The organism is Rhodophyticola sp. CCM32, from assembly GCF_004751985.1.
Lineage (GTDB): Bacteria > Pseudomonadota > Alphaproteobacteria > Rhodobacterales > Rhodobacteraceae > Rhodophyticola.
The window spans coordinates 1,825,617-1,883,287 of the sequence record NZ_CP038492.1 but is presented as its reverse complement, the minus strand read 5'-3'; the positions used below and the strand labels follow the sequence as shown (position 1 = coordinate 1,883,287).

The following is a 57,671-nucleotide window of genomic DNA, read 5'->3' as shown; positions in this document are numbered from 1 at the left end:
GGCATCGAGGCGTGTTCGGGATCCCATCACTGGGGACGACAACGACAAGAGATGGGCCACGCGGTCCGACTGATGCCGCCGTCCTATGTGAAGCCCTACGTCAAGCGGAACAAGACAGATGCGGCCGATGCGGAGGCAATCTGCGAAGCGGTCACCCGGCCTTCGATGCGGTTTGTTCCCGTGAAGAGCGAGGCGGACTCCGCGGCGCTTGTCCTGCACCGGGCGCGGGATTTTCTCGTCGGTCAGGTCACGCAAACCGGCAACGCGATCCGCGCTCACATGGCTGAGTTTGGTATCGTTACGGCGAAGGGATCAAAGCGCGTCGCGAGCCTGGCAGAGGAGTTGGACGCCTTGCCCGAGGCCGCGCGCCTTCCGCTCCGGGTGTTGTTCGATCAACTGGCAGAGACGCAATCGCGAATCGAGCAGCTGACCGACGAGATCAAGGAGGTTCACCGGCACAACGAAGTGAGCCGCCGTCTGGCATCGATCCCAGGCGTCGGCGTGCTGACCGCAACCGCGATTGCCGCAACGACACCGGATGTCAGCAATTTCGGCTCGGCGCGGGACTATGCTGCCTGGCTCGGCCTGACGCCGAAGCAGCACTCGACCGGCGGGAAGCCCCGAAGCGGTGGCATCTCGAAGATGGGCAACCGTTATATCCGGCGCCTGCTTTACCTTGGGGCCATGGCGCAGATCATGGTCCGGCGCAGAAGTCGCCACATGGGCACCGACTGGCTGTCGCGAAAGCTGGCGACAAAGGAGACAAGGGTCGTTGCGATCGCCTTGGCGAGGCGCATGGCAAGAACCATCTTTGCGCTTTTGCGTGACGGAACGAGCTATAGACCGCAGGTCGGAGAAGTACCCGGCTGAGAAGGGTCTCAAAGAATGGTAAGGCCAACGTGAGGTGATGGCGAAATGACGGAAACGGCGAACAGGAACACCCCGATGAATCCGAAGCGCCGCCGAGCGCGTTCGATTGAGTGGGAGCCTTCAGCCGACGCGGACATTCATCATGGCGCGCAGCACATTTGCTGCAGAACGACGCCGAATACATGGCCGCAGCCGACCAGATGCCAGAAGCTTACAAAACCCTTGCCATGCAGGAGCCAACCATACATGGCGGCAGGAACAGGAACCATGCGCCGATGCTGTGCAGAGCTTCAGCGGCGGCAGGTGCCTTGTGGCTGGAGAGGTTATCAAGAATGACAACGTCACCCTCGCGCAGGGTCGGCACCAGTTGGGTTTCGGTGTAGAGGGTGAACATCTCGCTGTTCATGGCCCCGTCGATGACCCATGGGGCGTCCAACCGATCATGGCGCAGTGCACCAATGAAGGTCTGGGTGCGCCAATGGCCGAAGGGTGCGTGATCGACCAAGCGCTGGCCATAAGGAGCCCATCCGGTTGTCTTGGCCATGTTGGTCTTGACCGAAGTCTCGTCGATGAAAGCCAGCCTGTCCAGATAGTTGGCCATGAAGGGCTATTGTCTAGCCCCCAATCTTTGGGTCATTTCTGATTAGAGTTTCTGGCACGGGTGGCCTCATGTTCAAGGCCTGATGTGGCCGCGATGCACGTCGATACCATGCGTCTCGGCCAACTCCGAGACCAGTTCATCGAGCGTGATCTCTCCTTTCCCGGCCACGCGGGCTTCGATCCAGTCAGCTACGCTCGCCAGTTTGCCGTGACCGCCACCGTTGCCTTGCGGACGTGGTGCCAGCGACCCGGTTTCGCGCCGCAGTTTGATCAAGTCGTTCACAAACCGGGGTGACACACGAAAGTGTCGTGCCGCTTCACGGTGACCGTGTCCTTCATCCACAAACGCAACAACACGTTCGCGTAACTCTATCGGATGTGGCTTGCCCATCTGTGACCCCATATCTGCCTCACACACAAGGAATCACATCATGAGCAATCTGGGAATCCTGAATCAGGATGACTGCAACACGCTCTAGATGTGAGCTTTCAGTAGGTTGTCCATTCGATCCGAACCGAGTTGGTTGGAGTTACCAAGCTTCACCACTTTTCGGAGGGATCGAATGAACTTACACAAGAATGCCAGACTGGCTCCTTTGGGTCGAGAGCGGCTTGTCAGGCTTATATCGGGTGGCATGAGCTTTTGTGAGGCTGGAGCGGCCTGCGGCTGTTCGGCCAAGACTGCTGCGAAGTGGTGGCGAAGGTTTGAACGGGAAGGTCACGAGGGTTTGCTTGACCGGACATCGCGCCCGCATTGTCTGCGCAACCCGACGCCTGACAATGTCGCCGAACAGATTGTTGCTCTGCGTCGGCAGCGCCTGACCGGGGCGCATATCGCTGCAAAGACCGGGGTGTCGCCTGCCACCGTCAGCCGTGTGCTGCGCCGGGCCGGTCTCAGCCGTCTGCGAGATCTGGAGCCCGCCGAACCCGTGCGGCGCTATGAACGCGAACATCCCGGCGAACTGATCCATCTGGATATCAAGCGTCTGGGCAAGTTCGAACGCACAGGCCACCGCATCACAGGCGACAGGACGGGACAGTCCAACAGCCGCGGGATTGGTTGGGAGTACGTCCATGTCTGCGTCGATGATGCGTCACGGCTGTCCTTCACCGATATCCATCCCGACGAGAAGGCGGTCAGCGCTATCGCCCATCTGAAGGCGGCCGTTGCCTGGTATGCGACCATGGGGGTGACGGTGGCGCGAGTAATGACGGACAATGGCTCCTGTTACAAATCCCATGCCTTCAAGGCGGCGTGCGCTGAACTTGGTATCAGGCATATCCGAACCAAACCCTACACGCCCAAAACCAACGGAAAAGCTGAACGCTTCATCCAGTCCGCACTGCGTGAGTGGGCATATGCCCGTGCCTATGAGACATCAGACGACCGCGCCGCAGACCTGCCCGTGTGGACACATCTTTACAATTGGCACCGACCGCACTCAGCGCTAAAATCGAAACCACCAATCAGCCGGTTAGGCTTGGACCCGAACAACCTGTTGAGGTTCCACATCTAGAGCGAAATCGTTTTAATCTGCACCATCGCTCATCGAAATTCGCGTTCGAGATCAGCAGCTTGCTGACCCGGAGGCAGAGAATTTTGATTCAGATTAAACGATTTCTGCTCTAACGTCCCGGTGAGGGGCGTGGACAAGACCCGGCCCTTGCATCCTTATGATCAGGATGGGCCGGGAGGAGGGGCTGATGCGATGACCGATAAGCTGGCGACAGTCAAAGATACCTTTCTGGATCGGGTTGGCCGCCGTCTGGCGCGCAGGCTGCGCGATCCAAGCTCGGGCTATCAACCCTATACACCGTCGGATTTCCCCACATTGTGCCGGATCTTGCAGCCGGGAGATGTGCTTCTGGTTGAAGGCGGCGAGCGCATCTCGAATGCGATTAAATACCTGACGCAATCCACCTGGTCCCATGCGGCGATGTATGTGGGCGATGTGCTGCCTTTGCCTGAAGATAGACGGGAGCGGCCCCGGCTGGTCGAGGTCAATCTGGGTGAAGGCTGTGTTGCGGTGCCGTTGAGCAAATATGAAACGTTCAATACCCGCATCTGCCGGCCTGTCGGTCTGAATGATACGGAACGCGATCAGGTGGTGCAGTTCATGATAAGCAATCTGGGTCTGCGCTATGATATGCGGAATATCTTTGATCTGGCGCGGTATTTCCTGCCCACGCCACCGGTGCCCGTACGCTGGCGCCGCCGCATGCTGGCCTTCGGTTCGGGGGATCCGACGCGGGCGATCTGTTCCTCGCTGATCGCCCAGGCCTATCAGGGCGTGCGCTATCCGATCCTGCCGGAACGGCGTCAGGGTGGATCAGAATATGCCGAACAGGAGCTGCTGCATATCCGGCATCATTCGCTGTTCGCGCCGCGCGATTTCGACCTGTCGCCATATTTCCGGGTTGTGAAACCGACGCTGGAGGGCGGGTTCGATTTCCGGGAACTGGTGTGGGAGGATCATCTGGACAAGGGTAAAGAGGGGGCGTAGCCCGCCGCCGCCTTCGGCGCCTCCCCCCAGAATATTTTTGACCAGAAGAAGCCGGGTGAATGGGCCCGTTACCGGCCCCGGATACGCGGGTCGAGCGCGTCACGCAGGCCATCGCCGATATAGTTCACCGACAGCACCGTCAGAGAAATGGCAAGGCCGGGCCAGATCACCCGTTCGGGGTTTTGTTGCAGCCAGTCCGTGGCATCGAACAGCAATCGTCCCCATGTCGGAAAATCCGAGGGGAAGCCCAGACCAAGAAAGCTGAGCGCGGATTCCGTGATGATCGCATTGGCGATGCCAAGCGTGGCCGAAACCATGATCGGTGACATCACATTGGGCAGCACATGGCGCAGGATCATCCGGTGTGACGGCGTGCCGATGGATTTGGCGGCCAGCACGAATTCCCGTTCTTTCAGGGCCAGAACGTCGCCGCGGACCACCCGCGCGGTCTGCATCCAGCTGGTCACGCCGATGACAAAGACAATCAGGATGAAAATGCCGCCTTCCGGCCCGAAGGCCGCGCGAAGCTGATCGCGGAACAGCATGATGATGACAAGCAGCAGCGGCAGCAGCGGCAGCGCCAGAAACAGATCTGTCAGCCGCATCAATAGGCCATCGGCGCGTTTGAAATAGCCCGCAACAACCCCGATCAACGTGCCCAGCACAAGGCTGAGCAGCATCGCGGTCAGACCCACGGCAATCGAGGTCTGGCCGCCGACCATCATCCGCGCCAGGGTATCGCGGCCCAATTGGTCGGTGCCCATGGGATGGGCCAGTGTCGGGCCGGAATTGCGGGCGCGAATATCAATATAGGTGGCGTCGATGGTCCAGATCAGCGGGCCGACATAGACGAAGAGAAGCGCGAAGACGAAGAAGGCAAGGCCCAGCATCGCCCCTTTATGGGTCTTGAACTGATCCCAGACATCCCACCACTGGTTGCGGGGCGGGCGGTAAGCTTCCAGAGCTTTGGCAACTGTGGCCGTATCGGCGGCATTTGACGGGGTGTCAGTCATAGCGAATCCTCGGGTCCAGAACGCCATAAAGGACATCGGCGATCAGATTGAACAACACGATCAGCACGGCGAAAATGAAAGAGACGGTCTGCACGGTCGGCACGTCGCCAGACTGGATGGCGATGATCAGCAACTGACCGATGCCGTTCACCTTGAACACCTGTTCAGTGATGATCGCGCCGCCGAACACGGCGGGCACGTTCAGCGCGATAACAGTGACAACCGGGATCAGCGAATTGCGCAGCACATGGACCAGAACCACAACCTTTTCGGTCAGGCCCTTGGCCCGTGCGGTGCGCACATAATCCTGGTTCAGATTGTCCAGCATCGAGGCGCGCATGAAGCGGCTGATCTGTGAGGCGTTGAACAGGCCCAGCACCATCACCGGCATGATGATCTGTTTCAGCTGAACCACAAAACTGCTCCAGTCGGTGACCACATGGGTGGTGTCATAGACCGATGGAAACCAGCCCAGGTTCACCGCGAAGATCACAATGAACAGCACACCGGTGAAGAAGGTGGGCACCGAGAACCCCAGCATCGAGATGAATGTGCCAAGCTGGTCGAACCAGCTGTATTGCCGATAGGCTGATATGATCCCGATGGGCAGGGCGATGATAATGCCGACGATATAGCTGATACCGACAACCCACAGGGTTTGCGGCATCCGCTGCATGATCAGCTCCATCACCGGGCTGCGGGTCTGATAGCTGATGATGCGGGTGGTGCTTTCGGGGGCGACCTGCCAGCCGGTCCAGTCCTGCAGAAGGTGCAAAGGCTCGTTCCAGACCATCAGTTGCAGCCAGCGGAAATACTGCACAAAGACCGGCTGGTTCACGCCCAGGCTTTCGCGAATCTGTTCGCGCACCTCTGGCGGGATCGTCAGCGGCAGGCCTGCCGTCGGGTCCGATGGCGACAGTTTCACGATCAGAAAGATGATGAAACTGATGAACAGAAGCGCAGGGATGGCCAGCAGCAATCGTCGGATTGTGTAGGTCAGCATATGTTTCGGTCCCTTTGCGACACGGGGCGGGTCATCGCGCGTGTGCGTCGCGCAGGGCCAGAAGGCCTGCGGCGCCAATCATTGCGCTGCCCGAAAGACGGTTGAGAAGGCGGCCGCGGCTGGCCAGCCCGGCGAACAGCTGGGCGGCGGTTGCGCCGTAGATGAACAGGATCACACCATCGACAACCAGATAGGTCGCACCCAGGATCAGAAGCTGGGGCCAGATCGCGGTCTCGGGTGTGATGAATTGCGGGAAAAGCGCGGCAAAGAAGAAGATCGCCTTGGGGTTCGAGGCAGAGGTGAAGAACCCCTGAAAATAAAGCTGTCGGGCAGAGGTCAGCGCGGCGGCCTGACCGGGCGGGGTGGGGGCGGCGCGGAACGTGCGGATGCCCATCCAGACCAGATAGGCGACACCGGCCCATTTGATCACATCCAATGCCCGGTCGGTGGTAGCAATCAGCGTGGCCAGGCCAAAACCGGCGGCCAGCATTTGCAGGGAATTTGCAGAAAGATCACCGGCGATTGTCCAGCCGCAGCGGCGCGGACCATGGCGCATGGAACTGGAGATCATCAGCAACTGGCTGGGCCCCGGAGGCGACGCAAAGAACACCGCCACCGTCGCCAGATAGGCAAGATACATCTCAATGCTCATATATGCTGGCCCATTTGCTTGCTGCGCCGCCCCGAATGTCCGGGGCGGCGCAAATCCATGGATCCCGTGGATTACTCGGCGCGATGCCAATCCATGATGTTCCACAATTCGCTGTCCCAGTCGGACATGCGGATGCCTTCCAGGGTGTTGGCATGGGCCGACACGCCGCCCCGGTGGATCAGCGGGATGATCGAGTAGGACTGAATGATCATGTCGTTCATCTCACGTGCGAGGCGGCCACGTTCGTCCAGATCGGCTGTAACGGCCATCTCGCCCACAAGCGCGTCATAGTCTTCCGAGCAGAAGCGCTGGATGTTGGACCCCTGCCACTGGCTGTCAGGGCTGGGGATATCCGTGCAAAGCCAGCTGGCCATATAGGCCTCGGGGTCCACACCGGAGAAGTTGTTGGTGTACATCTCAAGGTCTGCATAGAACTTCTGGAACGTGTCCGGGCTGGCCGGGTCACCACCGAAGAAGACCGATGCGTCGACATTGCGCAGCTCGGCGTCGATGCCGATCTCGCTCCACCACTGTTTTACCAGCGCCTGGGTGTCCTGACGGACGGCGTTGGTGGAAGTCTGGTAGAGCATGCTGATCGGCATGCCATTGGCTTCGCGGATGCCATCACCATCGGTGTCCATATAGCCGGCTTCGTCCAGAAGCGCATTGGCCCCGGCAATATCCTGCACAAGGCAGGCATCATTGGCGGTGGATGCATAAAGCTCAGGCGCGGGCAGAACGTTGCAGGTGGGCTGACCACCGGCCCCATAACCAACCTCAACCAGCAGCGCCCGGTCAATCGCCATCGACATGGCCTGGCCGATCACCGGATCGGTCAGGAACGGATGCGCGCCGCCCGCAAGGGTCGAACGCAGGTCGCCAAGCGCCGGATCGGGATTGGTCTGGTTGACATGGATACGTTCAACACTTGTGCCGAACGCGGTCACAACCGTGCCGTTGCCCTGGGCTTCCATCTCGGCCAGAATCGTCGGGTCGATCTGCAGGTTCCAAGCATAGTCGAACTCGGCGGTTTCCAGAACCGAACGGGCCGCCGCCGCCGCGTCACCGCCGCCTTTGAAGGTCACGGTGCCGAAATGCGGACGATCGGCAAAACGGAAGTTCTCGTTTGCCGCGAATTCGATCACGTCATTGGGCCGGAAATCGGTGACCACAAACGGGCCTGTGCCGATCGGGCCAAAATTGGCATCGGTGCATTCCGGCGCACGGGCGCCCAGGCACTCGGCGAATTGCGCGGCCTGGATAAGCGGCGATTCCGCACCCACAAAGGCTGTATACGGGAACGGTTTGGGCGCCGAGAAATTGACCTGAACGGTCATGTCATCCACGGCCACGACACTTTCCACACCGTCGAAATAGGACACCTGCGCGCAGCCGCCTTCGGGATGGGTGCAGTATTCCCAGGTGAACACGGCATCTGCCGCGGTCAGGGGCGTGCCATCGGACCAGGTGATGCCATCGGCAATTGTCCAGGTGATCTGGGTCAGATCCTCGGACACACCGCCGTTTTCAACCGTCGGAATCTCACTGGCCAGCCAGGGCACCATGGTGCCCGTGTCGTCAAAACGCGCGAAGGATTCAAGCACCAGCGATGCGGATTCAACTTCCTTCGTGCCGCCCGACAGATACGGGTTCAGCGTCGACGGGGCCTGCCAGTAGATGATGTTGAGATGGCCGGACGCGCCACGTTCCGCCATCGCGGCCATGGGGGACAGTGCAAACGCGGCCGCTGCCCCTAGTAATAATGTCTTCGAGTTCATGTCTCTCTCCTAGTTGGATTGCTCATTCTTGTGCCTCGGGCGCCGCTGTTTGATCAGCGGTCGTCTTGGTGTCATTGAGAAGGTGGCAGGCCGCATAGCGGCCGGGCTGCACCTCACGAAATTCGGGGTCGATCCTGTGGCAGATATCTGTGGCTGACGGGCAGCGGGTGCAGAAATTGCAGCCCTGCGGCGGGTTCGCCGGACTGGGAACATCACCTTGCAGAATGGTACGGTTGGCCGTGTCATGGGCAACCGGGTCAGGCTCCGGCACGGCGGAAAGCAGCGCTTTGGTATAGGGGTGCATTGGGTCTGCATACAGGCCCTCACGGGGGGCCAGTTCAACCACTTTGCCCAGATACATCACCGCCACCCGGTCTGCGATATGGCGCACCATGGAAAGATCGTGAGAGATGAACAGATAGGTCAGGCCCAGTTGTTTCTGCAAATCTTCCAGAAGATTGACAACCTGCGCCTGGATCGACACGTCCAGCGCCGCAATCGGTTCGTCACAGACGATGAATTTCGGGTTGAGCGCAAGGGCCCGGGCGATGCCGATGCGCTGGCGCTGGCCGCCTGAAAACTCATGCGGATAGCGATTGGCAAAATCACGGTTCAGACCGACCGCATCCATCAACTCGTAAATCCGTTCCAGCTGATCGGCTTTGGATTTGCCGGAATGTTCGCTTAACGGTTCGCCGATGATCGCGGCCACGGTCATCCGCGGGTTGAGACTGGCCTGAGGGTCCTGAAACACCATCTGCATGGTGGGCCGCATCCGGCGCAGTTTATCATACCCCGCATCGGCAATCTCTTCCCCGTCGATGACAATCGAGCCGTCCGTCGGTTCATACAATCGCAGGATGGCCCGGCCACAGGTGGATTTCCCGCAACCCGATTCGCCGACCAGACCCAGGGTTTCCCCCTCGAAAATGTCGAAACTCACGCCATCGACGGCTTTCACATCGCCCGTGTGGCGGCGCAGCAATCCCGAATGGATCGGGAAATACATTTTCAGTCCGTCGATCTCGACAAGCTTCCTGTTGGCGCTGGCATCAAACATCGCGGGGCCTGCCTGTATCCACATCCCAGAAACAGGCCGCGTCATGATCGGGGCCGACAGGGGTGCGCCATGGGTTCTGTTTCAGGCAACGATCAAAGGCCAGCGGGCATCGCGCGTGAAACGGGCAGCTGTTTGGCTGCGCGGCCAGCATCGGCGGCTGGCCCTCGATGACCTGCAACCGTTCAGCCCGGTCTCCGGTGACCGAGGGCACGGTTTCCAGAAGCATTCTTGTATAAGGGTGCTGCGGGTTTGCGAACAGCTCCCGCACCGGTCCCTGTTCCACGACCTGACCGCCATACATCACCATCACCCGATCGGCGATCCCGGCGATCACGCCCAGATCATGGGTGATCCAGACAATCGCCATGCCAAGCTTCTGGCGCAGTTCCTTGACCAGTTCCAGAATCTGCGCCTGGATCGTGACGTCAAGCGCGGTTGTGGGTTCATCGGCGATCAGAACCTTGGGGTCGCAGGCCAGGGCGATCGCAATCATCACCCGCTGGCGCATACCGCCGGAAAACTGATGCGGATAATCGGCCAGTCGCCGGGCCGCATCGGGAATGCCCACCAGTTCCAGCAATTCGACCGCGCGGCTTCGGGCCTGGGATTTATTCAGCCCCATATGTTTTCTAAGGGGTTCGGTTATCTGGTAGCCGACATTGAACACCGGGTTCAGCGATGTCATCGGGTCCTGAAACACGAAACCGATCCGGGCCCCGCGAACGGCGCGCAGCTGTTTCTCGGTACATGTCAGAAGATCCTGGCCTTCAAACATCACCCGGCCGTTACGAACCTCGGCAGGAGGTGTCGGCAGCAGGCCGATCAGCGACATCATCGTCACCGATTTGCCCGATCCGCTTTCGCCCACCACGCCCAGAAGCTCCCCCGGTTCGAGGTGAAAGCTCACATCATTCACCGCGTGGATTTCACCGCGCCGGGTTCGGAATACAGTTTTGAGGTCCTTGACATCAAGGACAGAAGCCAGACCCCCATCGGGCATGGTGTAACGCTCCTCACCGGTTGGTTAACGCCCCGGCCTCTGCTGGGCGGGTGCAATCGTTGGCTGTGACGGTAACAGGAAATTCGCATCCCGCAAGCGGCAATCCGGGTGCCCTTGCGTATGGTCTGGGCGGATGCACAAGACTTAGGCACTTACCGCCTTGTGGGCTTGACGACACGGCGGGGAAGGAACAGGTTCTGCCGGGTTCATGTTAAAGGAGTACCTTATGTCTACCGCCCTCTCTGCGCGAGACCTACTTGAAAAGCTTGTATCTTTTCCAACGGTCAGCCGGGATTCAAATCTGGAACTTGTCGATTGGGTGGAGGGATATCTGAACGATTTGGGGGTCACCTGTAACCGCGATTACAACATCGAAGGCACCAAAGCCTCCCTATACGCCCATATCGGTCCCGAGGTTGAGGGGGGTGTGATTTTATCAGGTCATACGGATGTTGTTCCGGTTGATGGTCAGGCCTGGGACACCGATCCGTTCCAAGTGGTGGAGAAAGACGGCAAGCTTTACGGGCGCGGCACCTGCGACATGAAAGGGTTTGATGCGCTGGCGCTGAGCATGGTTGCACCGGCTTTGGAACGGGGTCTGCGCCGGCCGCTGCAAATCTGTCTCAGCCGGGATGAGGAAATCGGCTGTGCCGGGGCGCCGCCGATGATTGCCGCGATGCAGGCCCACATGCCGAAAGCCGCGCTTGCAATCATCGGGGAGCCAACCAGCATGCGCACTGTGACCGGCCATAAGGGCGGCTCCGGCTTTGACATGCATATTCGCGGCTTCGAGGTGCATTCCTCACTGCATTACCGGGGTGTGTCCGCGATCATGGAAGGGATCAAGCTTATCGACTGGGCCAACCGGATGAACGCTGAAAACAAGGCCAAGGCCGACCCTGACAGCCCGTTTGATCCGCCTTACACGACCATCCATGTCGGCATGATCGAGGGCGGAACCGCCCATAACATCACCGCCAAGGATTGTACCTATGTGATGTCGTTCCGATGCCTTCCGACAGAAGATCCGAAGGATTGGGCCGATCGGTATCTGACGGAAGTGCGGGCGCTTGAGGCCGAGATGCAAAAAACCCAGCCGGACTGCTTTATCCGCGCCGATCCGAAATGGGACGTCCCGGGCCTGCGCCCCGAACAGGATGGGGCGGCTGAACAGATGGTGCGCCTGCTGACCGGCGATAATGCGACCCATGCGGTCAGTTTCGGCACCGAGGCCGGGCAGTTTCAGGCCGGTGGCTACTCGGCGGTGGTCTGCGGCCCCGGCAATATCGAACAGGCCCATCAGCCAAATGAGTTCATAACCATTGACCAGTTCCAGCAGGGGGAGCGTTTCATGGCGCGTCTGCTGGATAATCTGACAGAGGAGTGACCCATGCCGGTCAAGAACCGACTTGCAGAACTGCACGATGAAATCACCGCCTGGCGTCGTGAGATACATGCCAACCCCGAATTGCAATATGATCTGCCGAAGACCACCGCCCTGGTCGAGGCGCAACTGAAGGCTTTTGGCTGTGACGAGGTGGTCACCGGCATTGGCAGATCGGGCATTGTCGGTGTGATCCGGGGCAAAAGTGACACTGCCGGGCGCTGTGTGGGCCTGCGTGCCGATATGGATGCGCTGCCGATGAGCGAGGAAACCGGGCTGGATTATGCCTCGGGCACCGAAGGCAAGATGCATGCCTGCGGCCATGACGGGCATACGGCGATGTTGCTGGGGGCCGCGAAATACCTGACAGAGACGCGGAATTTTGATGGTACGGTCTGTGTCATTTTCCAGCCTGCCGAAGAAGGCGGCGCGGGTGGCAAGGCGATGGTCGATGACGGGATGATGGACCGGTTCGGCATCAGGGAAGTCTATGGCATGCATAATGAACCGGGTCTGCCCGTGGGCGAGTTCGGCGTTTCTCCCGGGCCGATCATGGCGGCGGCGGATGAGTTCGAGGTGCAGATCGTGGGCAAGGGCGGCCATGCGGCCCAGCCCCATAACTGCATTGATCCGGCGCCTGCGGCCTGTGCCTCGGTGATGGCGCTGCAAACCGTGGCCAGCCGCAATGTCGATCCGCTGAAACAGGTCGTGGTTTCGGTCTGCACCATCAAGACAAGTTCCGGGGCGTATAATGTGATCCCCGCTTCGGTTCTGTTGCGCGGGACGGTGCGGACCCTGGATGAAAGCATTCGCGATATGGCCGAAACCCGGGTGGTCGAGATCCTGCAGTCCACCGCATCGGCTTATGGCTGCACTGCGGATATCACCTATGAACGGGGCTATCCCGTCACCGTGAACCACGAGGAAAACGCCCGGATCGCCGCCGGGATTGCCGAGAGTATCGCCGGGGAGGGGCGGGTCCATTACGGGCGCCCGCCGCGTATGGGGGCCGAGGATTTCAGCTATATGCTGCTGGCCCGCCCGGGGGCATTCATCAATGTCGGTAATGGTGACAGCGCCAAGGTGCATCACCCGGAATACAACTTCAACGACGAGGCGATCCCCTACGGGTGCAGTTTCTTTGCGGAACTGGTTGAACGCCGGATGCCCGCTGCCTGAGGAGAGCTGATTATGCCGATCAAGAATCGTTTCGCGGAATTGCTGCCGGAAATCACCGAGTGGCGGCGGGATATGCATGAAAACCCCGAACTGATGTATGAGGTCCACCGCACTGCCGGGCTGGTGGCGGACAGGTTGCGCGCCTTCGGCTGCGACGAGGTGGTCGAAGGCATCGGGCGCACCGGTGTTGTCGGTGTCATCAAGGGCAAGGCCAATGGCTCGGGCCGGGTGGTCGGGCTGCGCGCCGATATGGACGCTTTGCCGATCCATGAACAGACCGGGCTGGATTATGCCTCGAAAACCCCCGGCAAGATGCATGCCTGCGGCCATGACGGGCATACGGCGATGCTGCTGGGGGCCGCGAAATACATGGCCGAGACGCGGAATTTCGATGGCACCCTGGTGCTGATCTTCCAACCGGCAGAGGAAGGCGGGGCCGGGGCGAAGGCGATGATTGATGACGGGCTGATGGACCGCTGGGGTATTGATGAGGTTTACGGCGTCCATAACGGGCCGGGCATTCCGGTGGGGGAGATCATGACCTGCCCGGGGCCGCTTCAGGCCTCCTCGGACGAGTTCGAGATCATCGTCACGGGCAAGGGCGGCCATGCTGCCGAGCCGCATAAAGCGGTCGATACCACCCTGGCCGCGGCGCAGATTGTGGTGACGCTCCATACAATCGTATCACGCAATATCGACCCGCTGGGCCGTGTTGTGCTGACCGTGGGCGTGTTTGAGACCGATTCGAACGCCTCGAACATCATCCCCGACAAGGCGCGGATGGAAGGGACAGTGCGGTGCCTGGAACCGGAGGCGCGGGCGCTGGCCGAAGAACGTGTGCGCCGTGTGGCCGAAGATACCGCCGCCGCCTTCGGTGCAAAGGCCGAGGTGATCTGGACGCCCGGATATCCGGTCACGGTGAATGATGCGACATCGGTGGAATATGCCGCCGAGGCCGCGCGCGCCGTTGGCATGAAAGTCGACGCCACCGCGAACCCGATCATGCCATCCGAAGATTTTTCCTATATGCTGGAAGAACGCCCCGGTGCCTATCTGTTCCTTGGCAATGGCGACAGCGCCCAATGCCATCACCCGGAATACAATTTCAACGATGAAGCGATCCCCTACGGGTGCAGCTTCTTTGCCGAATTGGTCGAACGCCGGATGCCGGCGGCCTGACCCCAACAGGAGAGATGTAAGATGCCCGTGAAGAACCGTTTTGCCGAATTGCTGCCCGAGATCACCGAATGGCGCCGCGATATACATGAAAACCCCGAAATCCTGTTCGAGACACACAGGACCTCGGCCCTGGTCGAGGAAAAGCTGAAAGCCTTTGGCTGTGACGAGGTGGTGACCGGGTTGGGCCGCACCGGTGTGGTGGGGCTGATCAAGGGGAAAACCAACAAATCCGGCAAAACCATCGGCTTGCGCGCCGATATGGATGCGCTGCCGATCCTTGAGGATACGGGGCTGGACTATGCCTCCAAAACCCCGGGTGCGATGCATGCCTGCGGCCATGACGGGCATACGGCGATGTTGCTGGGGGCGGCGAAATATCTGGCGGAGACGCGGAATTTCGACGGCACCGTTGCGGTGATTTTCCAACCCGCCGAAGAAGGCGGCGGTGGCGGCAAGGAAATGGTCGATGACGGGATGATGGAGCAGTTCAGGATCGACGAGGTATACGGAATGCACAACTGGCCGGGCAAACCGGTAGGGTCTTTCGCGATCCGCCCGGGCGCGTTTTTTGCTGCCGCTGACCAGTTCGATATCTATCTGACGGGCAAGGGCGGCCATGCGGCCAAACCCAATGAAACCGTGGACACCACGGTTATGGGCGCCCATGTGGTGCTGGCCCTGCAATCCATTGTCAGCCGCAATCTGGACCCGGTCAAACAGCTTGTCGTGTCCGTCACCGCGTTCGAGACCGGATCGCTGGCGCATAATGTGATCCCCGAAACCGTGCATCTGCGCGGCACCGTGCGGACCATGGACCCGGACGTTCAGGATATGGCCGAGGCACGGCTGAAAGAGATTGCCGAAGGCACAGCGGCGATGCTGGGTGGCCGGGCCGAGGTTGATTACCGGCGCGGCTATCCGGTGATGGTAAATTCCGAGGAACAGACAGCCTTCGCCGCCGAGGTCGCCGCTTCGGTTTCGGGCGGTTGCGATGATGCACCGCAGGTCATGGGGGGCGAGGATTTCGCCTTCATGCTGAACGCGCGCCCCGGGGCCTATATTCTGGTCGGCAATGGAGACACGGCGGATGTTCACCACCCGAAATACAACTTCAATGACGAAGCGATCCCGGCGGGCTGTTCCTGGTGGGCGGAAATTGTCGAGAAACGGATGCCCGCAGCATAGGGTCCAGGCCCCTTAGATCCTGACCCTTAGCCCTGATCTCAGGGGCATCGCTGCGGGTAACATGCCAGCTTTCCGGTTCACGTCTTACATGGCACAAAATGCAAAGGAAAAGAGCCTATTGACTCAGATCAATCCGGTTTCCAAAGATCAGGTAAATAAATAGTTAATATTGCAATTGAATCGTTAATATTACGTACCTGTCTTATGAAACCCGGAAGGAACGGCCTATGAAGATCATCACATCTGTTTTGCCGGCGCTGATATTTCTGGCAGGGTTATGGGTTGCTCCAAAACCGGTTGAGGCACAGGAATTTCAGATACCCATGACCGCTGAATTCATTGATGGCGAGGTCAATTTCACCGGCGGGGTTGGCCGGGTTTATCAATACCGCTGGTATCTGGTCCCGGTGGAAGGGCGGATGGCGCTGTGCGGGTCGGGATATCTGCGCGACAGTCGGCTGCGCGGCACGATCAATGACATGCTGCGTGATACGGTACTGGTGATGAGTAATCAGCGTGTCGAGGTGGATGCGCGCTTTTTCACTCGCGTCCGCTCTGCACGACGCCTGTCGCAGGATAATGCAACCTGCCGGCCAACCAATCTGCCGCTTCTGACCGGGGGTGGTGGCACGGTGTATCTTGAATTTGGGGATGCTGTCTGGCGGAACTGACCGCCCTGTCGCCGGTTCAGCCGCCTTTTGGCCGCAGGCTGAAAGGCATGGATTTAAGGGGGCCTGACCCTAGGCCTTGCGCGTTTCAGGTGTTGAACAGGAAATGCAGTACATCTCCGTCTTTGACGGTATAGCCTTTGCCTTCCGCCCGCATTTTGCCCGCATCCTTGGCCGGTTGTTCCCCGCCAAGGGTCACGAAATCCTCAAAGGCGATGGTTTCGGCGCGGATGAAGCCTTTCTCGAAATCGCCATGGATGACCCCGGCGGCCCTGGGGGCCGAAGTGCCCGCCGTGATCGTCCAGGCGCGGGCCTCTTTCGGGCCGACAGTGAAATAGGTTTCCAGGTCCAGCAGCGCATAACCGGCGCGGATCAACCGGTCCAGCCCGGCCTCCTCAAGCCCCATTTCGCTTAGGAACATCTGGGCTTCCTCCATGTCGAGCTGGCTGATCTCCTCCTCGATCTGCGCGGAAATCACCACATGGGCCGCCCCTTGTTCTACCGCCATCGCGGCCACTTTGGCCGATTGGGCATTGCCCTCTGCCGCGGCGTCCTCCTCCACATTGCAGACATAGAGGATCGGCTTTGTGGTCAGCAATTGCAACGCGGCCCAGGCTTTGGCGTCTTCGGTATCCACATCCACCATGCGGGCCGGTTTGCCCGCCTCCAGCATCTCCAGCGCCGCCTTCATCAGGCGTTCCTGCTGCACCGCGTCCTTGTCACCGCCGCGCACTTTGCGGGTGATGTTCTGCAAGCGCTTTTCGATGCTTTCCAGATCGGCCAGCATCAGTTCGGTTTCAATGGTCTCGGCATCCGCAATCGGGTCGATCCGGCCCTCCACATGGGTCACGTCGCCATCTTCAAAACAGCGCAGTACATGGGCGATGGCGTCAACCTCGCGGATATTGGCAAGGAACTGGTTGCCCAGACCTTCCCCCTTGCTGGCGCCTTTCACGAGACCCGCGATATCCACGAAGGTGATCCGCGTCGGGATGATCTGTTTTGACCCTGCAATCGCCGCCAGCTGGTCAAGCCGCGTATCGGGTACGGCCACATCCCCCACATTCGGTTCGATCGTGCAGAACGGGAAATTCGCTGCCTGCGCCGCCGCTGTCCGGGTCAGCGCATTAAACAGCGTGGATTTGCCCACATTCGGCAACCCGACAATGCCCATTTTAAATCCCATGACCGGCCCCGTATCTTGCAAGTGGATATCGTCGGGCATCTCGGGCCTGTTGACGTTCATATTTGACCACTGGTTTCAGTCCAAAATTGCTCAGTTCCAGGCAAGATCGCGCAGAACTAGCCCGCTAATGCAAGCGATCTTAACGCAGAAATGGGCAATTTTGGCGCACTCCCTTCGGGACGCGGCCCATTTTGCCTCTGACATTGCCGAATTGCCCTTCTGATGGCCCACATCGCTGTGTTCAATTCAACGCGCCAGCGGCAAAACGGGTCTCGCGCCAGTGGCCAAAGATGAACGTCAACAGGCCCGAGACTGGCAGGGGCCTGCCCGTCAAGCCGATCTCCGTCTTGACTTGGGTGTTGCCCAAGGTAGTGTCGCGCGCGCAGGCCCCGACGGGCTGCCCTCGCGTGGCTGAGGAGACGCCATTTCGCGCAGACCGGGCGCCCGCCGGATGCGCAACATGTCAGACCCATGTCGGTTCCAGATTACACAGACCCCGGCCCCGTGCCGTCGGGCGCCAGCACCCGTGCCGAGGTGATGCCGCTGCTGCGCCTGTCGATGCCATTGATGATCGCCTTTGCGGCGGCCACGCTGATCGGTGTGGTCGATACGGTCATGATTGCGCCCCTGGGCACCGTGCCGCTGGCCGCTGCCGGGATCACCACGGCCTTTCTGATCATCCTGATATCGGGGCTTTGGGGGCTTGTGACCGTGATCGGGGTCGAGATCGCACAGGCCCATGGCGCGGATGATGCGGGCGAGGTTTCGGCCCATCTTCGCCATGGGCTGGCGCTTTGCGCGATTGGCGGGGCGGGCGCGGGGCTGGTGATGGTTCTGGCCTTCCCGCTTCTGCGCTGGCTCAACCAGCCGCCCGAAGTGATTGCCATCCTGATGCCCTACTGGATCAGCATGGCGATCTGGCTGGTGCCGATCCTGATGTTCTTCGCCTTCAAGACGCTGTTCGATACAATCGGCCGGCCCTGGACCGGTGTGGCGATTTCCTATCTTGGGGTGGTGGTGAATGTGCCGCTGAATTACGGGCTGATCCATGGGGTTGGCATGGGGTTGGTGGGGGCGGGCATTGCCAGCGTTCTGTCCAGCAGTGCCACGCTTCTGGTGGCCTGGCTGTTCTGGCACCGGGCATCTGATCTTGCGCCTTACCGGCAACGGGTCCCGATCAGCTGGGGGCGGATCAGGATGCTGTATCGTGAGGGGCTGCCGATCTGTATCGGCTATGCGGGCGAGGGCGCGGCCTATGCGTTTCTCGGGATCATACTGGGCTGGTTCGGTGCGGTGGAACTGGCCGCCAATCAGGTGGTCAATGCGATTGGCGGTGTCTTCTATGTGATCCCGCTTGGCATGGCGAGCGCGGTGTCGATCCGTATTGGTCTGGCCATCGGCGGGTCAGAGCGTGACCGTTTGCGTCCGATTCTCAGCGCTGCGCTTTGGATCGTGACGCTTTGGATGCTGGCCATCACAGCACTGTATATCTTCGGCGCGCGCACCATGTCAGAGGCTTTGACCCGGGATCTGGCCGTGGTCGATCTGGCCGTGGGTCTTTTCATCGTGGCAGCCCTGGTCCAGGTTGCCGATGGGGTCCAGTCAAGCACGCTTGGCGCGCTGCGCGGCATGTCGGACAACCGGGTGCCGACGGCGATGACATTGATCAGTTACTGGCCGCTTGCACTGCCTGCGGCCTATGTTATCGGCTTTCCCATGGGCTATGGCGCAATCGGGGTCTGGGCCGGGTATGGCCTGGGTATCGCATTGGCCGCGATCCTGCTTTCGGTCCGGTTCTGGCGGCTTACAGCGGCGCGTTGAGGTGATATGTGCTAGGGTCATCTGCATCAGGACCATATGCAAAGAGGTTTTCCCATGACCCCCATCCCCTATCTGACCTTCCAGGGCACCTGCCGCGAGGCGATGACATTCTATGCCGACGTGTTCGGCGGAACGCTTGATATGATGATGAAGCCCGGTGATGCGCCGGATTTCGAGGTGCCGCCCGGCAAGGAAGACTGGGTGATGCATACGGGCCTCCAGTTCGAGGGGGGCGGGGCGCTGTTCGCCTCGGATGACATGTTTGGTGATGCGATGCCGATGCAGGGCAGTTCGATCCATATGGCCTTTCCCACTGCCGATGAAGGCCGGGCTGCGTTTGAAAAACTGGCCGAAGGCGGGGATGTGCGCATGCCCTATGCCGCGACCTTCTGGACGGCGGGCTTTGGCACTCTGAAAGACCGGTTCGGGACCAACTGGATGATCTCGACCGAGCAGGAACCAGCCTGAGCGCGCCCGGATTTCCCCCGGAAATCCGTCTGGAAAACGCGCGTTTTCCGGTGCCCATTGATTTCCTGTGCCACATGGCCCAAACCCGCGCGAAGAGATCTTACAAGGACGGCCCATGACACGGATCGACGATACATTTGCGCGGCTGGCGGCCGAAGGGAAAAAGGCCTTTGTCGCCTATGTCATGGCCGGGGACCCTGATTATGACACCTCGCTTGAGGTGATCAGGGGCCTGCCCGGCGCGGGTGTCGATATCATCGAACTTGGTTTGCCTTTTACCGACCCGATGGCCGATGGCCCGACGATCCAGCTGGCCGGGCAACGGGCGCTTGAGGCGGGGCAGACGCTGGAAAAAACCCTGCAAATGGCCCGTGAGCTGCGCAAAACCGATGACCGGACACCGATTGTGATGATGGGCTATTACAACCCGATCTACAGTCGCGGGGTTGACCGGTTTCTGGCCGATGCCAAAGCGGCGGGGATCGACGGGCTGATCGTGGTTGATCTGCCACCCGAGGAAGATGAGGAACTGTGCCTGCCCGCGCAGCGCGCCGGTCTGAACTTCATCCGTCTGGCCACGCCCACAACCGATGATGCCCGCCTGCCCAAAGTGCTGCAGAACACGTCGGGTTTTGTCTATTACGTTTCGATCACCGGTATCACCGGCGCGGCCGAGGCCGAGGCGAAAGATGTCGCCCCCGAAGTGGCGCGGATCAAGGCGCAGACCGATCTGCCGGTGATCGTGGGCTTTGGCATCAAGACGCCTGCCGCCTCGCAATCCATTGCCGCGGTGGCCGATGGGGCGGTTGTCGGCTCTGCCATCGTATCTGAAATTGCTGCGGGCAAACCGGTGTCCGGGGTTCTGGCCTTTGTCAAAACACTGGCTGATGGCGCGCATCGCGCGTGAAACGATAGGAGTATCCAGACATGTACCCGCGCGCGGCTCGCATTTTCCGTCACCTTTTTCCATTCCTGACACTCATGGCCGTGATCTGGGAAGCTGTAGTGCTTCTTGTCGGACAGGATTCCTCGGGTGCGAATTTGGTCGTATATTGGCTTCTGGCGTTGATCTTTCACCGGTCGGTTCTTTTGGGCGAAGACGTTAACCTCTGGGGCGTTAAAAAGAATAACGCGCCGGATATCGGAAAATGGCCGTTCGGGCAGTTTGCCTGGCGGAGCGTGATCCTGATTGCACCATCTGTAATGATCTTCATTTTGGTGGTTTTCGTTGTTTTCAGAGCAGTCGACGATGGCAGGTCTGAAACCGCGATTTTGATGGCGCTCCTTACTACGGGGCTTTTCTTCCAATTCTGGGCGGCTGGCTTCGGCACGATGCTTCCGGCAGCGGCCGTTCATGGGGACGCGAGCTTTTCCGCAGCTGCTCGGCGCGGCAAGCGAACCTATTGGGCAACATTTGGGCGGCTAATGGCGGGAGGGTTTCTTACTACAATACTGCTGTTTGTTGCCATGATTGGGCTTGCAACGATGTGGCCGGCACTGCTTGACACCGAGATACAACCGATTTGGCTGATCTTTCTGATTGATGTCATTCTCAGATTGGTTGGGTTCATCCCGACATTGCTGACGGCAGTCGCACTTTCGATGGCATATGAACGTTTCGAAGGCGCGATCACAGACTGAAATCATGGCTCAGCCGCGCCTTCCTTGTTCTCAGGTCAGCGATGCCATGGATGCGCAGCATAGCCAGGTTTTGCGGTGAAACGGAAACGGGCCGCCTATCGTTTCGGATTGAGCTTCTGAACCACCCCACACCCTCCGTCCCGTCCGGCGGCAGCGCCCGTACCGCCCCCAAAGGGCGCGGGCGCTTCGCTTCCTGCCCCTCGGTTCGGGCTCTGCCATCTGCGCAATATATATGTGGTACAGAATTTCAGGCCAGCGCTTCAGCACCAGATCAAAAGAGTGATCGGACCTTTGACCGGCAGCCATTCCACGACTGTTCTGCTGCATTGCATGAAATCTTTTGTATTGGTAATCCAACCTGACCAATGCGTGCCAAAGGGGGGAGATGATGCCCGTCATCACCGAGATCGAAGACCTGCGCCGTCTGCATAAGCGCCGCACGCCGAAGATGTTCTATGACTACGCGGAATCGGGCAGTTGGACCGAACAGACTTTTCGCGACAACAGCAGCGATTTCGATCTGATCCGCCTCCGGCAGCGGGTGGCGGTGGATATGGCCGGGCGCTCCACCAAGGGCCGGATGATCGGTGAGGATGTGGCGATGCCCGTGGCGCTGGCCCCTGTGGGGCTGACCGGGATGCAATGCGCCGATGGAGAGATCAAGGCCGCCCGTGCGGCCGAGGCCTTTGGCGTTCCCTTCACACTCAGCACCATGTCGATCTGTTCGATCGAGGATGTGGCGGCGCATACGTCAAAACCGTTCTGGTTTCAGGTTTATACGCTGAAAGACGATGCGTTCATGCAGCGGCTGTTTGATCGGGCCAGGGCGGCGCAATGTTCGGCGATTGTGATCACCGTTGATCTGCAGGTTCTGGGGCAACGCCATCGTGATCTGAAAAACGGTCTCAGCGCGCCACCGAAACTCACGCTGAAATCCATCGCCAATCTGGCCACCAAAATCCCCTGGGGGCTGGAGATGCTGCAAACCCGGCGGCGGGGGTTCGGCAATATCGTCGGCCATGCCGCCGGGGTCAGCGATGCCTCCTCGCTTGGGGCCTGGACGGCAGAATCGTTTGACCCTTCGCTTGACTGGGAGCGGATCAAACAATTGCGCAAAATGTGGGGCGGCAAGGTGATCATCAAGGGCATTCTGGATGCCGAGGATGCGAAACTGGCCGTGGATGCCGGGGCCGATGCGATTGTGGTCTCAAACCATGGCGGGCGCCAGCTTGACGGGGCGCTGAGTTCGATCCGGGTCTTGCCGTCGATCATGGAGGCCGTGGGCGACAGGGTTGAGGTGCATCTCGACAGTGGTATCCGCTCGGGTCAGGACGTGCTTAAAGCGCTCGCGATGGGGGCAAGCGGCACCTATATCGGGCGCGCTTTTGTCAATGGTCTGGGCGCGATGGGGCAGGCCGGGGTGACCAGGGCTTTGGAGATCATCCAGAATGAACTGGATGTGACCATGGCGCTCTGTGGGGAGCGGGAGGCCGCCAATCTGGGGCGGCATAATCTGCTTGTGCCGAAGGATTTTGAAGGGGAATGGGTGTAGGGCGCCCGGCTTTTGACGGGCCGGTGCGGTGAACAGGTCGGCCAGAAACCGGTTACCCGGTCTGCCCCGCCTGCTTCTTCAGCAGCAGGGTCAGAAGCGGTGTGCCAAGGGCCAGAAGCCCGACCATAACAAAGGCGATGCGCAGACCGAATGCGCCTGAGATCAGGCCCATCACCGCAGGCGCAAGAACAAATCCCGCAAACCCGATAACCGCCCCGCGCGAGATTGCCGCCGTGCGCTGTTCCGGCGCGACGGAGCGGCCCAGAAGCGCCAGCCCCATGGGCCCGACAACCGAGATGCCCAGCCCCATGGTGCCAAATCCCAGATAGGCCAGTGCCGGGCTTGTTGCGGTTGCTGCGATCATCGCGCCAAGGCTGGCCATGACGGTGCCGAAAACAATCACCATCTGTTCCGAAAACTGCTCTGACACCGCTTGCCCCGAGAACCGGCCAATTGCCATGGTCAGACCCAGAATCGCCGGGCCAAATGCCCCTTCGGCGGCGCGCCCGCCCAGGGTGCGTTCAATATGCAGGGCCGACCAGGCTTCGACCGAGGCTTCTACGAAAAAGGCCAGCAACACGATGGCACCGCAGATCAGAACCACGGGCCATGGAAAGCGACGGGTCTTGCGCGCAGTATGATCAACCGGTTCAACCGGCATTCTCATCCGCGTGGACAGCAGGATGATCAGCAGGCTCACCACCGCGAAATTGGCCGTTGTCGGCAGGGCCAGTTCCCGCCCGAGCCCGGTCAGTATGGCCGCAAAGGCATAGGCGACGGAAAACATGGCGTGGTTTGCGTTCATCAAGGACCGGCCATGGCGCGCTTCCAGTTCCGACACGCGCGCATTCATCACCACGTCAAGCAGGCCGGAGCCCAGACCGGCCAGCAGCATTGCCATAAAAAAGATCAGGGGGGTTCCAGCCAACCCCGGCAACACGAACACCGCCGCGAGGCAGATTGCGGCCACCGGCATGGCCCGTGTGCCAAGCCTGCGGTCCATCCAGGGTGCGATCCACATGGTGGACAGCAAGCCGATGGAGGTGCCCAGCAACAATACGCCAAACAGCGCATCACCGGCCCCGACATGTGCCTTGATCACCGGCACCTGCGCCGCGAAACATCCCCAGACAAGCCCGACCGAGACAAAGCCGGCAACAGGCGCGTGGGACAGGCGAAGGGCGGATAGAACAGACATCAATCGCGCTTGCCACGAGGGGCAGACCGGCACAAGTGATCAAATCATGAAATGGCCTTTTCAAACCCGCCTATCTGCCCTATACGCGCGGCTTCACGCGGCCCGACACCCTTGGAGGCAGCCGCAATTATTGATGGAGAATAGCAATGGCTGGAGAGATCCCAGATCTCGTAGCCGAGGCACGGACGGGGACAGGCAAGGGGGCCGCCCGTCAAGCACGCCGCAATGGCATGGTGCCCGGTATCGTTTATGGTGGCGAAAGTGATCCGCTGCCGATTCAAATCCCCTTTAACGTTCTGCTGAAGCGCCTGAAACAGGGCCGTTTCCTGTCGACCCTGTTCAATATGCAGGTCGAGGGCGAAGATGACGTGCGGGTGATCTGCCGCAGCGTCCAGCGCGATGTGGTCAAAGACCTGCCGACGCATGTGGATTTCCTGCGTCTGCACCGCAACACGCGGATCAACCTGTTCATTCCGGTTGAATTCATCAACGAGGAAACCGCGCCGGGCCTGAAAAAGGGCGGTGTGCTGACTGTGGTCCGCCCCGAGGTCGAACTGATGGTGACGGCAGCCGATATCCCCGAGAAACTGGTTGTCGATCTCGACGGTCTGGATATCGGCGATACGGTCACAATCAGCGCGATCGAGTTGCCGAAAGGCACCCGGGCGATCATCGACCGCGATTTCGTGATTGCGAACCTGACCGCACCGTCCAGTCTGCTCTCGCAGGAAGCTGATGATGAGGCGGAGACCGAAGGCGAAGAGGGCGCAGACGCCGCCGCCGAGGGCGAGACCGAGGGCGACGCAAGCTAAAACGTTTCGGATTGAACCCGAAACGCTATCAGGCAGCGGTCCGGCCCTGACCTGAAACCATTTACACCCCCCCGTCAATCAAAGCCGGGGGGTGTTCTTGTATGGATGAATGCCCATTGAGACCCACGGCCATCCGATGTCTGCACGTCACCCAATGCCAGCGGTCAGACGGTGCGGTCAGGTAGATGCGAAACCTCTTCCAAAGGGCTGTAATAATTGGATTTTTATAGAAGACTTCTGTTGCAAAAAGTAACGTCTTAAGACGGGCAGCGCCACCACATCTGATCGTCAGCACGGGTAAGCCGCCACGACCTGAATGTCCTATAACTTGCAGGTTTCAAGGGGCCGTGCGAGGTTGAGGTTCAACAAAAATACAAAATCAGCCTGCCGTGCAGACATATCACGGCACTATAAATGCAGGGAAACCCATGGCAGATGCAACGACGGACGGCGATGAAATAGAAGCCGATTTTGAGGTTGGGCAAGACAATATAGACGGCAATCTCGGCCCTTTTGGGTTCGATATTCATAATCCGGTTTTTGTCATCTCCGGGTTGACCGCTGTCGCTTTCGTCCTCCTCACATTGATTTTCCCTGACCAGGCAGGTGACATTTTTGCGGATGTACGTGACTTCTCGATCACCAAACTTGACTGGTTCTTCATGATCATCGTGAATATCTTCGTGATATTCTGTATCGTGTTGATTTTCCTGCCAATGTCGAAGGTAAGGCTGGGCGGGAAAGAGGCCGTACCCGAATATTCCTACCCCGCATGGTTTGCGATGCTCTTCGCTGCGGGAATGGGGATTGGTCTTTTGTTTTTCGGTGTTCTCGAACCGGTTTATCACATGAACGTTTCGGGCCCGTTGGGCGTTGCCTCACCCATAGCGGCAGATGGCAGTATCATCGCTGAAAATGTCGAGGCTGCACGCGCGATGGGGCTGGCCGCAACCTTCTATCACTGGGGGCTGCATGGCTGGGCCGTCTACGCCATCATGGCACTGGCGCTTGCACTGTTCACCTATAACAAAGGTTTGCCCTTCTCCATCCGGTCCTGCTTTTATCCGATCCTGGGTGAGCGGGTTTGGGGCTGGTGGGGACATGTCATTGATATTCTCGCCGTTTTTGCCACTCTTTTCGGCCTGGCAACGTCTCTGGGGCTGGGGGCACAACAAGCCAATGCAGGGTTCAACTTCGCGTTCGGTCTTGAAATTTCGACCAACGCCCAGGTGATCATCATCATACTGGTGACTGCGGTCGCCCTGGTGTCGGTTTATCGCGGCCTTGAGGGCGGTGTGAAAATCCTCTCTCAATTCAACATGATACTTGCCGTCCTCTTCTTTCTTTTCGTCCTTCTGGTCGGACCGACACTGGTTGGTCTGAACGGCTTCTGGACCGGGCTTGTTGCCTATACCGAAGAAATCATCCCGCTATCCAATCCGTTCGGTCGCACAGATGATGCCTATCGCGAAAGCTGGACCGCGTTTTATTGGGCGTGGTGGGTGTCATGGGCGCCGTTCGTTGGCATGTTTATCGCCCGCGTTTCAAAAGGCCGCACAGTTCGCGAGTTCATCATCTGCGTCCTGCTGATTCCATCGCTGATCATCTTTATCTGGATGGGTGTCTTTGGCGGTATCGCGATTGATCAGATCATCACCAGCCCTGAAACCTCTCTGGTCAAGGCGAATGTGATCGACAGTTATTCACCTGAACTGTCCCTCTTTGGTATGCTCAACGAATTGCCGCTGACCAGGATCGCATCGACAATCGCGATTTTCCTGGCGCTTGTGTTCTTCGTAACCTCATCGGATTCCGGGTCGCTGGTCGTTGATACAATCACGGCTGGTGGCAAGATCGACGCCCCGGTGCCGCAGCGCATTTTCTGGTGCGTTGTTGAAGGTCTGATCGCCATTGTGCTCTTGATCGGTGGTGGTTTGGCGGCCCTGCAAGCGGGTGTAACCGCAACAGGCCTGCCCTTCTCAATTCTCATGCTGGTCATGTGCTATACGATCTTCCAGGGCCTGCGGAAAGAACCACGCTAGACGCCACCCAACATCGTTACGGCGCGTCCCCCGGGGCGCGCCGATATCGGGTGAGGCGGCTTTTGTTAAAGCGTTTCGACTTACTGTTGAAACGCCTTTCGCTGTCTTTCGCCTTTGGCTCAAACGCGAAAGCCGTTACACCGTCTCAATATAAATTCGAAACGCTATAGGCAGGTTTTCGGGACATGCGACAGGGTGCCGTGTGACCCTGACCTTCCCTGACCCGCCCGGCGAACCGGCCCCGGTTGATTGGCCCATTGGCAGCACTGCCATCGCGCGGTATCACAGGGGTCGTGCCCCTCCAGCCCCGCGCAGATCAAGGATGTGATGCCACCCGTGCCCCCTGAAACCTGGCCTGTGATCCGCACCGTGGGCCTGACCGGTCTGCTGGTCAGTTTCGCGGATGTGTTCAGCGAGGCGGCAAACCGCGCCGCGCTCGCCTTTCGCGCCGCCGTGGATCGGCAGGATTGGCCGGGGGTGGAGGAAACCGCCCCTTCTCTGGTCTCGGTCTTTCTCAGGATTGACCCGCTGACTGCTGACCATACGCGGTTGAAGGCGCAGCTTTCCGAGGTGATGGCCAGTCGGGACTGGTATGCAGCACCTTTGCCCGAGGGGCGGCGTCTGTTCCGGGTGCCCACGGTCTATGGCACCGATCTGGCCCCTGATCTGCCCGCCGCAGCCGAGGCTGCCGGGGTTTCGGAGGCCGAGGCGATCACGCAGCTTTCCTCGGCCCGTTTGCGGGTTCTGACCGTGGGGTTCGCGCCGGGGCAGCCCTATCTGGGGGAATTGCCCGAAAACTGGAACCTGCCGCGCCGGGCCGAGTTGAACCCGATGGTGCCCGCCGGCGCGATGATCCAGGCGATCCGGCAATGTGTTTTGTTCTCGCGCCCCTCACCCACGGGGTGGCGCCATGTGGGGCAGACAGCTTTCCATAATTTCCGGCCTGACAGTGCCGATCCTTTTCCGCTGACCCCCGGTGACGAGGTGCAGTTTGTCGAAACCGATCGCGCCCATGTGGAACGATTGCTGGAGGACCCCGGCGCGCTTGATGGTGGTGCCGGGGTGGAGGTGATCGGATGAGTGTGCTGATCATCCACAGTGCCGGGCCCGGTGTCACGGTTCAGGACCTCGGGCGCCCCAGGCATCTGGTGCAGGGCCTTTCGCGCGGTGGGGCGATGGACCGGATGGCGCTTTACGAAGGGGCGGCACTGCTGGGTCAGGCCCCGGAAATGGCGGTGCTGGAAATGGTCGGCATGGGCGGTGTGTTCGAGGCCAGCGCCGCCACCCGTATTGCGCTCACCGGCGCGCCGATGAAGGCCAGTCTGGATGGCGCCCCGCTGATCTGGAATGCCAGCCACATGGTCCCTGCGGGCGCGAAACTGTCTATCGGTGGCGTGGTGCAGGGGGCGGCCGGGTATCTGCATGTGGGCGGCGGGTTCGAGACCGAAGGGTGGCTTGGGTCCCGGGCCGTGCAGTTGAATGCCGGGCTTGGCGGCGCGGTTGCGCCGGGCAGTCATCTGCCCATTGGCGATGATGCGGGCGGGCCGACCGGTATGATCCTGGATGTGGCCGACCGGTGTGCAGGCGGGGTGTTGCGCCTTCTGCCCTCGGTTCAGACCGGTTTTTTTGATGAGGCAACCCGGACCCGGCTGGAAACAACCGCGTTTCACCGGGATCCAAGATCGAACCGTATGGCGCTCAGGCTGGGTTTCGAGGGGCAGGGGTTTGCGCTTGAAGGGGCGTTGACCGTTGTCTCCGAGGTGATTGTGCCCGGCGATATCCAGATCACCGGTGACGGGGTGCCGGTGATCCTGATGGCCGAATGCCAGACCATGGGCGGGTATCCCCGGATTGCGACGGTGCTGCCCTCTGATCTGCCCCGTGCGGCGCAGACCCCGCCGGGTGTTCCCCTGCATCTGCACTTCATCACGGCAGAGGAGGGGCTGGCGGCGGAACGGGCCGATCTGGCTTTGCGCAAGGGGGTGCGCTCCCACATCCGGCCATTGGTGCGCGACCCGCGCGACATTCCCGATCTGTTGCGCTATCACCTGAGTGACGGGGCCGTTTCCGGCCATGAGGAGGAGCATCAATGAGCCTGAGCGTCGATCTGAATGCGGATATGGGCGAAAGCTTCGGCCCCTGGGTCATGGGCCGGGATGCGGAGCTTTTGCAGATTATCACATCGGCCAATGTCGCCTGCGGGGCCCATGCGGGCGACCCCGATGTGATGGCCGAAACCATGGCGATTGCGGTGGAAAACCGGGTGGGCATCGGCGCCCATCCGGGGTTTCCCGACCTTCAGGGCTTTGGCCGGCGGCGCATGCATCTGCCCCATAAGACATTGGCCAATTTCATCCGTTTCCAGCTTGGCGCGGCGCAGGCAATGGCGACAGCGGCAGGGGGAAAAATACGGCATCTGAAATTGCATGGGGCGCTTGGCAACATGACCTCGGAAGACGGGGAACTGGCGCGGGCCTGCTATGATGCGGGGCTGTCGGTGGACCCGGATATCATCATCATGGTTCTGGCGGCCACCGCTCAGGAACAGGCCGCGCGCGCGCTTGGCTGTGCCTGGGCCGGTGAGATTTTCGCCGACCGGGCCTATAACGAGGATGCAACCCTGGTGGACCGGTCCCAGCCCGGCGCGGTGATCCATGATGCCGCGATTGCGGGGCCGCGCATCGCTTCCATGGTCAAGGCAGGCGCGATCATCACCGGCAGCGGCCGGGAAATTCCGGCGGCCATCGACACGATCTGCCTGCATGGGGACACCCCCGAAGCGGTGGAGATTGCCCGCTCGGTCCGCGCGGCGCTGGAGACGGAAGGCGTTGCTGTGACGCAATTTCCCGGGCGCAGGGCCTGATCTGCCCGGATATGTGGCGATGCCGGTTGCTATTGCCGGAGACCCGTTTGAGGCATTAGGTCTCTGGCCGTGTAACAAGCCGCTTGAAGGGATAGGATGATGGCAAAACTGGCGTTTCTGGGTCTGGGTGTCATGGGCGCCCCGATGGCGGGGCATTTGCAGGCCGCAGGCCATGATGTGACGGTGTATAACCGGACAGAGGCGAAGGCCGAGGCATGGGCGGCCACGCATGGCGGTGGTTTTGCGCCCAGCCCGCGCGCAACGGTGGCGGGGGCGGAGTTCGTGATGTCCTGTGTCGGCAATGACGATGACCTGCGCGCCGTGGTTCTGGGCGAAGACGGGGCGCTGGCCGGTATGGCCCCGGGCGCGGTCTATGTGGATCACACCACGGTGTCTGCAACAGTGACCCGGGAGCTTGCAGCTCAGGCGGCAAAAGGGGAGGTCGCCTGGGTGGACGCCCCGGTATCCGGCGGGCAGGCCGGGGCCGAAAACGGGCAATTGGCGATCATGTGCGGCGGCGAGGCCGCAGCATTTGCCAGCGCAGAGCCGGTGATGGCGGCCTATGCCAAGGCCATTGTGCATTTTGGTGAGGTCGGGGCCGGTCAATTGACCAAGATGATCAACCAGATCTGCATCGCCGGTGCGATACAGGGGATTTCCGAAGGATTGTTCTTTGCGATGGAGGCCGGGCTGGACCCGAAAAAAGTGGCCGATCTGGTGTCACAGGGGGCGGGCGGTTCCTGGCAATTGGCGAACCGGGCCGCAACCATGGTGGACAATGAGTTCAACCACGGGTTCGCGGTTGACTGGATGCGCAAGGATCTGGGGATCGCTTTGGCCCAGGGCAAGGAAATGGGGCTGAGCCTGCCGGTGACCTCTCTGGTTGATCAGTTCTATGCCGAGGTGCAGCAGCTTGGCGGCGGGCGGTGGGACACGTCCAGCCTGATCCAGCGGTTCCGCAAGATGCATGGGATGGATATCTGACCAGATTGAGCCGCTTCGCGGCATTGTTTTTGCGACGTCGCGCGTGGCATCCGTGACATGCGGGCCTGAGCGTCGGGGGCTTGTGGCGCGGTTGTGGTAAGTATTTGGAAGATAGAGAAGGGGCGATGTGGGTCTGGCGGCATTTCTGAAATATGCGGGCGGGTTTGATGCGGTGATCGACGTGCGCAGCCCGGCGGAATTTGCCCTCGACCATGTGCCGGGCGCGGTGAACATGCCGGTTCTCAGCGATGTGGAGCGGGCGCGCGTCGGGACGATCTATACAAGGGACAGCCCGTTTGCCGCGCGCAAGATCGGGGCGGCTTTGGTGGCGCGCAATGTGGCGGCCCATGTGGAAAACGCGCTGATGGGGCAGGAGGGTGGCTGGCACCCGCTGGTCTATTGCTGGCGGGGCGGGCAGCGGTCAGGCTCTTTTGCCACGATCCTGCGGCAGATCGGCTGGCGGGTCGAGGTGCTGGAGGGCGGTTACCGGAGCTATCGGCGGCAGGTTGTTGAGATGCTTTATGATCAGCCGCTTGCCCACCGGCTGATCCGGCTGGACGGCAATACGGGCAGTGCAAAGACCGATCTGCTGGCTCGTCTGGCCGCGCGCGGTGTGCAGGTGGTTGATCTGGAAGGCTTGGCGGGGCATCGCGGGTCCATTCTGGGGGAGATGGCAGGCCCGCAACCGTCCCAGAAAGCCTTTGAATCCGCCTTGGCGCAGGCGGTTTGCGCTGCGGATCAGAACCGGGTTCTGCTGGTCGAGGCGGAATCGAGCCGGATCGGCGCCCTGCGTCTGCCGCCCTCGCTTTGGGCGGGGATGCGGGCGGCGCCGCGTCTGGTGGTGGCGGCCCCCGTAGCGGCCCGTGCGCGTTATCTGGCAGAGATCTATGCGGGTTATGCCAGCGATCTGCCGTGCTTGACCGCCCGGCTGGATCATCTGCGCCCTCTGGCGGGCCATGAGCAGGTTGATCACTGGATCGCACTGGCGCAGGAGGGGCAGTTACAGGCGCTGGCGGCGGGGCTGATCAAGGGGCATTACGACCCGGCCTATACCCGGGCGCGGGCTGCGGATACGACACAGATCATTGACCGGTTCGAAACCGACAATCTGGATGAGACGGCACGGGAGGTGTTGGCAGATCGACTGGCTGCCCGCCTGAGGCAGGTCTAGAGCAGAAATCGTTTAGTCTGGCTCAAAATTCTCTGCCTCCGGGTCAGCAAGCTACTGATCTCGAACGTGAATTTTGATGAGCGATGGTGCAGATTAAAACGATTTCGCTCTAAATCAGGGTGATGTGCGGTGCGCCCTCAGCCAGCGTTCCGATAATCGCAGCCTCATGGCCTGCCTTGCGGAGATCGGCGCAGGCCTCAGCGGCCTGACCGGCAGGCAGGGCCGCCAGAAACCCGCCGGATGTTTGCGGATCGAAGACAAGTGCATGACGCGGGTCATTTGCATCGCCGGTGATCTGCCCGGCCAGGGCGGTCCGGTTCTCCTCCTCAAGGGTGGCGTGCTGGCCTTGCCTGATCAGCGCTTCGGCCCCGGGGAGGACCGGCAGATCGGCCAGGGTGATCCGGGCCGAGAGGTTGGAGGCTGTGCAGAGGCCGATCAGATGCCCCGCCAGCCCGAACCCGGTAACATCGGTCATCGCATGCGCCACAGGGGCCAGTCGCAGGGCTGCATCGCCCTGGGGCCGGGACATCTGTGCCCAGGCCCTGGCCACATCGGCGCCTTGTGCCGCCAGCGCCATCTCGGCGGCGAGGATCACACCGGTGCCCAGGGGCCGGGTCAGCAGCAGGGCATCGCCGGGTTTGGCCCCGACAAGGGTCACAGGCGTGGCCTCGGGCAGGCCGGTCAGGGTGAAACCGATGCTCAGCTCTGCGCCCTGTGCGGAATGGCCGCCGACAATCTCAACCCCTTCGGCGGCGAAGACCGCGCCGGCCTCGGTCATGATCTCTGACAACCATGCGGCCTGCATGGCGGCGGTCATTCGCGGTAGGGTGATGCTGGCCAGGGCGGCCTGCGGGCGGGCGCCCATGGCCCAGACATCGCCCATGGCATGGATCGCCGCAACCCGGGCCAGCAGGCCCGGATCAGCGCTGAAAGCGCGCAGATGATCGGTGGTCAGCACAAGCGGGGTGCCCGCCACGGACAGCACTGCCGCGTCATCCCCCGGGCGGGTGAGCACATCACCGCGCAGGCCCTGGGGCAGGGTGTCAAGCGCCCGGGTCAGGGCTTTGCGCCCCAGCTTGGCCCCGCAGGCGCCGCAGGGGGCGGGCCCTTGCAATTCTGCGGCCACCCCCGTTGCCGCGCCTTTCGGTGGGGTGGGGGCAGGCATCGGGATCAACCCTTTGAACCGGTTCATGAAAGAGCGGTCGATCCGGTCTTTCCAGCGCCACATAAGCGGGCCTGACAGGGCAATGCCCTGTTTCTCGGCCAGGGCGGATTTCCCGCCAAGTGAGACCAGTTTCAGATAATCCTTTTGCGGCTTGAATGCCTGCGATGTGCCGCCGGTCAGGGCCGCGCGCAGGTTATGGGTCAGCACCGGGGCGGCGCGCACGGCGAAGACACCGGCCTTGGGGCGCGGCGCAAACCCCATATGGGCACAATCGCCCACCGCATAGATGGCCGGATCGGTGAGGGAGCGAAGCTGCGCATCCACCGTGATATACCCATCTTCGGTTTCCAGCCCCAGATCAGCGACCCATCCATGGGGCCGGGCCCCGGCGGTGCCGATTGTGAAATGACTGGGCAATGTGGTGCCATCGCTCAGATGCAGGGCATCGCGCGTCACCTTCGCTACGTCGATGTTTTCGATCAGGGGGATGCCGCTTTCGGCCAGGGTTGCGATCAGCCTGGCGCGGCTTTTCGGCGGCACCGCGGTCAGGGCCTCGACCCGCTCGACAATCCGTATTTCGGGCGTGCAGCCCATCCCGGTCAGCCGATGATGCGCGGCCATGGCCAGTTCCACCCCCGCCACACCGCCGCCGATCACGGTGACCGCAGGTGATGCGGGCGCCTCGGCACAGAATTGCGCCCAGGCGCCTGCAAACCGGTCAAGTGGTTTGGCGGGCACGGCAAATTCGGTAAACCCGGGCAGGGCGGGCATGGCCGAGGTCACCCCCACATCAATTGACAATATGTCATAGGCGATGGGGGCGGCGCGCCCGGCAACACTCACCTGACGGGCCTCCCGGTCCAGCCCGGTGGCAGCGCCGAGGATCAGCCTTGCCCCGGCGAAACGGGCCAGTTGCACCAGATCAATCTGCAAATCCTCATGGCCATAATGGCCGGCCACATGGCCCGGCAACATACCGGAATAGGGTGCCGTGGGGCCGGGGTTGATCAGCGTCAGCCGTGCGCCGGGCACCGGTTTCATCGCCCAGGCCCGCAGAACCAGCGCATGGGTATGGCCGCCGCCAATCAGCACCAGTTCTTTGACAAAGGGAATATCCGGGGTCATGCGGGGCTGCTTTCAAACGGGTCATCAGGGTATGTGACACCTGTGAGGTAAAGCCCGTCGGGCGGCGCCACGGGCCCGCAGGCGGCGCGGTCGGCGGCCTCCAGCGCGGTTTTCATATCCGCAGGTTCCCAGCCGCCGGAGCCGACCCGCTCAAGCGAACCGATGATCGAGCGGACCTGCGAATGCAGAAACGACCGGGCCCTGAGGCGCATCTGAAGCTCTGCTCCGTGATCCTGTGGCACCTTGACAATCTCCAGCGCATCAAGGGTTTTGACCGGGCTTCTGGCCTGACAGATCGTTGCCCGGAACGTGGTGAAATCATGTTTTCCGATCAGATGCCCGGCGGCCTCCTGCATGGGTTCCACAGCCAGACGGCCGCGCAGATGCCAGGCCTGCCCTGCCGCATGAACCAGGGGGGCGCGACGGTTGATGATGCGGTACAGATAGCGCCGTTCCACCGCCGAGAACCGGGCATGCCAGTCATCCTCTACCCTTGCGCAGGCCAGCACCGCGACCGGCAGGGGTTTCAGATGGTAGTTCAGCGCCTCTGACAGGCGAAACGGGGTCCAGTCGCGGGCCATGTCGCAATGGGCCACCTGACCGGTGGCATGCACGCCCGCATCGGTGCGCCCGGCCGCCGCAATGGTGGGCACATTGTCTTCCAGCCGGGCAAGTGCGGCCTCAACCGCGCCCTGCACGGTGGTGCAGTCGGTCTGGCGCTGCCATCCGGCAAAAGGCGCGCCATTATATTCCAGTTTCAGGGCATAGCGGGGCATGGTGTCCGCTACCCCAATCTGCGGGTCCGTGCAATCAGCCCTGTAAACCGCCCCCCGCAATGTTTATTCTTTGTGATCGAGGCACAGGAAGGGCAGACAGGCAGTGGTCATCGGAACAATAGCGGACACTCTGGGCCGGGGGATCGAGGGCGTCACCTCCACCGTGGCCGAGAGCTTTCTGGATCCGGTGATCCGTCTGGGTGTCACCGGGCTCAGCCGTGCGGGCAAGACCGTTTTCATCACCGCGCTGGTGGCCAATCTGCTGGACCGGGGGCGGATGCCCGGGCTTGCGGCGGCGCAATCGGGTCGTATTCAGGCCGCGTTCCTGCAACCGCAGCCCGATGATACGGTGCCACGGTTCGAGTTTGAAACCCATCTGGCAGCACTGACCGGCCCGGCACCATTCTGGCCCGAAAGCACAAGGCAGGTTTCAGAACTGCGCCTGTCGCTGCGGGTGCAGCCCACCGGGTTGCTGTCGGGCCTGTCCGGGCCGCGTACCGTGCATCTGGATATCGTGGATTACCCCGGGGAATGGCTGCTGGATCTGGCGGTGCTGGATCAAAGCTATGACCAATGGGCCGCCGATGCGCTGGCACAGGCCAAAACCCGCCCCGGCGGCGCGGGTTATCTGGCCTGCCTTGCCGGGCTGGACCCCGCCGCCCGGTTGCAGGAACCCCGCGCACAGGCCCTGGCAAAGGCCTATACGGAGTATCTGACCACTGCGCGCGCGGCGGGGTTTTCCGATTACACGCCGGGCCGGTTCCTGCTGCCCGGCGAATTGGAGGGCAGCCCGGTGCTGACCTTTGCGCCGCTGCCGCCATCGGCGGCGCCGCGCGGCTCGCTTGCCCGCGAATTCGCCCGCCGCTACGAGGCCTATAAATCGCAGGTGGTCAAACCCTTCTTCCGCAATCATTTTGCCCGGCTGGACCGGCAGATCGTGCTGGTCGATGCGCTTGGAGCGATTCATTCCGGCCCCCCGGCGGTGGAGGATTTACGTCGCACGATGGCGCATATTCTGGGCGCGTTCCGCCCGGGCCGGAACCGGTTTCTGACCGCCTTGATGGGGCGGCGGATCGACCGGATTCTCTTTGCCGCCACCAAGGCGGATCATCTGCACCATTCCCAGCACCCGAAACTGACCGCGATCATGGATGCGCTGGTCCGCGATGCCCGCGACCGTGCCGATTTCGCGGGCGCCCAAACCCGCGCCATGGCCATTGCCGCCCTCAGGGCCACGGTGGAGGAGACACGGACCCATGACGGGGCAGAGGTTGATCTGGTGCGCGGCACGCTGCTGGAGGGTGGCAAACAGGCGGCTTTCTATCCCGGGGATCTGCCCGAAGACCCCAAGGCCCTGCTGGTGCCCGCCCGCCAGGGCGACGCCACATGGCTGGACGCTGATTTCGACGTGATGCGCTTCGCCCCCGCCCGACTGGCGCTGAAACCGGGGGAGGGGCCGCCCCATATCCGCCTGGACAGTGCGGCGGATTTTCTGCTGGGGGACAAGCTCAGATGACCCTTGTGACATTGCGCCCGGCCACCCCAGATGATGCGAGCCAACTGGCCCGGATTCTCACCGGCTGGATCACGGAAACCCTTTGGATGTCGCGCCTGCATTCGGATGCCGGGACAGAGGCTTTTCTCACCCGGCAGATTGCCGATACTTCGGTGATTGTGCTGTGTGACGGGGCGATGCCACAGGGGTTTCTGGCCCGGGCGGGGGAGGAGATCACCTGTCTCTACCTGTCAGCAGAGGCGCGCGGGCGGGGCCATGGCGCGCGATTGCTGGAGGATGCGAAAACCGCGCAACCCCGCCTGCAACTCTGGACCTTTCAGGCCAATGCCGCCGCGCGGCGGTTTTATGCCCGCAACGGGTTTGCCGAGATTGCCCGGACCGATGGCGCGGCGAATGATGAAAACCTGCCGGATGTGCAACTGGAATGGACCCGCCGATGACCGACCGCAAAGGCCCCGTGCTGATCGAACTGGAGGAGGCGCCGGAACCGGGGCCGGGCAATGCGCCGCCGGTGCCGGATACGGGCCTGCCCGTGGCCAGCGGTCAGGCGATGCAGACCATGGCGGTTCTGGCCACCCGCCGGTCGTCACGTCTGGCCCGGTTTTTCTGGGCAGCAGTGCTGGCGCTGTTCGGTTTTGTGATCTCGGTCACAGCCTGGAGTTTCGTCACCGGGCTTCTGGCCGCCAATCCGATCCTGGGCTGGGCCGCGACCGGGCTGGTGGGGCTGGTTCTGCTGGCGCTTCTGCTGATCGCGCTGAAAGAGGCGGCGGCGTTTTCACGTCTGGGCCGTCTGGATCATCTCAGGGGCGAGGCGGAGGCCGCGCTTGGCACCGGTGATCTGACCGCCGCGCGGGATGTCGCAACCCGGCTTTCGGCGCTTTACAGGGGCCGGGCTGAGCTGCGCCTTGGGCGGGAGACACTGGACCGCCGCATGGGCGATGTTTTCGATGCGGAAAGCCTGTTCGCGCTGGTTGAGGCGGAGCTTCTGGTCCCGCTTGATCTGGCCGCACAGCGCGAGGTGGAGGCCGCCGCCCGGCAGGTGGCCACGGTCACTGCGCTGGTGCCGATTGCGCTGGCCGATGTGGTCACGGCATTGACGGTGAACCTGCGGATGATCCGCCGGATTGCCGAGATTTATGGCGGCCGGTCCGGCACGCTTGGCGCCTGGCGGCTGACCCGCGCGGTGCTGGCCCATCTGGTGGCAACCGGGGCTGTGGCCGTGGGCGATGACATGATCGGCTCGGTCGCGGGCGGGTCGGTCCTGTCGAAGATCTCCCGCCGCTTTGGCGAGGGTGTGATCAATGGCGCGCTGACCGCCCGGGTCGGTGTTGCGGCGATGGAGGTGTGTCGCCCGCTGCCCTTCGGCGACAATCGCCGCCCAGGTGTGACCACATTGGTCAGGCGGGCCCTGACCGGGTTGTTCGGCCAGAAAGACTGACCCGTGCGGCTCATCACCCGGGGCGATTGCCCGCTGACATTCCTGCGCAAACATGTCAGCCATGGCCCATGAATACGGATAGACCCCTTTTGGGCATCGCCCTGATGCTTGGCTTTTGCGCCGTGATCCCGATGGCCGATGCGCTGGCGAAAGTTCTTGGCGATACCTTTCCGCTGTTGCAGTTGATCCTTGTGCGGTTCGGGGCGCAGGCCGGGCTGCTTCTGCCGATCGCGCTGGCGATGCGCGTTTCCCTCTTCCCGTCGGCGCGGGTTGTGCGGCTGGCAGGGATGCGTGCGCTTCTGCAGGTCTTTGGCATGGGCCTGATGTTCACCGCGCTGCGCTATCTTCCGCTGGCCGATGCGGTGGCCATCGCCTTTGTGATGCCGTTCATCATGCTGATCCTCGGGAAATACGCGCTGGGGGAGGAGGTCGGCCCCCGTCGGCTGGCCGCCTGCGCCGTGGGGTTCATCGGCACGCTTATGGTGGTTCAGCCCAGCTTTGCCGAGATCGGCGCGCCCGCCCTGCTGCCACTTGGCGTGGCGCTGATATTCGCGTTGTTCATGCTGGTCACCCGGACAATCGCCAAAGAGGTCGACCCGGTGGCGCTTCAGGCGGTTTCCGGGCTGATGGCTTTGCCGTTCCTGTTGCTGCTGTTTATCTTCGCACCGGGGCCGGGCCAGCCGCCGATGATCGGCTGGGTGATGCCCGCAGGTGCCGAGCTTTGGCTGCTGGTGGCAGTTGGTGTTCTGGGGGCGATCGGCCATCTGCTGATGACATGGAGCCTGCGCTTTGCACCCTCGGCCACGCTGGCCCCGATGCAATATCTGGAGATTCCGGTGGCCACCCTGATCGGCTGGATGATCTTTCAGGATCTGCCGGACGGGCTGGCGGCGGTGGGCATTCTGCTGACCATCGCCTCGGGGCTCTATATCGTGCTGCGTGAACGGGCGATGGCCCGGATTGCCCCGCCTGCGGTATAGACCAAGACCCGCGCCACTTGCCTCCCCATGTTTCCATCACACTGCGATCGGTATCTTTACCCCGCAGAAGACCGGGCCTATAACCCGGCCCATGAGATATCGTACGCTGCGCATCATCATTCGAATTACACACCCGGCTCTCTGAGATTTGAGATGCCGGGACAAGGTGTTTGAGCCATCGCACCGCCCAAGATTTCCGAAAATATCCGAGATGAAGGACGCCAGATATGTGCGCCGATACACCCGATCAGACCCCTGATTACAAAGCCACGCTGAACCTGCCGAAAACCGATTTCCCGATGCGTGCGGGCCTGCCCAAACGTGAGCCTGACTGGCTGGCGCGATGGGAAAGGATCGGCGTCTATGACAGGCTGCGCCAGAAGGCGGAAGGCCGCAAGCCGTTCACGCTCCATGACGGGCCGCCCTATGCCAATGGCCATCTGCATATCGGGCACGCGCTGAACAAGATCCTGAAAGACATGGTTGTGCGCAGCCAGCAGATGATGGGCCGCGATGCCCGCTATATCCCCGGATGGGATTGCCACGGGCTGCCCATCGAATGGAAGATCGAAGAGAAATACCGCCAGAAAGGCCGCGACAAGGATGCGGTGCCGGTGGTTGAATTCCGTCAGGAATGCCGGGATTTCGCTGCCGGTTGGGTCGATGTTCAGCGCGCGGAATTCAAACGCCTTGGCGTCACCGGCACATGGGAAACCCCCTATCTGACGATGGATTTTCACGCCGAACGGGTGATTGCAGAGGAATTCCAGACCTTCCTGATGAACGGCACCCTCTATCAGGGCTCGAAACCGGTGATGTGGAGCCCGGTGGAAAAGACCGCCCTGGCCGAGGCCGAGGTGGAATATCACGACCATCAAAGCCATACGATCTGGGTCACGTTCCCGGTGCTCAGCGACACGCGCACCGATCCGCTGGTGACCGGCGCGGGGCTGACACCGGGCCGGGTGGAGCCGCTTGGCGATCTGGATGGCGCGCATGTGGTGATCTGGACAACCACAGCCTGGACCATGCCGCAGAACCGGGCGATCTGTTTCGGGCCTGATATTTCCTATGGTCTTTACGAAGTCACCGGCCGGCCCGAGGAATGCTGGGCCCGGATCGGCCGGCGCTATCTGATGGCCGATGCACTGGCGGAAAGCATCTTCACCCAGGCCCGTCTGGATGACGGCATGTATCGCCGCCTGCGCGATGTGACTGCCGATGAACTGGGGACGCTGGCCTGTGCCCATCCCCTGCGTGGCGCCGAAGGCGCAGATGGGGAGTGGGATTTCGATGTGCCGCTTCTGCCCGGCGATCATGTGACCGAGGAGGCGGGCACAGGCTTTGTTCATACCGCCCCCAGCCATGGCGATGATGATTATCAGATCGGCGTCAGATACGGGCTGCCGATGACCTATAACGTGCTGGAAGATGGCTCTTTCCGGCCTGATCTGCCGTTTTTCGGCGGTGCGCTGATCCTCAAGCCCAATGGCAAGGAGGGCAATGCCAATACCGCCGTGATCGACAAGCTGGTCGAGATGGGGGCCCTGCTGGCCCGGGGCCGCCTGAAACACAGCTACCCCCATAGCTGGCGGTCGAAAGCGCCGCTGATCTATCGCAACACGCCGCAATGGTTCGCTGCCATCGACCAGGAGGTCGGCGACGGGCAGGATACCTATGGCAAGACGATCCGCGAGCGGGCGCTCACCTCGATCGATCAACTGGTGACATGGACCCCGAAAACCGGGCGCAACCGGCTTCACAGCATGATCGAGGCGCGCCCTGACTGGGTGCTCTCGCGGCAGCGCGCCTGGGGCGTGCCGCTCACCTGTTTCGTGAGGAAAGGCGCCAGGCCGACAGATGCGGATTTCCTGCTGCGCGATCCGGCGGTCAATGCCCGCATCCTCGCCGCGTTCGAGGAAGAAGGCGCCGATGCCTGGTATCAGGACGGGGCGAAAGAGCGGTTTTTGGGCCAGAATCACGATGCCGGGGAGTATGAGCAGGTTTTTGATATCCTTGATGTCTGGTTCGACAGCGGCTCCACCCATGCCTTTGTGCTGCGGGATCGCAAGGACGGGTCCGAAGACGGTATTGCCGATGTCTATCTGGAAGGCACCGACCAGCATCGCGGCTGGTTCCATTCCTCGATGCTGCAGGCCTGCGGCACCAAGGGGCGCGCGCCCTATCGCGCGGTGGTGACCCATGCTTTCACGCTGGATGAAAAGGGCATGAAAATGTCCAAGAGCCTGGGCAACACCATCGTGCCCGAGGAGGTCGTCAGGCAATATGGCGCCGATATCCTGCGGCTTTGGGTGGCGCAGACCGATTATGTGCATGACCACCGGATCGGGCCGGAAATCCTGAAAGGTGTGGCTGACAGCTATCGCCGCCTGCGCAACACGATGCGGTTCATGCTGGGCAGCCTTGCCGATTTCACCGAGGCCGACCGGCTGGACCCTTCCCAGATGCCCGAGCTGGAACGCTGGGTGCTGCACCGGCTGGCCGAACTGGATCAGGTGGTGCGCGACGGCTATGCCACATATGATTTTCAGGGCGTGTTCCAGGCGGTTTTCACCTTTGCCACCACCGATCTCAGCGCCTTCTATTTCGACATCCGCAAGGATGCGCTTTATTGCGATGGTGACACGCTGCGCAGGCGTGCGGCACGCACGGTTCTGGATATCCTGTTCCACCGGCTGACCACATGGCTGGCCCCGGTTCTGGTCTTCACCATGGAAGAGGTCTGGCTGGAACGCTTCCCCGGCGAGGATAGCAGCGTGCATCTGACCGATATCCCGGAAACGCCCACGGACTGGCATGATGAGGCACTGGCGGCCAAATGGAGCAAAATCCGCACCGCCCGCCGGGTTGTCACCGCGGCCCTTGAAATCCAACGTCAGGACAAGGTGATCGGTGCCTCGCTTGAGGCTGCCCCGGTGGTCCATATCCGCGATGCAGACATGCGTGATGTGCTGCACTCGGTCGCGTTCGAGGATATCACCATCACCTCTGACCTGACGCTGACCGGCGATCCGGCCCCGGCCGAGGCCTTCCGCCTGCCCGAGGCTGAGGGGATCGGTGTGGTGTTCGAACCGGCGGAGGGTCAGAAATGCCAGCGCTGCTGGAAAATCCTGCCCGATGTGGGCCGCCACGCGCATCCGGGCGTTTGTGGCCGCTGCAGTACGGCCCTGGGTTAGCCCGGAACGCGGCCTTCCGGGGCCGCGTTTCAACCATGTGTGAACAGGGCGGATTTCAAGGGTGCATTCCTGCACAGGACCCTGCGCCTTTGGTTTCGATCCGAAGCGCGCTATCACCCTGTGACATTGCTTCAACGCGAAGGACCTGCGCCGATGAGTGAGACCTATACCCCCCCGCCGTCTGGACATGGGACGCCTCCAACGGTGGTGAATTTGCCGCGATCAACCGCCCCATCGCCGGGCCGACCCATGACAAGGACCGGCCCCTGGGCGAGCATCCGTTGCAGCTTTATTCACTGGCCACACCCAACGGGGTGAAGGTGACGGTGCTGCTGGAGGAATTGCTGGCCGCCGGTCACACGGATGCCGAATATGACGCCTGGCTGATCAACATCACCGAAGGCGAACAGTTCAGCAGCGGCTTTGTCGATGCCAACCCGAATTCCAAAATCCCCGCGCTGATGGATCATTCCACCACACCGCCCACACGGATTTTCGAATCCGGTGCGATCCTGCTTTATCTGGCCGAGAAACACGGCGCCTTTCTGACCGATGCCAACGCCCGGCCCGAAATGCTGTCCTGGCTGTTCTGGCAGATGGGATCGGCCCCCTATCTTGGCGGCGGTTTCGGCCATTTCTACGCCTATGCGCCCGAGAAATGGCAATACCCGATTGACCGTTTCGCGATGGAAACCAAACGCCAGCTTGATGTGCTGAACCGCCATCTGGCGGACAAAGACTGGATGGCGGGCGGCACCTATACCATCGCCGATATGGCGATCTGGTCCTGGTATGGGCAACTGGTTCTGGGCCGTCTTTACAACGCGGCGGAGTTTCTGGATGTGGCCAGCTATACCCATGTGGTGGATTGGGCGACCCGGATCGACGCGCGCCCCGCAGTGCAGCGCGGGCGGATGGTGAACCGCGCCTTCGGTGAACCCGAGATGCAGCTTCATGAACGCCATGATGCCAGCGATTTCGAGACACGGACCCAGGACAAGCTGGATACTGCGGAGTAACCGATGCAGGCCCATGCAAGCGTCGAAACCCCCGTCGGCGAGCTGACCCTGACCGAAGAGGACGGCGCTATCACCGCCGTCAATTGGAGGGCCGGGGAAGGGGCGGCAAAGACACCGGTTCTACATCAGGCGGTGACCGAGCTTGAGGCCTATTTCGCAGGCGATCTGACCGAATTCACCGTGCCGATGGCCCCCAGAGGCTCGGCCTTTCAAGTCGCGGTCTGTGACGCCATTGCGCAGATCCCCTTTGGCTATACCCGCACCTATGGAGAGATTGCCGCCGATCTGGGCCAGTCCGCGCAATCCGTGGGGCAGGCCTGCGGTAGCAATCCGATCCCGGTTCTGATCCCCTGCCACAGGGTCATGGGGGCCAAAGGGCTGACCGGGTTTTCAGGCGCGGGCGGGGTGGAAACCAAGGTGGCGCTGCTGCGCCATGAGGGTGCTGCCTCGCTTCTGATCTGAGGAGGTGGAATTCTCAGGAATTCCACAAGGAAAACGCGGGTTTTCCGCCCCTCTGGTTTATCCCTGTGCGCCCGGCCAGATCAGCCGCGCCTCCCCGGCGGTCATCTCCCCCCCGCCCGGTCAAACCGCAGATAGGTCAGCGCGCGTGCGCCCGATTGCGTGTAAAGCCTGCCTGCCGGGCGCTCCCCCGCCATGATCTCGGTGCCCAATGGGGCCGATCCGTCGATCTCCACCTGTGCCAGACCCTTGCGCAATACGGTCTTGTGTTTCATCCGGGCGGTCACTTCCTGACCCACATAGCAGCCTTTGCGATGATCCACGCCGGACAGCCGGTCAAACCCCATCTCCAGAATGAAACTTTCCTCCGGCACCAGTTCAACGCCCGTCTCGGGGATCATATGGGCGACGCGCAGCGCATCCCAGTCGACCGGCGGCCCGGTGTCTTCCGCCGTCAGGCCATATCCACGCCAGCCAAGGGCCGGGTCGCGCGGGTCCGCCCAGGCCCCATCCGGCAGTTTTCCCAGCCCCCGCACCACATCTGTGCCGCTGTCTTCAATCGTCACATCGGCGCGCAATTTATACATCATCAACCGCGGCGCCAGCTTTGGCGCGATCTCGGCCTTGACGTCCAGAAGGATGTGATCCCCCTGATCCAGAAGGAAAAAATCAGCCAGATATTTCCCCTGCGGTGTCAGCAGGGCGGCATAGGCCAGCCCCTCGCCCGCGGGCTTCAGGTCATTGGTCACCAGACCATGCAGAAAATGCCCCCGGTCGGTCCCGCCGATTTTCAGCACTGTCCGGTCTGTCGCCTTTTCACCGGGCATATCACCGCTCCTGATGTTTGAAATCACAGCTAATCATGACCCGGGCCCTGTCAGGACCGGTCCGCCCGATTGACCGGGCGCATTCCCCGATTTACCTCTGTTTCACCTGTGAAAGGAATACCTGATTATGAGTCTCGCCAACGGTCGCCATTACCTCGCCATTCCCGGCCCTTCGGTCATGCCCGACCGTGTGTTGCAGGCGATGCATCGCCCCGCGCCCAATATCTATACCGGTGAGTTGATAGATATGGTTGCGGGCATTGTGCCCGACCTCAAAACTGTGGCTGATACCGGCCATAATGTGGCGATGTATATCGCCAATGGCCATGGCGCGTGGGAGGCCGCACTGACCAACACGCTGTCGCGCGGTGATACAATCCTGATCCTTGCCACCGGGCGGTTCTGCCTTGGCTGGGGTGAGATGGCCACAGCGCTTGGCATCACCGCCGAAATCATTGATTTCGGGCATGCATCCGCCATTGATATGGATCAGGTGGCAGAGGCGCTTGCAGCGGATAAGGATCATAAAATCAAGGCGGTGCTGGCGGTGCAGGTCGATACTGCAAGCTCTGTCAAAAATGACATTCCGGCCCTGCGCCGCACGCTGGATGCGGCGGAACATCCGGCGCTGCTTTTCTCGGACAATATCGCCTGCCTTGGCTGTGATGAGTTTCACATGGATGACTGGGGTGTCGATCTGATGGTCACCGGCAGCCAGAAGGGCCTGATGACCCCGCCGGGGATGAGCTTTGTCTATTTCAATGCCAAAGCCGATGCTGCCCGTGACAAGGCCGGTCTGGTCACGCCCTATTGGGATTGGCGCCCGCGCATCGACCCGGATGTCTTCTATCGCTATTTCTGCGGCACGGCGCCGACCCATCATATCTATGGGCTGCGCGTGGCGCTGGACATGATCCTGAAAGAGGAAGGGTTAAAACAGGTCTGGGCCCGCCACGCCACGCTGGCCCGTGCGGTCTGGACCGCGTTTGACACCTGGGGGCAGGGCGGGCATTTGCGTCTGAATATCGCCGATGCAGCCCGGCGCAGCCATGCGGTGACCACGGTCAATATGGGCGGTGGCCAGGGGGCGCAGATGCGTGCATGGATGTCTGAACAGGCCGGTGTGACCCTTGGTATTCCGCTTGGCATGGATCATGCGCCGGATGATTTCTTTCGCATCGGCCATATGGGCCATGTGAATGCGCAGATGGTTCTGGGTGTTTTGGGCAGCCTGCAGGCCGGCATGGCCGCCTTGCAAATCCCCCATGAGGCAAGCGGGTTGGCAGCCGCGACCGAGGTGATCGCAGGGGCTGACGCTTAGGGTCAGGCGCTCCGCCCCGCTTCGGTCAACGCCTCTGGCAAGGCGGCTTCGAACAAGGCCAGATCGGCCTCGGGTCCGCAGGACACGCGGATGCAGCGATCCTGCGGCGGGGTGAAGGGCATCCGCACGAATATGCCACGGGCCAGCAGGGCGGCCACCACCGCCTTGGCGAAATCGCCGTCAGCGCCGCAGTCGATGGTGACGAAATTTGTGGCCGAGGGCAGGGGGATCAGCCCGTTATCCCGCGCGATCCGGTCGATCCTGGCGCGGGCCTGACCGATCCGCGTGCGGGTTGCGTTCAGATAGTCCTGATCGGCCAATGCGGCCAAAGCGGCGGCCTGTGCCACCCGGCCGACACCGAAATGATTGCGGATCTTGTTGAAACCGGTGATCAGATCCGCCTCTGCCAGGGCATAGCCCACGCGCATCCCGGCAAGCCCGTAAGCCTTTGAAAAGGTGCGCAGCCTTATGACGCGACCGTCATCCATATCCAGCGGCGGCGCAGTGCCGTCCGGGGCGGTATCCACATAGGCTTCGTCCAGCGCCAGCAGGCAGCCCTCGGGCAGGGCGTCAATCATCGCCTGCAGGGTGTCGGCGCTGTGCCAGCTTCCCATCGGGTTGTCCGGATTGGCGAGATAGATCAGCTTTGCGCGCGCCTCGCGGGCGCGGGTGATCAGCGCCTCGGGGTTTTCATGATCGCCCTGATAGGGCACCGCGTGCAGGACGCCGCCAAAACCCGCCACATGATAGGTGAAGGTCGGATAGGCCCCGGCAGAGGTCACCACCGCATCGCCGGGGGCGATCAGCAACCGGGCGAGATAGCCCAGAATCCCGTCAATCCCTTCACCCACAAGGATATTTTCCATCGCCACCCCATGATGCCGGGCCAGCGCCTGGCGCAGATCAAAGGCTTCCGGGTCGCCATACATCCAGGCATCCGGCGCCGCAGCGGAAATGGCCCGCAGGACCGAAGGCGCGGGGCCGAACACGCTTTCATTCGCGCCCAGCCGGGCGGCAAACCGGGCCTTGCGGCTGCGTTCCTGGGTTTCGGGGCCGACAAAGGGCACCGAGGCGGGCAGGGTTTCGACGAGTCTGGTATAGCGCGGTCCGGTCATGGGGCGCAGGAAAAGCGGAAACCGGGGCAGAGTGCAAGCCTTTCAGGCAAGCTCTGCCAGCCGGGTCAGCGCATCCCTGATCTTGCCTTCTTCCGCTTCGCGGGCGGCCAGATTGCTGCGGGTTTCCTCGACCACTTCGGGCGGCGCGCTTGCGGCGAATTTCGGGTTGTTCAGCCGTCCGCGCAGCCCGCCCAACTCCTTGGCAAGCTTGCCCAGCACTTTCTCAAGCCGGGCCTTTTCTTCGGCAACGTCGATCAGATCAGCAATCGGCAGGCCGAAAACGCCGCCCTCAACCGCGACCGTCACAGCGCCTTTCGGCAGGGTTTCAACCGGTGTCACACTGTCAACCCGCGCGATCCGCTGGATAATCGCGGCATTGCGGTTCCAGGCGGCTTGCCCGCGCGCATCCAGTTCCGCCTGCAACAGCGGCACTTTCAGACCGGCGGGCACATGCATCTGCATGCGGATTGAACGGATTTCCTCGATCACGGCAATGACCCAGGTGATTTCGCGCGCTGCCTCTGCGTCGATCAGTTCCGCCCCGTATTCGGGCCAGTCCGCGTGGATCAGCATCTTGTCCCGCGCGGCGATCTGACCCCAAAGCTCCTCGGTGATAAACGGCATCACCGGGTGCAGCAGGATCAGGCACTGGTCGATCACCCAGGCCATGGTGGCGCGGGTCTCAGCCATCACAGCCTCGTCGCCGCTGGCAAAAAGCGGTTTGGCAAATTCCAGATACCAGTCACAGACCCGGCCCCAGGTTGTGGCGTAAAGCCCGCCCGCCGCGTCGTTGAACCGATAAGCGGTCAAGGCCTCATCATGGGCAACGCGAGCCCGCGCGATTTCGCCCACGATCCATTTATTGACCGTCTGGGTGACGCTGGCGGGGTCGAAACCGGCAACGGGCTTGCAGTCATTCATCTCGGCAAAGCGGGCAGCGTTCCACAATTTGGTGCCGAAATTGCGATACCCCGCGACCCGGTCATCGGAAAGTTTCACATCGCGCCCCATGGCGGCCATGGACGCCATGGTGAAGCGCAGCGCGTCGGCGCCATAGCTGTCGATCAGGTCGAGCGGGTCAAGGACATTGCCGACGGATTTCGACATTTTCCGGCCCTTTTCATCGCGGACAAGGGCGTGGACATAGACATCTTTGAATGGGACTTCGTCCACCACGGCAAGCTGCATCATCATCATCCGGGCGACCCAGAAAAAGATGATGTCGAAAGCTGTAATGAGGGTGGAAGTCGGGAAATAGCGTTCCAGTTCAGGCGTTTGCTCGGGCCAGCCAAGGGTGCCGATGGGCCAGAGCCCCGAGGAAAACCAGGTGTCGAGGACGTCGGGGTCGCGGGTGAGCTTACCGAGATGATCGTCAGAGACAGCGTCATTGTCGCCATCCGCAAGCTTGACCATAGTGTAGGCTTCTTCCACCTCGTCTTTCAGGCTTCGTTCGTTGCTTTGCCGCTCGTGAAAAGTTACCGCTTTCTCGTATGCTTCAAGAACGGTTGGCGCACAAAACTCGTTGCCCAATCCATCATACCAAACCGGAATCTGATGCCCCCACCAAAGCTGCCGTGAAATGGTCCAGGGCTGGATATTCTCCAGCCAGTGGATATAGACCTTCCGGTGCTGCTCGGGCATGATGTTGGTGCGCCCGTCCCGCACCGCTTCCAGCGCCGGTCCGACGATTTTCGCGGTGTCCACGAACCATTGATCGGTCAGGAACGGCTCCACCGCGGTTTTGGAGCGGTCGCCATGGGGCACCATGTGCCGGTCCGCGTCGATCCCGTCGAGCCAGCCGTCATCCCCGGCCCAGGTGACAATCGCATCGCGGGCCTCATAACGGTCGGCGCCGTCCAGCCGCTCAACGGCCGCAGCGATCATCTCTGCCGGGCAGTCTTTTGCGAAATCGCGATTGTCGCGCAGCGCCATCGCGGCCCTGGTGTCCATCACATTGATCACCCGCAGGCCCGCGCGCTGGCCCACATCCCAGTCGTTGAAATCATGGGCCGGGGTGATTTTCACCGCACCGGTGCCCTTTTCCGGGTCGGCATAGGCATCGGCGACAATCGGGATACGCCGCCCGGTGATCGGCAGGATCACATGTTTGCCGATCAGATGGGCATAGCGCGGGTCATCGGGGTGGACGGCCACACCGGTATCCCCCAGCATGGTTTCGGGGCGGGTGGTGGCGACAGTCAGGTATTCGCGGGTCTCGGTTTCGGTGATGTTGCCGTCATCGTCAAAAGCGATTGGGTGATCATAGCTTTCGCCATCCTCCAGCGCATAGCGCAGACGCCACATATGACCGTCTTTCTCGATCTGTTCGACTTCCAGATCGGAAATGGCCGATTCAAAATGTGGGTCCCAGTTCACCAGACGGTTGCCGCGATAGATATAGCCCTTGTCATGGAACTCGACGAAGGTCTTGATCACCGCATCATGGAAATTCGGCGAAGTCTCGTGGCCCGCGCGTTTTTCCCCCGGTGCGCCCGCCATCGTAAAGGCGTTGCGCGACCAGTCGCAGGACGCCCCAAGCCGCTTGAGCTGGCCGATGATGCCATTGGCGGTGCGTTCCTTATACGCCCATGCGATCTCAAGAAATTCGTCGCGTGACATATCTGTCCGGCGGCGATTGGACTGGGCGAGTTCCTTTTCAACCGCCAGTTGCAGCGCGATACCCGCATGGTCCTGCCCGGGCTGCCAGAGCGTGTCAAAGCCGCGCATCCGGTGCCAGCGGGTCAGGATATCCTGCAACGTGTTGTTGAAGGCGTGCCCCACATGCAGCGACCCGTTCACATTGGGCGGCGGGATCATGATGCAGAAGGTTTCATCCCGCGACGCGTTTGCGCCGGCTTTGAACGCGCCTTTGGCTTCCCATTCCGCGTAGATGCGCGGCTCGGCTGTGGCTGCGTCGAATGTCTTTTCCATCGCCTTGTACCCTTGGGGTTTTCTCGTGTCCGGGATCATCTAGCGAAGCGGGCGGGAAAGGCCAAGCCTTGATCCCCGTTTGCGGCCTCTGGACACTGGCGCAGGGGCCGCTAATCTCTCCCATCAAGGCAGTTTGCTGTGAGGACATACCCCATGACCAAATTCGGAACCAGCCAGCCGGTGCGCCGGTTGGAGGATACCCGCCTGCTGACCGGCCATGGCCGGTATATTGATGATGTGGTGCCAGAGGGCGCGCTTTATGGTTATGTGCTGCGCAGCCCCGTGGCCCATGGAGAGATCACCGAGCTTGAGTTGGATGAGGCGCGCCAGGCGCCGGGGGTGCATCTGGTGCTGGGCGCGGGTGATCTGGTGGCGGCGGGGCTGGCCAATGCAATGAAGTTTTCCACGGTCAAGAACCGGGACGGGTCAGACGGCGCGGCCCCGGTGCGGCCGATTCTGGCGGCGGGCCGGGTGCGGTTCGTGGGTGAGGCGGTGGCCTTTGTCGTGGCCGATACGCTGGCCGAGGCGAAAGACGCGGCAGAGATGATCGGTTTCGATTTCGATACGCTGGAGCCGCATATGGCGCTTTGCCCCGGCGGGGCGGACCTGCATCCCGAGGCGCCGGGTAATCTGGCCTATGACTGGGTGCTGGGCGATGAGGATGCGACCGAAACCGCCCTTGAGGGCGCGGCCCATCGGGTCCGGTTCGAGATCGGCGATAACCGGATCATCGTCAACAGTCTGGAACCGCGCGGCTGCTATGCGGAACCCGATGGCGACCGGCTGCATCTTGCGGTGAACGGGCAGGGGGTCTGGGGCACCAAGGCTGCACTTGCCAGTTGGTTCGGGCTGGAACCGGGGGATGTGCGTGTGACCACGCCCGATGTGGGCGGCGGGTTCGGCATGAAGGGGATGGATTACCCCGAAACCTTTATGGTGGCCCATGCCGCGCGCCATCTGGGCCGCCCGGTGCGCTGGATGTCGGAACGGACCGAGGCGATGCTCAGCGATAATGGCGGGCGCGATCTGGTCTGCGTGGCCGAGCTGGGCTTTGACGCAGACTACCGGATGACCGCCTATCGCATGTCCTCGCTGTCGAATCTGGGGGCCTATAACTCACAATTCGCGCAACCGATCCAAAGCCAGTTGTTTTCCCGTGTGCTGACCGGCGTCTATGATGTGCAGGCCGTGTTCATGAACAATCGCGGTATCTATACCAACACGACCCAGGTGGATGCCTATCGCGGGGCCGGTCGGCCCGAGGCGATCTATACCCTGGAACGCGCGATGGATTACGCGGCGCGCGAGCTGGGTCTCGACCCGCTGGAATTGCGGCGGCGGAGTTTCATCCAGCCCGGTCAGTTCCCCTACCGAACCGCCTCGGGGGAGCTTTACGATGTAGGGGAGTTTGACCGGGTTCTGACCCGCGCCGAGGCCGAGGCGGATCTGGCCGGGTTTGCCGGGCGCAGGGCCGCCAGCGAGGCAGGCGGCAAGCTGCGCGGGCTTGGGGTGTGCTATTACATCGAAAGCATTCTCGGAGACCCGAGCGAGACCGCCCGGATCGAGCTTACCGGGACCGGGGCCCGGGTCTATGTGGGCACGCAGTCAAACGGGCAGGGGCATGAAACGGTCTATGCCCAGTTTGTGCATGACCAGACCGGGTTGCCGATTGAAAGCATCGAGATCGTGCAGGGCGACAGTGATCTGATCGCCAATGGCGGCGGCACCGGGGGCAGCCGTTCGGTCACCACGCAGGGCACCGCGCTGCGCGCCACGGGTACGGCGCTGATCGCCGGGCTGGTGCCGTTTGTGGAGGCGATGCTGGATGTGACGGATATCAGTTTCGATGCGGAGGAAGGTGTGTTTCGCGCGCCGGGGTCAAACACGGTTGTGACCCTGCTGGAGGCGGCAGAGGCCGCCCGTGACGACGGGCAGGAGGCGCTTTGCGTAGCCGAAGAGACCACGAAATTGCCGGGCCGGTCCTATCCCAACGGCTGTCATATCGCCGAGGTGGAGATCGACCGGGAGACCGGCGTGACAGAGGTGGCCCGCTACACGGTGGTGGATGATTTCGGCACGCTGATGAACCCGATGCTGGCCGAGGGGCAGGTGCATGGCGGTGTGGCCCAGGGGATCGGTCAGGCGATCACCGAACATGTGGTCTATGACGCGGACGGGCAGCTTCTGACCGCGAGTTTCATGGATTACGGCATGCCGCGCGCCGATACGATGCCGTTCATTGCCTTCCACGCGGAATCCGTGCCTTCCACCGCCAATCCGCTTGGGATGAAAGGCTGTGGCGAGGCCGGAACCGTAGGGGCGCTGGCGGCTGTGGCCAACGGGGTGCAGGATGCGCTTTGGCCGCTGGGCATCCGCCAGGCCGATATGCCGTTCACGCCGCTACGGGTCTGGGCGATGCTTCAGGAGGCTGAAGGGGCCGTTGCGGCAGAATAGCCGTCTCTGGGCCCGCCTGAAAGGGTTTCGTGCCGCCGCCCCGCCGCCGCGCAGGGATGCGCGTGTGCCGCAATGTCATGTGGTCCTGCTTGACGGCACCATGTCGAGCCTGAGACGGGGCTGGGAGACGAATATCGGGCTGACCTATCGCCTGCTGTCCGAGCTTGGCCCCTCGGCACATGTGACGCTGTATTACGATCCGGGGATTCAGTGGCGCGGGTACCGGCGGGCGCTGGAGGTGCTGGCGGGTATCGGCATCAACCGGCAGATCAAGCGTGCCTATCTGTTTCTGGCCCGGAATTACCAGCCTGGCGACAGGATCGTTCTGATGGGGTTTTCGCGCGGGGCCTATGCGGTCCGTTCTCTGGCGGGGCTGATCGACAGGATGGGGTTGCTGCGCGCGGCCCAGGTCGAGGAAGAGACGCTGACCCGGGTGTATGAGCATTACCGGTCCGACCCCGATGGCCCGCGCGCCGCAGCGTTGAAGGCCAGCCTGTGCCATGCCCGGGTCGAGATCGCGTTTCTGGGGTCTATGACACGGTGCGTGCTTTGGGTCTGCGCTGGCCTGTGATCTGGCGGATCATGGGCAAGCCCCACCCCTATCACAGTGATGCGCTGGGCCCCTCCACCCGGGTGGCGCGCCATGCGCTGGCCCTGGATGAGACGCGGGATGTCTATGCCCCGGTTCTGTGGACGGCCGGGCCGGAGCAGGAGCCGGGGCAGGTCCAGCAGATGTGGTTTCGCGGGGCCCATGGCGATATCGGCGGGCAATTGGGCGGGCGTCTACGGGCGCGGCCCCTGGCGAATATTCCCCTGGTCTGGATGCTGGCGGAGGCAGAGAGTTGCGGCCTGCCGCTGCCGCAGCATTGGCGGATGCGCTATATCACCGATGCCTCGGCCCCGGAACCGGGACGATGTCGGGCTGGGGCAAGCTGTTTCTGGCGCGCCATCGCCGGGTGGTCGGACAGGATGCATCAGAGCAGGTTCACCCCACGGCCCGGGGGGCGGGAACAGGCTGACGGATGGTGGAGCAGCGCGCGTCGCCCCCCCTTCGGGAGCTCTCCTTGCGCCGCGTTGCCACGGGGTTTTTGCGCTGTTGGTGTGAGGTTACAAAACCCGGCGCTTAAGGCGTTTTCCTCAAGGAAAACGGCAGGGAAAACTTGAGTTTTCCCGTTCGGAATTCTGCAGAATTCCGGCAATCAGGTTATGCGGTGCATCTATAGCGAAATCGTTTATTCTGCTCCAGCCTTTCACTATAGCACTTTAGAGTACCCTGCCTTAACCCTGAGACATCGCGCATCACAAATACCCTGGGAACGCGAAGCGTGGCAGGGTATTTGTGATTCAAGTTTAAGGCAGGGTGCTTTAGGGCTTGCGTTTGGCGCGCAGGGTCGGGTCGGCCTGGCGCGGGTCTTCGGGCCAGGGGTGTTTGGGGTAGCGGGCACGCATATCCTTGCGCACATCCCCGTAGGAGCCGGTCCAGAATCCGGGCAGATCGGTGGTGATCTGGATCGGACGGCCCGCAGGCGACAGCAATGTGACTTTCAGCGGCAGGCGGTTGGGGCCGATTTTCGGGTGTTCGGTGGTGCCGAAAACCTCTTGCAGACGCAAGGCGACCTGGGGTGTGTCGCCGCTGTAGTCAATGGCGATCCGGCGGTCGAGCGGGGTGTGCCAGCTGGCCGGCGCAAGCCTGTCCAGCTGCATCTGGCGGTCCCGGCCCAGACAGGCGGTGAGCGCGTCGGTGACGGGCAGCCGGGTCAGATCATCAGCGGAGGTGAGACCGGTGAGATAGGGTGCCGCCCAATCCTCCAGACTGTCCAGCAGCGCCGGGTCGGACATATCGGCCAGCCCGGAAAACCGGATACGGGTGCGCAGAAGCCGGGCGGGTTTTGTCCAGTTCAGCGCGGAAAGACCCAGATCGCGGATACCTTCGATCATGGCGCTGGTCAGGGCCTCCGCCGGGGCGTCGGGCCAGGGCCTGTCTCCCAGAACAAGCGCGCCGAGCCGTTCCTGTTTGCGGGCCAGCACCCGGCGATCCCGGCGGGACCAGTGGCAGCTTTCCTGCCAGGCGATCCGGTCGGCGAAGAGGCTGCGGATCTGGCTTTCGCGGATCGGGAGTGCCTGCCGGATGCGCGCCTCGCGCGGGTTGCCGTCAAGATCGGTGACCACCAGCAGGCGGTGACCGGCCAGCGGGTCGGTCTGGGGCAGGGTGGCACCCTTGCCACCGGACAGCAGATAGCGCGGCGCGTCTGGCGTGCGGCGGAGCGCGATACGGTCGGGATAGGCCAGCGCGGCCTGTTCTGCGGGGTCATGGGCGGGGCCCTGTTCAAAGCGGGTGAGGCGTTTGGTCTCTGCCCTGATCCGGGTGAGGGCTGCGCGGTCAATCTCTGCCGGGGCAGTCCCGGTCAGGGCGCGCAGGCGCTGCATCAGATCGCTGCCCTGACCGCGCATCGGGTCCCGTTCGGCCAGCAGAGCCGCCAGTCTGGCCGATCCCGGCCCCCCGAGGCTGAGCATATGGGCCAGGCGCGGGTGCAGCGGCAGTTTCGCCAGCTTCCGGCCATGGTCGGTGATCCGGCCTTCCGCATCCAGCGCGCCCAGATCGTGAAGAAGCGCGCGGGCGCCTGTCAGGGCGGCGTCTGGCGGGGGGGTGAGGAAGGCGAGCCCCTCGGCACTGCCCCAAAGCGCCAGATCAAGGGCCAGGCCGGAGAGATCGGCGGCCTCGATCTCGGCGGGGGGGAAGGCGGGCAGTGCGCCTTCGGCCCCTTTGGTCCAGTTGCGATAGCAGATACCGGGGGCGGTGCGGCCCGCGCGGCCCCGCCGCTGGTCCGCCTCGGCCCGGCTGACCGGCTCGGTGACCAGACGCGACATGCCGGAGGAGGGGTCAAACCGGGCGCGTCTGGCACGCCCTCCATCCACCACCACGGTGATATCGGCCAGGGTCAGCGAGGTTTCCGCAATGGCGGTGGCCAGAACCAGTTTGCGGCCCGAGGCGGCGGGGTGGATCGCGGCGCGCTGATCGGCCGGTTTCATCGCGCCGTAAAGCGTATGGAGACGGGTATCGGCGGGCAGATGCGGCGCCAGCAGACTGGCGGTGCGGCGAATTTCCCCCTCGCCCGGCAGAAAGGCCAGCACGCCGCCCCCGGTCTCGGACAGGGCCTGACGGATCAGATCGGCCAATATGGCCTCAAAACGGGCCTCTTTCGGGGGCGGGCGGCTGCGCCAGATTGTCTCAATCGGAAAGGCCTGCCCGGCAGAGGAGATCAACGGTGCCTTATCCAGCAGTTCCGCCACCGGGGCGGCATCCAGCGTGGCGGACATGACCAGAATGCGCAGATCAGGGCGCAAGGCCTGCCGCACTTCCCATGTGAGCGCCAGCCCCAGATCGGCGTTCAGCGAGCGTTCGTGAAACTCATCGAAGATCACGGTGCCGATGCCGGGCAGGTCGGGGGCGTCCTGCAGCATGCGGGTCAGGATGCCTTCGGTCACCACCTCGACCCGGGTTGTTTTGCCAATCGCGCTGTCACCGCGCATGCGATAGCCGATGGTCTGGCCGGGTTTTTCGCCAAGGGTTTCGGCCATCCGTTCAGCGGCGGCGCGGGTGGCCAGACGGCGGGGTTCCAGCATCAGAATGCGGCCCGGTGACGCCCCGGTTTCCAGAAGCGCAAGGGGCACCCGTGTGGTCTTGCCCGCCCCGGGGGGCGCTTGCAGAACGGCGCGGCCCTGCTGGCGCAATGCGTTCAGAAGACTGGGCAGAATATCCTCGATCGGAAGCCGCATGGGTTTATGGTCGCCTGATGATCCGCATCGGCCCATAAAGGGACTGCGCCTTGCGCCGCGTCAACCGAAAGAGGGGCCGGGGCACGGCGCTCGGCACTGGACAGGGCCTTGTGCATGCGGGCAAGAAGTGGGGGTGCCCGAGATGCGGCGCATGTTGGAACTGTGGCGGCAAGGGGCAACCGGTTGATGATGGCAGGAACGGGTGATCTGGCAGAGCGGATACTTGCGGGGGAGCGGCGGGCGCTGGCCCGCGCGGTGACTCTGGTGGAAAGCACCCGGGCCGATCACCGGGCCGAGGCGGCGGGCTTGCTGGACCGGCTTGGCACCCATGGGCGGCAGGCGCTGCGGATCGGGTTGTCGGGCACGCCGGGGGTGGGGAAATCCACCTTTATCGAGGCTTTCGGGATGATGCTGGTGGAGCAGGGTCTGAAAGTGGCGGTGCTGGCGGTGGACCCGTCCTCGACCCGGTCGGGCGGGTCGATTCTGGGGGACAAAACCCGGATGGAGCGGCTGAGCCGGGAGGCCGGTGCGTTTATCCGCCCCTCCCCGTCCCTGTCCCATCTGGGCGGCGTGTCCCGCCGCAGCCGGGAGGCGGTGGCGCTGTGCGAGGCGGCGGGGTTTGATCTGGTGCTGATCGAGACCGTGGGCGTCGGGCAGTCCGAGACGATGGTTGCCGAGATGTGCGATCTTTTCGTGCTGCTTCTGGCACCTGCGGGTGGCGATGAATTGCAGGGGGTCAAGCGCGGGATCATGGAGATTGCCGATCTGATTCTGGTGAACAAGGCCGATGGGGAGCTGAAAGCGGCGGCGACGCGGACCTGTGCGGATTACGCGGGCGCATTGCGGTTGATGCGGAAACGGGCGCAGGACCCGGAAGGGTTTCCGAAGGCGATGACGGTTTCGGCCTGGGAGGTTGAGGGGCTGGACCTGGCCTGGGATGAAATGCAGGCGCTGGCGGAGTGGCGAAAGGCACAAGGCCATTGGGTGGCGCGGCGGTCGCAACAGGCCGCGCATTGGTTCGAACAGGAGGTGCGCAGCGGGCTGCTGGCACGGTTGCAGAGCGACCCGGAAGTGACGCGGAGAATGGCCAAAGCGGCGGCGCAGGTTGCAGGCGGAGAGATCAGCCCGGATGCGGCGGCAGCAGAGATGCTGGGCTGGTTGCGGGGGTAGGGCGGTCGATTTTGAACAAAGCGTAGATTGATACTGTATCAGGTATTGACATCGCACCTGGCAGGTATATAACTGATATGATATCAAATCAGGAGAAGGCAAATGAAGTCCGTTAAAATATCCAATGAAGCGTACACTTATCTTCAATCCCTTGCTGTTCCATTTGAGGATACAACATCGACAGTATTGGATAAAATTCTTGACGAGCATAAAGAGGCCTACAAGCCGCAACTAGTGAGCAACCTTCAACTACAGTCCCCTACGGGGGTTACTATGAAGTTTGGGGTAAATGACCTTCCAAACGTCAGCTTTACTGATATCATATCAGGTTCGATAATTGATCAGCCCGTAAAGAAGCGTTATTGGAATGATGTTTTGGAAGAGATTATTGTTCTCGCGGTTTCAAAAAGCTCAAAGCTTGATGTTGAGGCTGCATTGACCTTGAATACTGTTGACGGAGAGAAAAGCCTCAATGGGTATCGCTTTGTCCCTTCTGCGGGGTTCTCCTTCCAAGGCGTAGATGCAGTTCGCGCTTGCAAAAATATCTCTTCTTTATCAAAGGCGTTTTCCATACCTGTCACTTTAGAG

General features: G+C 61.9%; 47 protein-coding genes and 2 pseudogenes (2 of these 49 cut by a window edge). 33 read left to right on the top strand and 16 right to left on the bottom strand.

The genetic code is table 11. The annotated features are described in order from the left end of the window. Window positions 1-870, top strand: the 3' portion of a protein-coding gene (locus tag E2K80_RS09185) for an IS110 family transposase (RefSeq protein WP_135373736.1). 150 nt of this gene lie to the left of the window's left edge; the window shows 870 of its 1,020 coding nt (coding positions 151-1,020); the start codon falls outside the window, past its left edge; it ends in the stop codon at window positions 868-870. Window positions 871-1,081: 211 nt separating this feature from the next. Here E2K80_RS09185 and E2K80_RS09180 read toward each other — a convergent pair whose 3' ends face one another. Both E2K80_RS09180 and E2K80_RS09175 read right to left on the bottom strand, forming a co-directional pair. Further along, the gene (locus tag E2K80_RS09180; RefSeq protein ID WP_135373738.1) at window positions 1,082-1,471 is read right to left on the bottom strand and encodes a transposase; all 390 of its coding nucleotides are present in this window, start codon (window positions 1,469-1,471) and stop codon (window positions 1,082-1,084) included. A gap of 72 nt (window positions 1,472-1,543) precedes the next feature. After that, entirely contained in the window at window positions 1,544-1,861 is a 318-nt protein-coding gene (locus E2K80_RS09175; protein ID WP_135373741.1) for a helix-turn-helix domain-containing protein, read from the bottom strand. 172 nt (window positions 1,862-2,033) lie between these two features. Here E2K80_RS09175 and E2K80_RS09170 point away from each other — a divergent pair, with 172 nt between their 5' ends. Continuing rightward, window positions 2,034-2,987: an IS481 family transposase gene (locus E2K80_RS09170; RefSeq protein WP_135376544.1), complete on the top strand. Its 954-nt coding sequence runs from the start codon at window positions 2,034-2,036 to the stop codon at window positions 2,985-2,987. 192 nt (window positions 2,988-3,179) lie between these two features. Further along, window positions 3,180-3,974 carry a YiiX/YebB-like N1pC/P60 family cysteine hydrolase gene (locus E2K80_RS09165; RefSeq protein WP_135374743.1) on the top strand — a complete coding sequence of 265 codons (795 nt, stop codon included), beginning with the start codon at window positions 3,180-3,182 and terminating at the stop codon, window positions 3,972-3,974. Between the two features lie 68 nt (window positions 3,975-4,042). Here the strand turns inward: E2K80_RS09165 and E2K80_RS09160 are convergent, their stop codons facing one another. From E2K80_RS09160 to E2K80_RS09135, 6 genes are all read right to left on the bottom strand, one after another. Continuing rightward, window positions 4,043-4,987 carry an ABC transporter permease gene (locus tag E2K80_RS09160; protein ID WP_238475706.1) on the bottom strand — a complete coding sequence of 315 codons (945 nt, stop codon included), beginning with the start codon at window positions 4,985-4,987 and terminating at the stop codon, window positions 4,043-4,045. Continuing rightward, entirely contained in the window at window positions 4,980-5,990 is a 1,011-nt protein-coding gene (locus E2K80_RS09155; RefSeq protein WP_135374741.1) for an ABC transporter permease, read from the bottom strand. Before E2K80_RS09155 ends, E2K80_RS09160 begins: the two co-directional genes overlap by 8 nt. Window positions 5,991-6,021: 31 nt before the next feature. Continuing rightward, entirely contained in the window at window positions 6,022-6,642 is a 621-nt protein-coding gene (locus E2K80_RS09150; protein WP_135374740.1) for a LysE family translocator, read from the bottom strand. 71 nt (window positions 6,643-6,713) lie between these two features. Further along, window positions 6,714-8,420: a peptide ABC transporter substrate-binding protein gene (locus E2K80_RS09145; protein WP_135374739.1), complete on the bottom strand. Its 1,707-nt coding sequence runs from the start codon at window positions 8,418-8,420 to the stop codon at window positions 6,714-6,716. Window positions 8,421-8,442: 22 nt separating this feature from the next. Further along, a complete protein-coding gene (locus E2K80_RS09140) occupies window positions 8,443-9,480 on the bottom strand; it encodes an ABC transporter ATP-binding protein (RefSeq protein WP_135374738.1) in 1,038 nt (345 codons plus the stop codon). Next, on the bottom strand, window positions 9,473-10,480 hold the full coding sequence (locus tag E2K80_RS09135; protein WP_135374737.1) for an ABC transporter ATP-binding protein: 1,008 nt from the start codon (window positions 10,478-10,480) through the stop codon (window positions 9,473-9,475). The genes E2K80_RS09140 and E2K80_RS09135 overlap by 8 nt, the downstream gene beginning before the upstream one ends. Window positions 10,481-10,706: 226 nt before the next feature. On the opposite strand from E2K80_RS09135, the gene argE reads away from it, so the two are divergent. The 5 genes from argE (at window position 10,707) to E2K80_RS09110 (ending at window position 16,078) form a co-directional block, all read left to right on the top strand. Further along, entirely contained in the window at window positions 10,707-11,867 is a 1,161-nt protein-coding gene (gene argE / locus E2K80_RS09130) for an acetylornithine deacetylase (RefSeq protein ID WP_135374736.1), read from the top strand. A gap of 3 nt (window positions 11,868-11,870) precedes the next feature. Further along, entirely contained in the window at window positions 11,871-13,043 is a 1,173-nt protein-coding gene (locus E2K80_RS09125; RefSeq protein WP_135374735.1) for a M20 aminoacylase family protein, read from the top strand. 12 nt (window positions 13,044-13,055) lie between these two features. Beyond that, a complete protein-coding gene (locus E2K80_RS09120; protein WP_135374734.1) occupies window positions 13,056-14,222 on the top strand; it encodes a M20 aminoacylase family protein in 1,167 nt (388 codons plus the stop codon). A gap of 21 nt (window positions 14,223-14,243) precedes the next feature. After that, complete coding sequence (locus tag E2K80_RS09115) at window positions 14,244-15,407, top strand: M20 aminoacylase family protein (RefSeq protein WP_135374733.1); 1,164 nt, start codon at window positions 14,244-14,246, stop codon at window positions 15,405-15,407. A gap of 323 nt (window positions 15,408-15,730) precedes the next feature. After that, window positions 15,731-16,078 (top strand): hypothetical protein, encoded by a 348-nt coding sequence (locus E2K80_RS09110; RefSeq protein ID WP_135374732.1) that lies wholly within the window; start codon window positions 15,731-15,733, stop codon window positions 16,076-16,078. A gap of 85 nt (window positions 16,079-16,163) precedes the next feature. On the opposite strand, the gene ychF is transcribed toward E2K80_RS09110, so the two are convergent. Continuing rightward, window positions 16,164-17,261, bottom strand: coding sequence for a redox-regulated ATPase YchF (ychF, locus tag E2K80_RS09105; RefSeq protein WP_135374731.1), 1,098 nt, complete (start codon window positions 17,259-17,261; stop codon window positions 16,164-16,166). 504 nt (window positions 17,262-17,765) lie between these two features. On the opposite strand from ychF, the gene E2K80_RS09100 reads away from it, so the two are divergent. The 5 genes from E2K80_RS09100 to E2K80_RS09080 all read left to right on the top strand — a co-directional run bounded on the left by E2K80_RS09100 (window position 17,766) and on the right by E2K80_RS09080 (window position 22,743). Then, complete coding sequence (locus E2K80_RS09100; protein ID WP_238475705.1) at window positions 17,766-19,082, top strand: MATE family efflux transporter; 1,317 nt, start codon at window positions 17,766-17,768, stop codon at window positions 19,080-19,082. Window positions 19,083-19,136: 54 nt separating this feature from the next. After that, the gene (locus E2K80_RS09095) at window positions 19,137-19,550 is read left to right on the top strand and encodes a VOC family protein (RefSeq protein WP_168193150.1); all 414 of its coding nucleotides are present in this window, start codon (window positions 19,137-19,139) and stop codon (window positions 19,548-19,550) included. 115 nt (window positions 19,551-19,665) lie between these two features. Further along, the gene (trpA, locus tag E2K80_RS09090) at window positions 19,666-20,457 is read left to right on the top strand and encodes a tryptophan synthase subunit alpha (RefSeq protein ID WP_135374728.1); all 792 of its coding nucleotides are present in this window, start codon (window positions 19,666-19,668) and stop codon (window positions 20,455-20,457) included. Window positions 20,458-20,477: 20 nt separating this feature from the next. Beyond that, window positions 20,478-21,191: a hypothetical protein gene (locus E2K80_RS09085; protein WP_135374727.1), complete on the top strand. Its 714-nt coding sequence runs from the start codon at window positions 20,478-20,480 to the stop codon at window positions 21,189-21,191. 388 nt (window positions 21,192-21,579) lie between these two features. Further along, window positions 21,580-22,743: an alpha-hydroxy acid oxidase gene (locus E2K80_RS09080; protein ID WP_135374726.1), complete on the top strand. Its 1,164-nt coding sequence runs from the start codon at window positions 21,580-21,582 to the stop codon at window positions 22,741-22,743. Between the two features lie 52 nt (window positions 22,744-22,795). Here E2K80_RS09080 and E2K80_RS09075 read toward each other — a convergent pair whose 3' ends face one another. Continuing rightward, window positions 22,796-23,941, bottom strand: a complete 1,146-nt coding sequence (locus tag E2K80_RS09075) for an MFS transporter (protein ID WP_135374725.1) — start codon at window positions 23,939-23,941, stop codon at window positions 22,796-22,798. Window positions 23,942-24,087: 146 nt separating this feature from the next. Between E2K80_RS09075 and E2K80_RS09070 the strand changes: the two genes are divergently transcribed. The 7 genes from E2K80_RS09070 (at window position 24,088) to mnmH (ending at window position 31,813) form a co-directional block, all read left to right on the top strand. After that, window positions 24,088-24,753 (top strand): 50S ribosomal protein L25/general stress protein Ctc, encoded by a 666-nt coding sequence (locus E2K80_RS09070; protein WP_135374724.1) that lies wholly within the window; start codon window positions 24,088-24,090, stop codon window positions 24,751-24,753. Window positions 24,754-25,181: 428 nt separating this feature from the next. Then, window positions 25,182-26,795, top strand: a complete 1,614-nt coding sequence (locus tag E2K80_RS09065; RefSeq protein ID WP_135374723.1) for a BCCT family transporter — start codon at window positions 25,182-25,184, stop codon at window positions 26,793-26,795. 327 nt (window positions 26,796-27,122) lie between these two features. Next, complete coding sequence (locus E2K80_RS09060) at window positions 27,123-27,875, top strand: 5-oxoprolinase subunit B family protein (protein ID WP_135374722.1); 753 nt, start codon at window positions 27,123-27,125, stop codon at window positions 27,873-27,875. Then, a complete protein-coding gene (locus tag E2K80_RS09055; protein WP_135374721.1) occupies window positions 27,872-28,888 on the top strand; it encodes a biotin-dependent carboxyltransferase family protein in 1,017 nt (338 codons plus the stop codon). Before E2K80_RS09060 ends, E2K80_RS09055 begins: the two co-directional genes overlap by 4 nt. Beyond that, a complete protein-coding gene (locus E2K80_RS09050; RefSeq protein WP_135374720.1) occupies window positions 28,885-29,658 on the top strand; it encodes a LamB/YcsF family protein in 774 nt (257 codons plus the stop codon). Before E2K80_RS09055 ends, E2K80_RS09050 begins: the two co-directional genes overlap by 4 nt. 99 nt (window positions 29,659-29,757) lie before the next feature. Next, window positions 29,758-30,642, top strand: a complete 885-nt coding sequence (locus tag E2K80_RS09045; protein WP_135376543.1) for an NAD(P)-dependent oxidoreductase — start codon at window positions 29,758-29,760, stop codon at window positions 30,640-30,642. 127 nt (window positions 30,643-30,769) lie between these two features. Further along, window positions 30,770-31,813: a tRNA 2-selenouridine(34) synthase MnmH gene (gene mnmH, locus E2K80_RS09040; protein WP_135374719.1), complete on the top strand. Its 1,044-nt coding sequence runs from the start codon at window positions 30,770-30,772 to the stop codon at window positions 31,811-31,813. Between the two features lie 109 nt (window positions 31,814-31,922). Here mnmH and selD read toward each other — a convergent pair whose 3' ends face one another. Together selD and truA are read right to left on the bottom strand one after the other, a co-directional pair. Continuing rightward, window positions 31,923-34,103 (bottom strand): selenide, water dikinase SelD, encoded by a 2,181-nt coding sequence (gene selD, locus E2K80_RS09035; RefSeq protein WP_135374718.1) that lies wholly within the window; start codon window positions 34,101-34,103, stop codon window positions 31,923-31,925. Next, window positions 34,100-34,879, bottom strand: coding sequence for a tRNA pseudouridine(38-40) synthase TruA (gene truA / locus E2K80_RS09030; RefSeq protein WP_135374717.1), 780 nt, complete (start codon window positions 34,877-34,879; stop codon window positions 34,100-34,102). Before truA ends, selD begins: the two co-directional genes overlap by 4 nt. 103 nt (window positions 34,880-34,982) lie before the next feature. On the opposite strand from truA, the gene E2K80_RS09025 reads away from it, so the two are divergent. The 7 genes and pseudogenes from E2K80_RS09025 to E2K80_RS08995 all read left to right on the top strand — a co-directional run bounded on the left by E2K80_RS09025 (window position 34,983) and on the right by E2K80_RS08995 (window position 43,491). Then, window positions 34,983-36,395 carry a YcjX family protein gene (locus E2K80_RS09025; RefSeq protein WP_135374716.1) on the top strand — a complete coding sequence of 471 codons (1,413 nt, stop codon included), beginning with the start codon at window positions 34,983-34,985 and terminating at the stop codon, window positions 36,393-36,395. Then, window positions 36,392-36,835: a GNAT family N-acetyltransferase gene (locus E2K80_RS09020; protein WP_135374715.1), complete on the top strand. Its 444-nt coding sequence runs from the start codon at window positions 36,392-36,394 to the stop codon at window positions 36,833-36,835. The genes E2K80_RS09025 and E2K80_RS09020 overlap by 4 nt, the downstream gene beginning before the upstream one ends. Next, window positions 36,832-37,833, top strand: a complete 1,002-nt coding sequence (locus E2K80_RS09015; protein ID WP_135374714.1) for a YcjF family protein — start codon at window positions 36,832-36,834, stop codon at window positions 37,831-37,833. The genes E2K80_RS09020 and E2K80_RS09015 overlap by 4 nt, the downstream gene beginning before the upstream one ends. A gap of 68 nt (window positions 37,834-37,901) precedes the next feature. Further along, window positions 37,902-38,813: a DMT family transporter gene (locus E2K80_RS09010; protein ID WP_135374713.1), complete on the top strand. Its 912-nt coding sequence runs from the start codon at window positions 37,902-37,904 to the stop codon at window positions 38,811-38,813. Window positions 38,814-39,040: 227 nt separating this feature from the next. Further along, window positions 39,041-42,010, top strand: coding sequence for an isoleucine--tRNA ligase (gene ileS, locus E2K80_RS09005; protein WP_135374711.1), 2,970 nt, complete (start codon window positions 39,041-39,043; stop codon window positions 42,008-42,010). Window positions 42,011-42,180: 170 nt separating this feature from the next. After that, window positions 42,181-43,029 (top strand): annotated as a pseudogene (gene yghU / locus E2K80_RS09000) (glutathione-dependent disulfide-bond oxidoreductase); the annotation flags it as partial. Between the two features lie 3 nt (window positions 43,030-43,032). Next, the gene (locus tag E2K80_RS08995; RefSeq protein WP_135374709.1) at window positions 43,033-43,491 is read left to right on the top strand and encodes a methylated-DNA--[protein]-cysteine S-methyltransferase; all 459 of its coding nucleotides are present in this window, start codon (window positions 43,033-43,035) and stop codon (window positions 43,489-43,491) included. 57 nt (window positions 43,492-43,548) lie between these two features. Here the strand turns inward: E2K80_RS08995 and ygfZ are convergent. Then, a pseudogene (ygfZ, locus tag E2K80_RS08990) lies at window positions 43,549-44,315 on the bottom strand (CAF17-like 4Fe-4S cluster assembly/insertion protein YgfZ). A 127-nt stretch (window positions 44,316-44,442) separates the two neighbouring features. Between ygfZ and E2K80_RS08985 the strand changes: the two are divergent. Continuing rightward, entirely contained in the window at window positions 44,443-45,636 is a 1,194-nt protein-coding gene (locus E2K80_RS08985; protein WP_135374705.1) for a pyridoxal-phosphate-dependent aminotransferase family protein, read from the top strand. 2 nt (window positions 45,637-45,638) lie between these two features. Here the strand turns inward: E2K80_RS08985 and E2K80_RS08980 are convergent, their stop codons facing one another. Together E2K80_RS08980 and E2K80_RS08975 are read right to left on the bottom strand one after the other, a co-directional pair. Beyond that, entirely contained in the window at window positions 45,639-46,751 is a 1,113-nt protein-coding gene (locus tag E2K80_RS08980; RefSeq protein WP_135374703.1) for a pyridoxal phosphate-dependent aminotransferase, read from the bottom strand. A gap of 42 nt (window positions 46,752-46,793) precedes the next feature. Next, window positions 46,794-49,682 (bottom strand): valine--tRNA ligase, encoded by a 2,889-nt coding sequence (locus tag E2K80_RS08975; protein WP_135374701.1) that lies wholly within the window; start codon window positions 49,680-49,682, stop codon window positions 46,794-46,796. Between the two features lie 153 nt (window positions 49,683-49,835). Between E2K80_RS08975 and E2K80_RS08970 the strand changes: the two genes are divergently transcribed. The 3 genes from E2K80_RS08970 to E2K80_RS19795 are packed head-to-tail and all read left to right on the top strand — an operon-like array spanning window position 49,836 to window position 53,300. After that, the gene (locus tag E2K80_RS08970; protein ID WP_135374699.1) at window positions 49,836-52,136 is read left to right on the top strand and encodes a xanthine dehydrogenase family protein molybdopterin-binding subunit; all 2,301 of its coding nucleotides are present in this window, start codon (window positions 49,836-49,838) and stop codon (window positions 52,134-52,136) included. After that, window positions 52,123-52,707, top strand: a complete 585-nt coding sequence (locus E2K80_RS19800) for a phospholipase effector Tle1 domain-containing protein (protein ID WP_274379260.1) — start codon at window positions 52,123-52,125, stop codon at window positions 52,705-52,707. Before E2K80_RS08970 ends, E2K80_RS19800 begins: the two co-directional genes overlap by 14 nt. Then, window positions 52,677-53,300, top strand: coding sequence for a phospholipase effector Tle1 domain-containing protein (locus E2K80_RS19795; protein WP_274379259.1), 624 nt, complete (start codon window positions 52,677-52,679; stop codon window positions 53,298-53,300). Before E2K80_RS19800 ends, E2K80_RS19795 begins: the two co-directional genes overlap by 31 nt. 201 nt (window positions 53,301-53,501) lie before the next feature. Here the strand turns inward: E2K80_RS19795 and hrpB are convergent, their stop codons facing one another. Further along, the gene (hrpB, locus tag E2K80_RS08960) at window positions 53,502-55,913 is read right to left on the bottom strand and encodes an ATP-dependent helicase HrpB (RefSeq protein WP_135374697.1); all 2,412 of its coding nucleotides are present in this window, start codon (window positions 55,911-55,913) and stop codon (window positions 53,502-53,504) included. A 186-nt stretch (window positions 55,914-56,099) separates the two neighbouring features. Here hrpB and meaB point away from each other — a divergent pair, with 186 nt between their 5' ends. After that, the gene (meaB, locus tag E2K80_RS08955) at window positions 56,100-57,083 is read left to right on the top strand and encodes a methylmalonyl Co-A mutase-associated GTPase MeaB (protein WP_238475704.1); all 984 of its coding nucleotides are present in this window, start codon (window positions 56,100-56,102) and stop codon (window positions 57,081-57,083) included. Between the two features lie 102 nt (window positions 57,084-57,185). After that, window positions 57,186-57,671, top strand: partial view of a T4SS efffector SepA family protein gene (locus tag E2K80_RS08950; protein ID WP_135374695.1) — the 5' portion only. Its footprint extends 66 nt past the window's final position; 486 of the gene's 552 nt are visible here — the first part of the coding sequence; the start codon lies at window positions 57,186-57,188; its stop codon lies beyond the right edge, outside the window.

Excerpts from the sequence above, each read along its gene's own strand:
- E2K80_RS09180 (WP_135373738.1), bottom strand. The coding sequence starts at position 1,471 with ATGGCCAACTATCTGGACAGGCTGGCTTTCATCGACGAGACTTCGGTC.
- E2K80_RS09175 (WP_135373741.1), bottom strand. The coding sequence starts at position 1,861 with ATGGGCAAGCCACATCCGATAGAGTTACGCGAACGTGTTGTTGCGTTT.
- E2K80_RS09170 (WP_135376544.1), top strand. The coding sequence starts at position 2,034 with ATGAACTTACACAAGAATGCCAGACTGGCTCCTTTGGGTCGAGAGCGG.
- E2K80_RS09165 (WP_135374743.1), top strand. The coding sequence starts at position 3,180 with ATGACCGATAAGCTGGCGACAGTCAAAGATACCTTTCTGGATCGGGTT.
- E2K80_RS09160 (WP_238475706.1), bottom strand. The coding sequence starts at position 4,987 with ATGACTGACACCCCGTCAAATGCCGCCGATACGGCCACAGTTGCCAAA.
- E2K80_RS09155 (WP_135374741.1), bottom strand. The coding sequence starts at position 5,990 with ATGCTGACCTACACAATCCGACGATTGCTGCTGGCCATCCCTGCGCTT.
- E2K80_RS09150 (WP_135374740.1), bottom strand. The coding sequence starts at position 6,642 with ATGAGCATTGAGATGTATCTTGCCTATCTGGCGACGGTGGCGGTGTTC.
- E2K80_RS09145 (WP_135374739.1), bottom strand. The coding sequence starts at position 8,420 with ATGAACTCGAAGACATTATTACTAGGGGCAGCGGCCGCGTTTGCACTG.
- E2K80_RS09140 (WP_135374738.1), bottom strand. The coding sequence starts at position 9,480 with ATGTTTGATGCCAGCGCCAACAGGAAGCTTGTCGAGATCGACGGACTG.
- E2K80_RS09135 (WP_135374737.1), bottom strand. The coding sequence starts at position 10,480 with ATGCCCGATGGGGGTCTGGCTTCTGTCCTTGATGTCAAGGACCTCAAA.
- argE (WP_135374736.1), top strand. The coding sequence starts at position 10,707 with ATGTCTACCGCCCTCTCTGCGCGAGACCTACTTGAAAAGCTTGTATCT.
- E2K80_RS09125 (WP_135374735.1), top strand. The coding sequence starts at position 11,871 with ATGCCGGTCAAGAACCGACTTGCAGAACTGCACGATGAAATCACCGCC.
- E2K80_RS09120 (WP_135374734.1), top strand. The coding sequence starts at position 13,056 with ATGCCGATCAAGAATCGTTTCGCGGAATTGCTGCCGGAAATCACCGAG.
- E2K80_RS09115 (WP_135374733.1), top strand. The coding sequence starts at position 14,244 with ATGCCCGTGAAGAACCGTTTTGCCGAATTGCTGCCCGAGATCACCGAA.
- E2K80_RS09110 (WP_135374732.1), top strand. The coding sequence starts at position 15,731 with ATGACCGCTGAATTCATTGATGGCGAGGTCAATTTCACCGGCGGGGTT.
- ychF (WP_135374731.1), bottom strand. The coding sequence starts at position 17,261 with ATGGGATTTAAAATGGGCATTGTCGGGTTGCCGAATGTGGGCAAATCC.
- E2K80_RS09095 (WP_168193150.1), top strand. The coding sequence starts at position 19,137 with ATGACCCCCATCCCCTATCTGACCTTCCAGGGCACCTGCCGCGAGGCG.
- trpA (WP_135374728.1), top strand. The coding sequence starts at position 19,666 with ATGACACGGATCGACGATACATTTGCGCGGCTGGCGGCCGAAGGGAAA.
- E2K80_RS09085 (WP_135374727.1), top strand. The coding sequence starts at position 20,478 with ATGTACCCGCGCGCGGCTCGCATTTTCCGTCACCTTTTTCCATTCCTG.
- E2K80_RS09080 (WP_135374726.1), top strand. The coding sequence starts at position 21,580 with ATGCCCGTCATCACCGAGATCGAAGACCTGCGCCGTCTGCATAAGCGC.
- E2K80_RS09075 (WP_135374725.1), bottom strand. The coding sequence starts at position 23,941 with ATGTCTGTTCTATCCGCCCTTCGCCTGTCCCACGCGCCTGTTGCCGGC.
- E2K80_RS09070 (WP_135374724.1), top strand. The coding sequence starts at position 24,088 with ATGGCTGGAGAGATCCCAGATCTCGTAGCCGAGGCACGGACGGGGACA.
- E2K80_RS09065 (WP_135374723.1), top strand. The coding sequence starts at position 25,182 with ATGGCAGATGCAACGACGGACGGCGATGAAATAGAAGCCGATTTTGAG.
- E2K80_RS09060 (WP_135374722.1), top strand. The coding sequence starts at position 27,123 with ATGCCACCCGTGCCCCCTGAAACCTGGCCTGTGATCCGCACCGTGGGC.
- E2K80_RS09055 (WP_135374721.1), top strand. The coding sequence starts at position 27,872 with ATGAGTGTGCTGATCATCCACAGTGCCGGGCCCGGTGTCACGGTTCAG.
- E2K80_RS09050 (WP_135374720.1), top strand. The coding sequence starts at position 28,885 with ATGAGCCTGAGCGTCGATCTGAATGCGGATATGGGCGAAAGCTTCGGC.
- E2K80_RS09045 (WP_135376543.1), top strand. The coding sequence starts at position 29,758 with ATGGCAAAACTGGCGTTTCTGGGTCTGGGTGTCATGGGCGCCCCGATG.
- selD (WP_135374718.1), bottom strand. The coding sequence starts at position 34,103 with ATGACCCCGGATATTCCCTTTGTCAAAGAACTGGTGCTGATTGGCGGC.
- truA (WP_135374717.1), bottom strand. The coding sequence starts at position 34,879 with ATGCCCCGCTATGCCCTGAAACTGGAATATAATGGCGCGCCTTTTGCC.
- E2K80_RS09020 (WP_135374715.1), top strand. The coding sequence starts at position 36,392 with ATGACCCTTGTGACATTGCGCCCGGCCACCCCAGATGATGCGAGCCAA.
- E2K80_RS09015 (WP_135374714.1), top strand. The coding sequence starts at position 36,832 with ATGACCGACCGCAAAGGCCCCGTGCTGATCGAACTGGAGGAGGCGCCG.
- E2K80_RS09010 (WP_135374713.1), top strand. The coding sequence starts at position 37,902 with ATGAATACGGATAGACCCCTTTTGGGCATCGCCCTGATGCTTGGCTTT.
- ileS (WP_135374711.1), top strand. The coding sequence starts at position 39,041 with ATGTGCGCCGATACACCCGATCAGACCCCTGATTACAAAGCCACGCTG.
- E2K80_RS08995 (WP_135374709.1), top strand. The coding sequence starts at position 43,033 with ATGCAGGCCCATGCAAGCGTCGAAACCCCCGTCGGCGAGCTGACCCTG.
- E2K80_RS08985 (WP_135374705.1), top strand. The coding sequence starts at position 44,443 with ATGAGTCTCGCCAACGGTCGCCATTACCTCGCCATTCCCGGCCCTTCG.
- E2K80_RS08980 (WP_135374703.1), bottom strand. The coding sequence starts at position 46,751 with ATGACCGGACCGCGCTATACCAGACTCGTCGAAACCCTGCCCGCCTCG.
- E2K80_RS08975 (WP_135374701.1), bottom strand. The coding sequence starts at position 49,682 with ATGGAAAAGACATTCGACGCAGCCACAGCCGAGCCGCGCATCTACGCG.
- E2K80_RS08970 (WP_135374699.1), top strand. The coding sequence starts at position 49,836 with ATGACCAAATTCGGAACCAGCCAGCCGGTGCGCCGGTTGGAGGATACC.
- hrpB (WP_135374697.1), bottom strand. The coding sequence starts at position 55,913 with ATGCGGCTTCCGATCGAGGATATTCTGCCCAGTCTTCTGAACGCATTG.
- meaB (WP_238475704.1), top strand. The coding sequence starts at position 56,100 with ATGATGGCAGGAACGGGTGATCTGGCAGAGCGGATACTTGCGGGGGAG.